Source organism: Ancylobacter sp., assembly GCF_965279025.1.
Taxonomy (GTDB): Bacteria; Pseudomonadota; Alphaproteobacteria; order Rhizobiales; family Xanthobacteraceae; genus Ancylobacter.
Map to the genome: position 1 here is coordinate 1330001 of NZ_OZ257132.1, position 56949 is coordinate 1386949.

At 68.1% G+C, this 56949-nt stretch carries 48 protein-coding genes, 2 tRNA genes and 1 rRNA gene (2 of these 51 only partly in view); 21 read left to right on the plus strand and 30 right to left on the minus strand.

Going from position 1 to position 56949, the window contains the following annotated elements:
* Both ACQY76_RS06200 and mdoH read right to left on the minus strand, forming a co-directional pair.
* Positions 1-255 (minus strand): 16S ribosomal RNA (locus ACQY76_RS06200); it reaches 1230 nt to the left of the window's first position.
* Positions 256-911: 656 nt separating this feature from the next.
* A complete protein-coding gene (mdoH, locus tag ACQY76_RS06205) occupies positions 912-2732 on the minus strand; it encodes a glucans biosynthesis glucosyltransferase MdoH (protein ID WP_428032019.1) in 1821 nt (606 codons plus the stop codon).
* 151 nt (positions 2733-2883) lie between these two features.
* On the opposite strand from mdoH, the gene ACQY76_RS06210 reads away from it, so the two are divergent.
* The 4 genes from ACQY76_RS06210 (at position 2884) to ACQY76_RS06225 (ending at position 6171) form a co-directional block, all read left to right on the plus strand.
* On the plus strand, positions 2884-3870 hold the full coding sequence (locus ACQY76_RS06210) for a zinc-dependent alcohol dehydrogenase (protein WP_428032020.1): 987 nt from the start codon (positions 2884-2886) through the stop codon (positions 3868-3870).
* 8 nt (positions 3871-3878) lie between these two features.
* Positions 3879-4280 carry a 6-pyruvoyl trahydropterin synthase family protein gene (locus ACQY76_RS06215; RefSeq protein WP_428032021.1) on the plus strand — a complete coding sequence of 134 codons (402 nt, stop codon included), beginning with the start codon at positions 3879-3881 and terminating at the stop codon, positions 4278-4280.
* An 11-nt stretch (positions 4281-4291) separates the two neighbouring features.
* A complete protein-coding gene (locus ACQY76_RS06220; protein ID WP_428032022.1) occupies positions 4292-5338 on the plus strand; it encodes a glycosyltransferase family 4 protein in 1047 nt (348 codons plus the stop codon).
* A gap of 77 nt (positions 5339-5415) precedes the next feature.
* Positions 5416-6171, plus strand: coding sequence for a class I SAM-dependent methyltransferase (locus tag ACQY76_RS06225; RefSeq protein WP_428032023.1), 756 nt, complete (start codon positions 5416-5418; stop codon positions 6169-6171).
* Between the two features lie 14 nt (positions 6172-6185).
* Here ACQY76_RS06225 and ACQY76_RS06230 read toward each other — a convergent pair whose 3' ends face one another.
* Together ACQY76_RS06230 and ACQY76_RS06235 are read right to left on the minus strand one after the other, a co-directional pair.
* Positions 6186-6758 (minus strand): cytochrome b, encoded by a 573-nt coding sequence (locus ACQY76_RS06230; protein WP_428032024.1) that lies wholly within the window; start codon positions 6756-6758, stop codon positions 6186-6188.
* Entirely contained in the window at positions 6745-7533 is a 789-nt protein-coding gene (locus tag ACQY76_RS06235; RefSeq protein ID WP_428032025.1) for a RibD family protein, read from the minus strand. Before ACQY76_RS06235 ends, ACQY76_RS06230 begins: the two co-directional genes overlap by 14 nt.
* Before the next feature lie 186 nt (positions 7534-7719).
* On the opposite strand from ACQY76_RS06235, the gene ACQY76_RS06240 reads away from it, so the two are divergent.
* Together ACQY76_RS06240 and ACQY76_RS06245 are read left to right on the plus strand one after the other, a co-directional pair.
* Positions 7720-8826 (plus strand): glycosyltransferase, encoded by a 1107-nt coding sequence (locus ACQY76_RS06240; RefSeq protein WP_428032026.1) that lies wholly within the window; start codon positions 7720-7722, stop codon positions 8824-8826.
* A 119-nt stretch (positions 8827-8945) separates the two neighbouring features.
* Positions 8946-10040 (plus strand): glycosyltransferase family 4 protein, encoded by a 1095-nt coding sequence (locus tag ACQY76_RS06245; protein ID WP_428032027.1) that lies wholly within the window; start codon positions 8946-8948, stop codon positions 10038-10040.
* A gap of 144 nt (positions 10041-10184) precedes the next feature.
* Here the strand turns inward: ACQY76_RS06245 and ACQY76_RS06250 are convergent.
* The 10 genes from ACQY76_RS06250 to ACQY76_RS06295 form a co-directional block, all read right to left on the minus strand.
* A tRNA-Gly gene (locus ACQY76_RS06250) sits at positions 10185-10259 on the minus strand.
* Between the two features lie 148 nt (positions 10260-10407).
* Positions 10408-11271 carry a Pnap_2097 family protein gene (locus ACQY76_RS06255; RefSeq protein ID WP_428032028.1) on the minus strand — a complete coding sequence of 288 codons (864 nt, stop codon included), beginning with the start codon at positions 11269-11271 and terminating at the stop codon, positions 10408-10410.
* Positions 11268-12533: an MSMEG_0569 family flavin-dependent oxidoreductase gene (locus ACQY76_RS06260; RefSeq protein WP_428032029.1), complete on the minus strand. Its 1266-nt coding sequence runs from the start codon at positions 12531-12533 to the stop codon at positions 11268-11270. Before ACQY76_RS06260 ends, ACQY76_RS06255 begins: the two co-directional genes overlap by 4 nt.
* A gap of 17 nt (positions 12534-12550) precedes the next feature.
* Entirely contained in the window at positions 12551-12838 is a 288-nt protein-coding gene (locus ACQY76_RS06265; RefSeq protein ID WP_428032030.1) for an MSMEG_0570 family nitrogen starvation response protein, read from the minus strand.
* Positions 12831-14000: an MSMEG_0565 family glycosyltransferase gene (locus tag ACQY76_RS06270; RefSeq protein WP_428032031.1), complete on the minus strand. Its 1170-nt coding sequence runs from the start codon at positions 13998-14000 to the stop codon at positions 12831-12833. The genes ACQY76_RS06265 and ACQY76_RS06270 overlap by 8 nt, the downstream gene beginning before the upstream one ends.
* On the minus strand, positions 13997-15028 hold the full coding sequence (locus tag ACQY76_RS06275; RefSeq protein ID WP_428032032.1) for a sll0787 family AIR synthase-like protein: 1032 nt from the start codon (positions 15026-15028) through the stop codon (positions 13997-13999). Before ACQY76_RS06275 ends, ACQY76_RS06270 begins: the two co-directional genes overlap by 4 nt.
* A 1-nt stretch (position 15029) precedes the next feature.
* A complete protein-coding gene (locus ACQY76_RS06280) occupies positions 15030-15587 on the minus strand; it encodes an MSMEG_0567/Sll0786 family nitrogen starvation N-acetyltransferase (protein ID WP_428032033.1) in 558 nt (185 codons plus the stop codon).
* Positions 15584-16765 carry an MSMEG_0568 family radical SAM protein gene (locus ACQY76_RS06285; protein ID WP_428032034.1) on the minus strand — a complete coding sequence of 394 codons (1182 nt, stop codon included), beginning with the start codon at positions 16763-16765 and terminating at the stop codon, positions 15584-15586. Before ACQY76_RS06285 ends, ACQY76_RS06280 begins: the two co-directional genes overlap by 4 nt.
* Positions 16674-17750 (minus strand): Nit6803 family nitrilase, encoded by a 1077-nt coding sequence (locus ACQY76_RS06290; protein ID WP_428032035.1) that lies wholly within the window; start codon positions 17748-17750, stop codon positions 16674-16676. The genes ACQY76_RS06285 and ACQY76_RS06290 overlap by 92 nt, the downstream gene beginning before the upstream one ends.
* 135 nt (positions 17751-17885) lie before the next feature.
* Positions 17886-18368 (minus strand): MSMEG_0572/Sll0783 family nitrogen starvation response protein, encoded by a 483-nt coding sequence (locus ACQY76_RS06295; protein WP_428032036.1) that lies wholly within the window; start codon positions 18366-18368, stop codon positions 17886-17888.
* Between the two features lie 437 nt (positions 18369-18805).
* Between ACQY76_RS06295 and ACQY76_RS06300 the strand changes: the two genes are divergently transcribed.
* Positions 18806-20191: a PLP-dependent aminotransferase family protein gene (locus ACQY76_RS06300; protein WP_428032037.1), complete on the plus strand. Its 1386-nt coding sequence runs from the start codon at positions 18806-18808 to the stop codon at positions 20189-20191.
* Between the two features lie 291 nt (positions 20192-20482).
* Here the strand turns inward: ACQY76_RS06300 and ACQY76_RS06305 are convergent, their stop codons facing one another.
* A complete protein-coding gene (locus ACQY76_RS06305) occupies positions 20483-21535 on the minus strand; it encodes a threonine aldolase family protein (RefSeq protein WP_428032038.1) in 1053 nt (350 codons plus the stop codon).
* A 159-nt stretch (positions 21536-21694) separates the two neighbouring features.
* Between ACQY76_RS06305 and ACQY76_RS06310 the strand changes: the two genes are divergently transcribed.
* Positions 21695-23251 carry an AAA family ATPase gene (locus ACQY76_RS06310; protein WP_428032039.1) on the plus strand — a complete coding sequence of 519 codons (1557 nt, stop codon included), beginning with the start codon at positions 21695-21697 and terminating at the stop codon, positions 23249-23251.
* A 6-nt stretch (positions 23252-23257) separates the two neighbouring features.
* Here the strand turns inward: ACQY76_RS06310 and ACQY76_RS06315 are convergent, their stop codons facing one another.
* The 3 genes from ACQY76_RS06315 to rutR all read right to left on the minus strand — a co-directional run bounded on the left by ACQY76_RS06315 (position 23258) and on the right by rutR (position 25765).
* The gene (locus tag ACQY76_RS06315) at positions 23258-24034 is read right to left on the minus strand and encodes a class I SAM-dependent methyltransferase (protein ID WP_428032040.1); all 777 of its coding nucleotides are present in this window, start codon (positions 24032-24034) and stop codon (positions 23258-23260) included.
* A gap of 247 nt (positions 24035-24281) precedes the next feature.
* Entirely contained in the window at positions 24282-24929 is a 648-nt protein-coding gene (locus ACQY76_RS06320) for a DsbA family protein (RefSeq protein ID WP_428032041.1), read from the minus strand.
* 80 nt (positions 24930-25009) lie between these two features.
* Positions 25010-25765, minus strand: coding sequence for an HTH-type transcriptional regulator RutR (gene rutR, locus ACQY76_RS06325; protein ID WP_428032042.1), 756 nt, complete (start codon positions 25763-25765; stop codon positions 25010-25012).
* Positions 25766-25897: 132 nt separating this feature from the next.
* Here rutR and ACQY76_RS06330 point away from each other — a divergent pair, with 132 nt between their 5' ends.
* Together ACQY76_RS06330 and ACQY76_RS06335 are read left to right on the plus strand one after the other, a co-directional pair.
* Entirely contained in the window at positions 25898-26377 is a 480-nt protein-coding gene (locus ACQY76_RS06330; protein ID WP_428032043.1) for a cytochrome b, read from the plus strand.
* Positions 26378-26388: 11 nt separating this feature from the next.
* On the plus strand, positions 26389-27405 hold the full coding sequence (locus ACQY76_RS06335; protein WP_428032044.1) for an esterase-like activity of phytase family protein: 1017 nt from the start codon (positions 26389-26391) through the stop codon (positions 27403-27405).
* 21 nt (positions 27406-27426) lie between these two features.
* Here the strand turns inward: ACQY76_RS06335 and ACQY76_RS06340 are convergent, their stop codons facing one another.
* Both ACQY76_RS06340 and rpmB read right to left on the minus strand, forming a co-directional pair.
* Entirely contained in the window at positions 27427-28047 is a 621-nt protein-coding gene (locus tag ACQY76_RS06340) for a queuosine precursor transporter (RefSeq protein WP_428032045.1), read from the minus strand.
* Positions 28048-28052: 5 nt separating this feature from the next.
* Complete coding sequence (rpmB, locus tag ACQY76_RS06345; RefSeq protein ID WP_428032046.1) at positions 28053-28346, minus strand: 50S ribosomal protein L28; 294 nt, start codon at positions 28344-28346, stop codon at positions 28053-28055.
* 347 nt (positions 28347-28693) lie between these two features.
* Between rpmB and ACQY76_RS06350 the strand changes: the two genes are divergently transcribed.
* The 6 genes from ACQY76_RS06350 (at position 28694) to ACQY76_RS06375 (ending at position 35997) form a co-directional block, all read left to right on the plus strand.
* Positions 28694-29482: a DUF3108 domain-containing protein gene (locus ACQY76_RS06350; protein ID WP_428032047.1), complete on the plus strand. Its 789-nt coding sequence runs from the start codon at positions 28694-28696 to the stop codon at positions 29480-29482.
* Between the two features lie 170 nt (positions 29483-29652).
* On the plus strand, positions 29653-33078 hold the full coding sequence (locus tag ACQY76_RS06355; RefSeq protein WP_428032048.1) for a helicase-related protein: 3426 nt from the start codon (positions 29653-29655) through the stop codon (positions 33076-33078).
* Between the two features lie 7 nt (positions 33079-33085).
* Positions 33086-33445: an RNA-binding S4 domain-containing protein gene (locus ACQY76_RS06360; protein WP_428032049.1), complete on the plus strand. Its 360-nt coding sequence runs from the start codon at positions 33086-33088 to the stop codon at positions 33443-33445.
* A 101-nt stretch (positions 33446-33546) separates the two neighbouring features.
* The gene (gene fdxA, locus ACQY76_RS06365; RefSeq protein ID WP_428032050.1) at positions 33547-33882 is read left to right on the plus strand and encodes a ferredoxin FdxA; all 336 of its coding nucleotides are present in this window, start codon (positions 33547-33549) and stop codon (positions 33880-33882) included.
* A 385-nt stretch (positions 33883-34267) separates the two neighbouring features.
* The gene (locus ACQY76_RS06370; RefSeq protein ID WP_428032051.1) at positions 34268-34876 is read left to right on the plus strand and encodes a CarD family transcriptional regulator; all 609 of its coding nucleotides are present in this window, start codon (positions 34268-34270) and stop codon (positions 34874-34876) included.
* 239 nt (positions 34877-35115) lie between these two features.
* Positions 35116-35997, plus strand: coding sequence for an RNA polymerase factor sigma-32 (locus ACQY76_RS06375; protein ID WP_428032052.1), 882 nt, complete (start codon positions 35116-35118; stop codon positions 35995-35997).
* 144 nt (positions 35998-36141) lie between these two features.
* On the opposite strand, the gene ACQY76_RS06380 is transcribed toward ACQY76_RS06375, so the two are convergent.
* On the minus strand, positions 36142-37581 hold the full coding sequence (locus tag ACQY76_RS06380; protein WP_428032948.1) for a M48 family metalloprotease: 1440 nt from the start codon (positions 37579-37581) through the stop codon (positions 36142-36144).
* Positions 37582-37682: 101 nt separating this feature from the next.
* Complete coding sequence (locus tag ACQY76_RS06385; protein ID WP_428032053.1) at positions 37683-38609, minus strand: thermonuclease family protein; 927 nt, start codon at positions 38607-38609, stop codon at positions 37683-37685.
* A gap of 262 nt (positions 38610-38871) precedes the next feature.
* Between ACQY76_RS06385 and ACQY76_RS06390 the strand changes: the two genes are divergently transcribed.
* Positions 38872-38948 (plus strand) — tRNA-Arg (locus ACQY76_RS06390).
* 316 nt (positions 38949-39264) lie between these two features.
* On the opposite strand, the gene ACQY76_RS06395 is transcribed toward ACQY76_RS06390, so the two are convergent.
* The 5 genes from ACQY76_RS06395 to ACQY76_RS06415 form a co-directional block, all read right to left on the minus strand.
* Positions 39265-39495, minus strand: a complete 231-nt coding sequence (locus ACQY76_RS06395; protein WP_428032054.1) for a hypothetical protein — start codon at positions 39493-39495, stop codon at positions 39265-39267.
* Positions 39496-39575: 80 nt separating this feature from the next.
* A complete protein-coding gene (locus ACQY76_RS06400) occupies positions 39576-39758 on the minus strand; it encodes a hypothetical protein (RefSeq protein ID WP_428032055.1) in 183 nt (60 codons plus the stop codon).
* 81 nt (positions 39759-39839) lie between these two features.
* The gene (locus ACQY76_RS06405; protein WP_428032056.1) at positions 39840-40883 is read right to left on the minus strand and encodes a c-type cytochrome; all 1044 of its coding nucleotides are present in this window, start codon (positions 40881-40883) and stop codon (positions 39840-39842) included.
* Positions 40884-40923: 40 nt separating this feature from the next.
* Positions 40924-41934, minus strand: a complete 1011-nt coding sequence (glsA, locus tag ACQY76_RS06410) for a glutaminase A (RefSeq protein ID WP_428032057.1) — start codon at positions 41932-41934, stop codon at positions 40924-40926.
* 195 nt (positions 41935-42129) lie between these two features.
* Positions 42130-45198 (minus strand): autotransporter domain-containing protein, encoded by a 3069-nt coding sequence (locus ACQY76_RS06415; RefSeq protein ID WP_428032058.1) that lies wholly within the window; start codon positions 45196-45198, stop codon positions 42130-42132.
* Between the two features lie 698 nt (positions 45199-45896).
* On the opposite strand from ACQY76_RS06415, the gene ACQY76_RS06420 reads away from it, so the two are divergent.
* Both ACQY76_RS06420 and ACQY76_RS06425 read left to right on the plus strand, forming a co-directional pair.
* Positions 45897-50021, plus strand: coding sequence for an autotransporter outer membrane beta-barrel domain-containing protein (locus tag ACQY76_RS06420; RefSeq protein WP_428032059.1), 4125 nt, complete (start codon positions 45897-45899; stop codon positions 50019-50021).
* 47 nt (positions 50022-50068) lie between these two features.
* A complete protein-coding gene (locus ACQY76_RS06425) occupies positions 50069-50614 on the plus strand; it encodes an invasion associated locus B family protein (protein WP_428032060.1) in 546 nt (181 codons plus the stop codon).
* A 352-nt stretch (positions 50615-50966) separates the two neighbouring features.
* Here ACQY76_RS06425 and ACQY76_RS06430 read toward each other — a convergent pair whose 3' ends face one another.
* Entirely contained in the window at positions 50967-52739 is a 1773-nt protein-coding gene (locus ACQY76_RS06430; protein WP_428032061.1) for a thiamine pyrophosphate-binding protein, read from the minus strand.
* A 210-nt stretch (positions 52740-52949) separates the two neighbouring features.
* Between ACQY76_RS06430 and ACQY76_RS06435 the strand changes: the two genes are divergently transcribed.
* Positions 52950-53939 carry a sugar-binding transcriptional regulator gene (locus ACQY76_RS06435; protein WP_428032062.1) on the plus strand — a complete coding sequence of 330 codons (990 nt, stop codon included), beginning with the start codon at positions 52950-52952 and terminating at the stop codon, positions 53937-53939.
* A 10-nt stretch (positions 53940-53949) separates the two neighbouring features.
* On the opposite strand, the gene ACQY76_RS06440 is transcribed toward ACQY76_RS06435, so the two are convergent.
* Positions 53950-54759 (minus strand): GntR family transcriptional regulator, encoded by an 810-nt coding sequence (locus tag ACQY76_RS06440; protein WP_428032063.1) that lies wholly within the window; start codon positions 54757-54759, stop codon positions 53950-53952.
* A complete protein-coding gene (locus ACQY76_RS06445) occupies positions 54756-56462 on the minus strand; it encodes a glycerol-3-phosphate dehydrogenase/oxidase (RefSeq protein ID WP_428032064.1) in 1707 nt (568 codons plus the stop codon). Before ACQY76_RS06445 ends, ACQY76_RS06440 begins: the two co-directional genes overlap by 4 nt.
* 282 nt (positions 56463-56744) lie before the next feature.
* On the opposite strand from ACQY76_RS06445, the gene ACQY76_RS06450 reads away from it, so the two are divergent.
* Positions 56745-56949 carry the 5' portion of an FGGY-family carbohydrate kinase gene (locus ACQY76_RS06450; protein ID WP_428032065.1) on the plus strand. The gene runs 1304 nt beyond the window's last position, so the window shows 205 of its 1509 coding nt (coding positions 1-205); the start codon lies at positions 56745-56747; its stop codon lies off the right edge, out of view.

The following is a 56949-nucleotide window of genomic DNA, read 5'->3' on the forward strand; positions in this document are numbered from 1 at the left end:
CTACGGATCGTCGCCTTGGTGCGCCTTTACCACACCAACTAGCTAATCCGACGCGGGTTCATCCAATGGCGATAAATCTTTCCCCTTGCGGGCTCATACGGTATTAGTCCCAGTTTCCCGGAATTATTCCGTACCATTGGGCAGATCCCCACGTGTTACTCACCCGTCTGCCACTCCCCTTGCGGGGCGTTCGACTTGCATGTGTTAAGCCTGCCGCCAGCGTTCGTTCTGAGCCAGGATCAAACTCTCAAGTTGAATGAGAATTAATCTCGGCTTTGCGTCGCTACGCTCAAAACCTCTTGACGAGGTTGGAACCAGGCACATCCTTCACAGGATGCGCGGCTCCGAGAACGTAAGACCGCCGAAGTCTCATCCGACTTCCCCGACCGAAGCTGGGGAAGTCCGCAAGGACCCCGCCGTCCACGTTTCTCTTTCTTACTCTTCACTTGTCAAAAAGCTGGGCCGAAACCCCGGGATCGAAATCCCACCGGGCCAAAGCCCGAAATTCACGAGAAACCGAAGTCCCTCAACCTATGGGCTCGCACCCACCAGCACATCGAAACCTCCCGTCCGGTTCTCACCGGCCGCCGCAGCCTCACCAAAGTGGGGTGCTTCAGAGGAGCGCCAAACCCGCCGTTGCGGTGGCGCCGCGTCGATGGGCGCTTTATAGGCCCGGCCCTCCGCGCCTGTCAACACCCATCACATCAGAAAAATGACAGGCTGTTGTCAGTGGCCCTGGAGAGGGGTCTTGGCCATCAACTGCTTGTATATGCGCAGCTTTCTTATCCACATGTGGTCCCGGACCGGACGGATGGACGGTAAGAACGGGCAAGCGAAGCATCCTTTTCGTCGCCCGCACGGCGCGCGGGAACGGCCTTGATGGCGCGTGTTTGGGCCCCTTGCCGCCTTTTTCAGCGAACCGCCATCGGCGGCAGCGCGACCACGCTTTCCTCGACGCGGCTGCCCAGCTTCAGCTCCTCCGGCGTTGCGCACAGCCCGATGCGGGCGAGCATTCGGCCAAGGCCGGGTTGGGAGGTGAGCACGGCGAAGGGCACGGCACCAATAAGGCCGATCAGCACCGGCAGGGCCCAGACAAGCGCCCCCGGCGCATACGCATAGAGAAGGCCGCCAAGCCCGCAGCCGAACAGGAACTGCGGCCACAGCCCGGCCAGGGCCGTGCGCCAGGAAAGCCGCGTCGCGTCGCGCACCTGCGCCTCCCAGGTCACCGTTCGCCCAAGCACTAGACCGACCATGAACAGCGCGATCCGGAAGGCCACCACCGGACCAAGCAGGACCGAGAACAGGAATTCGACCGAGGCCCCACCCAACAGCCGACCCGTGCCGCCATAGCGTTTCCGTTCGCCCGCGCGCAGCAGCACGTCGGCGAGGCCGGCGAGTTTCGGCGCGAGGCTCATCAGGAACATGGTGGCGAACAGCGCAAGGCCGAGCGCAGCGGGAAATGGCTGCGCGGTCGGCTGGGTGTCGAACACCTTGAGCGCCGCAAGGCCGATGAAGGCCATCCAGGCGAACGCGCCGACATACATCAGCATCGCCCAGGCGATCTGAAACCGGCTCATCGGCTTCAACCCCGGCAGCGCGATGAGGCGCCAATACTGCATGTTGCCCTGGCACCAGCGCAGGTCCCGGCGGGTGAATTCGGTGAGATGCGGCGGGTTTTCCTCGAAGCTGTCCATCTCCTCCGGCAGCACCCGCACCTCATAGCCGGCGCGGCGCATCAGCACGGCCTCGATCTGGTCGTGGGAGAGGATGTGCCCGGAGAGCGGCCCTTTGCCGGGCAGCACCGGCAGAGAACAGTGCGCCTTGAACGGCGCAATGCGGATGACCGCGTTGTGCCCCCAATAAGGACCGCAATCGCCCGCCCACCAGGACGCGCCCATCGTGTAGGAGCGCATGCCGTGGCGCATGCCGAACTGGAAGATGCGCGCGAAGGGCGAGCGTGACGGCAAACCCACCACCAGGCTCTGCAGGATGCCGAGCCGCGGGTTGGCCTGCATGATGCGCACAAGGCGCAGTATGGTCGCCGCGCCGAGCAGGCTGTCGGCATCGAGCACCAGCATCTGTTCGTGCACGTCGCCCCAGCGTTCAAGGAAATCGCGGATATTGCCGGCCTTGAAGCCCGTATTATCGCTGCGCCGCCGATAGGTGAGGGAAATGTCCGCGCCGAGTGCGGCCCGCCACGCGGCGAAGATTGTCTCCTCGGCCTCGGCGATGGCCGGATCGGTGGTGTCCGACAGCACGTACCACGCGAAGTGCTTGTCGGCGTCGCTGCCGAGCTCCGCCTGCATGGCCTGCAGCCGCGCGAAAGCCCGCGCCGGATCCTCGTTGCGCAGCGTCATCACCACAGCCACACGCGCGGTGATCGGCGCGTTCTCCCCCGCGCGGGCGGCATAGGGATAAACGGAGCGCCGCGCGTCGCCAGGGCCATGCAGCAACCACAGGCCGATCAGCGCGTTCCAGAAACCGAGGATCGTCCAGGGCGTGGAAAGGCAGAAGGCCAGCAGCAGCGCCCCATCCAGCGGCGTGAAGCCGCCATGGGAAAGCAGGGTGGCAAACAGCGCAACCAGGCCGGCATAGGTGACCATGTTGAGCGTGAAGACCAGGAGCCGGCGGCGAAACAGCCGCCGCAGCGATTGCACGCCGGTCGGCGTGCGCCTGTCTACGATCTCGGCGGGGGGCATCAAGCCTTCCGCGACATTCTCATCGAGACTCATGCCTGTACCCTGATCCGCAAACCGGACATGCTGCAAACCCCACCCTAGCTTGTACGCAGCCGGGCGGCCGCGGTTCACGAAAGATGTGGGATCCAACGGCCTGCCCCGCCCGTTATGTGAGGGCGATCCGGCAAAAGGGGGGCGATCCGCGATGGCCGAACCACGTCTCACTGCCGCGCGTCAGCTCTGGAGCGTGGCGCCTTGGCGCTATGAGATGCGTGACGCGCCGCTCGGCGAGCGGTCGGCGGATATGCTGACCGTGCGTGCACTTGCCTCCACCCTCAGTCGCGGCACGGAGCGCCTTGTCCTGGAAGGCCGCGTTCCGCCAAGCGAGTATCAGCGGATGCGTGCGCCGCTACAGAAGGGCGATTTCCCCTTCCCGGTGCAGTATGGCTACCAAAGCGTCGGGGTGGTCGAGGACGGACCGGACGAATGGGTTGGCCGCACCGTCTTCGCCCTCCATCCCCATCAGGACATCTATCTCGTACCCGCCGCGGCAGTTCTGCCGGTGCCCGAGGGCGTTCCTCCCCAGCGGGCGACGCTGGCGGCAAACATGGAAACGGCCCTCAACGCCCTGTGGGATGCCGGCGCCGGTCCGGGCGACCGGATCACGATCGTGGGAGGTGGCGTAATCGGCCTGCTGCTGGCAGGGCTCGCCGCACGTCTTCCCGGCGCCGATGTCACGCTGGTGGACGTGGAACCGGGCCGGGAAGATCTGGCACGCACGCTGGGGGTGGCCTTCACCCTCCCCGACGCCGTACGCGATGATGCCGATATCGTATTCCACACCAGCGCCAGTGCTGCCGGTTTGAAGACCGCCCTCGGCGCCGGCGGCTTCGAGGCACGCATCGTCGAGATGAGCTGGTATGGAGACGCCGCTCCGGCCGTTCCCCTTGGGGAGAGTTTCCACAGCCGGCGCCTGCAACTGATCGGTTCGCAGGTGGGTTCCGTATCAGCGTCGCGGCGGCCACGCTGGACGCATGCGCGCCGGCTCGCCAAGGCGCTCGCTCTGCTGGACGACGCGCGCCTCGACCGGCTGGTCTCGCATGTCGTCCCGTTTGCCCAGGCGCCGGCACGCCTGCCGGAACTTCTGGCCGAAGGGCAGGACGCGCTGGCGATCCTGCTCGATTACCGATGAGGGAAGCCATGTACTGTGTCGAAGTCCGCGATCGCATCATGATCGCCCACTCTCTGCCCGATCCGTTCTTCGGCCCGGCGCAGGGCCTTCATGGCGCGACCTTCGTCGTCGACGTCGCCTTCTTCCGCGAGGAACTGACGGCCCAGAACGTCGTGGTCGACATCGGCGCGGCGCTCGACGTGCTCAAGGCGACGCTGCAGCCGCTGGCCTACCAGAATCTCGACGCCCTGCCGGCCTTCGCGGGAAAACTCACCACCACGGAATTCCTGGCGCGGCATATCTTCGACAATGTGGCCGCCGCCGCCCGCTCCGGTGCGCTGGGGGAGGATGGCCCCGGCCTGGCGAAGATCCGCGTCACCCTGCACGAGACCGATCTCGCCCGCGCCAGCTTCGAAGCCGGCCTCGGCTGAAGGCGCGCAACGTGACCGGCTTCACCTTCGCCATTCCCGGCGATATCGGCCTCCCCACCGGCGGCTATGCCTATGACCGGCGCGTGATCGCGCAGTGCCGGCGCGCCGGCCGAGAGGTGCACCACCTCGTGCTGCCGGCGGGATTCCCGTTTCCCTCGCCCGGCGAACTGGCGGAGAGCGACATCCTGCTGCGGGGGATACCGCCCGGCCTGCCGGTGCTGATCGACGGACTGGCCTTCGGCGCCCTCCCCGCGCCGCTGCTGCGCGGGTTGCGGCGTCCGCTCGCGGCACTGGTGCACCATCCACTGGCGCTGGAGACCGGGCTGAATGAGGGCCAGCGCGCGGCGCTCCTGGCCAGCGAGCGGGCCGCGCTGGCGGAAGCATCCGTCGTGATCGCCACCAGCCCCTCCACAGCCCGGCTGTTGGCGCAGGATTATGGCGTGCCTGGGGATCGACTGAAAGTGGCCGTGCCGGGCACCGATCCCGCGCCCCGGGCGCATGGTACGGGACAGCCGGCCCGCCTGCTCTGCGTCGGCGCGGTCATCCCGCGCAAGGCGCATGGCGTGCTTGTCGACGCCCTTGCCACCCTCGGCTCGCGCGACTGGACCTGCCACATCGTCGGCGCCACCGATCGGGAAGCCGAGGAGACGGCGAGGGTGCGCCAGCGCATCGCGGCGCGGGGGCTCCAGCAACATGTCCATCTGACCGGGGCGATCTCGCCTGAGGCGCTGGCGCAGGAATTCGACGCCGCCGACCTTTTCGTCAGCGCCTCCCTCTTCGAGGGGTTCGGCATGGGCCTGACCGAAGCGCTGGGACGCGGCCTGCCGATTGTGGCGACTCGCGCCGGCGCGATACCCGATACCGTGCCGTTCACGGCGTCCATCCTCGCCTCGCCGAACGATGCCGAGGACCTTGGCGCCGCCATCGACCTGCTGCTGGACGAGCCCGACAGACGGCGCCTGATGGCGGACGCGGCTTGGCGCCACGCGCAGTCTTTGCCCAGTTGGGCGCAGACGGCGTCCATTATTCTCGGCGCCCTCAGGGAGATGCCACGATGAGCGGTTTCGCTGCCGATTGGCTGGCCCTGCGAGAGCCTGTCGACCACATCTCGCGAAATGAGGAAGTGGCGAGCCGGATGCGCGCGCATTTCACCGGCCGCGCCGCGCTGACCGTCGTCGATCTCGGCTGCGGCACGGGCTCCAATCTGCGGGGCCTGGCGGCTGACCTCCCGCGCCGCCAGCATTGGCATCTGATCGACGGTGACCCTGCCTTGCTGGCGCGCGCGCGCCAGTGCCTCGCCGACTGGGCCGAGGATGCGCGGCCGAACGGCGCCGGTCTCAGCCTTAAAAAGAACGACTGCCAGATCGACGTGGCCTTCGAATGCGCAGACCTGACCGTTCGCAACCTTGATTTCGGCGATGTCGGGGCTGACCTGGTGACCGCCGCGGCGCTTTTCGATCTCGTATCCGAGCCCTGGCTGGAGCGCCTGGTTGCTCAACTGGCTGAAGGGCGGATCCCGCTCTATGCCGTGCTGAACTATGACGGCGCGGCGCAGTGGCGGCCCTCGGACGCCCTCGACGAGCGTGTGATTGCTGCGTTCAACCGCCATCAGCGCGGCGAAAAGGGTTTCGGCCCGGCGCTCGGGCCGGCGGCGGGCGAGGCACTGGCGCATCTTCTCACCCAGCGCGGCTATAAATCATGCTCGGGCGGCAGCCCGTGGGAACTCGGCCCCGCCCATTCCGACCTGATCGCCGCGCTCACCGCCGGCTTCGCCGAGGCCGCAGGCGAAATCGAGCCCGACCATCACATGGCCTACGCGCAATGGGGGCGCAGCCGCGCGAACGCGCCGGCGGTGACAATCGGGCATCAGGACATCTTCGCCCATAGCTGAACGTGTAGACCGCTTCAGAGCGGTGGCCACATGCGCCGCATGACGCCGTCGCGCTTGACGAAGCGATGGCGCAGCGCGGCGGCGATATGCAGGAGCGCGACGATGCCGAGACCCTGCGCCAGCAAGCCATGCAGGCCGAGGATCCGGTTTGCCAGTCCCTCGTCGGGCGACAGGATCGCCGGGAGATTGAAAAGGCCGAACACGTCGAGGGCCGGATAGGCGGAAATGCCGGCCCAGCCAAGCAGGGGCACCACGAGCAGCAATATATAGAGAAGAGCGTGCACAGCACCCGACGCCGCGCGCTCCAGAGGCGTCAAGGCGGCAACGGGTGGCGGCGCCCCCCGCCGCAGTCGCACCAGCACCCGCAGGACGATCAGCCACAGCACGATGAAGCCGAGCAGCTTGTGCAGGCTGTAGAGCGAGCCGGTGGTCGCGTCGAAATTCGTCGCCTCGCCACGGGCGACCATATAGAGGCCGAGCGGGATCAGGCACAGGACGAACAGGGCAACCGCCCAGTGCAGCAGGCGCGGGAGAGTCCTGTAGCGTGGCGGGGCAGCCGATGCCGTATCTGCGTCAGAGACCGACATGCCTGCCTCCCGGGGATGTACTGCGCAGATCGCAGTCGCAGAGAATATTGCCGTCGTCGAGCAGATAGGTCCAGGAGCGCGGGCGCAGGGCCTCGTCGACGCCGTCGATCGGCTTGAGGTTCAAACCCGGCCGCCCCGAGCCGAGGATGATGGGGGCGAAGCAGATATGCAGGCGGTCGACCAGCCCGGCATCGATGAACCGCGAGATCGTCGACGCCCCGCCTTCGATCAGAATCGTCCGGTGTCCACGGGCGGCGAGGGCCTCGATCAGCCGTTCCGGCTCGAACACATCAGGCGCGTTATCCGAACCGATGCGGTCGACATCTCTCGGCCATCCCGTCGGGTCCTCCGAGAACACAATCCGGTTACATCCATCCGCGTCCAGCCATTTGGCGTCGCGCCGCGAGCGGCCGGACCTGTCGATGACCGCCCGGGTGGGGCTGCGCCCGGGAACGCGCCGCGTGGTGAGCCGGGGATCGTCGGCCACCACGGTGCCGACGCCGACGACAACCACATCCGCCATGGCGCGCAGGCGGTGCAGGTGATCGAGGCCCGAACAGCCGTTGATATCGCGGGATTTTCCTGTCGGGGTGGCGATCCGCCCGTCCAGCGACTGCCCGAGCTGAGCGACGACGAAAGGCGCTTCCCGCTCCCGCAGAATCGGCTCGTAAAGGGCAGCAAGCGGATCGGTCGGTATTTCGCGACGGTTCAAGGAGGGCTCCCGCAGTTCGATGCAGTCTATCGCCAGACGCCGTGCGCCGACAGGACGGCCCATCCGCACGCGGCACACACAGCTATTACGTGCGAACGGCCGAAATGGAGCCGCCAGGCGAGGCAAAAGATGAGGGGTTGGCCCCGCGCTCCTCGCCGGAACCCTGCTCTCCGCCATTTGCCGTTGCGCCGGGGCCGCCGCCTGTGGGAGTGAAGGCTGGGCCGGGACGACCAATGGGCGGAACACATTATGAAGGTGGCGATCGTTCATTACTGGCTCGTCGGCATGCGCGGCGGCGAGAAGGTGCTGGAAGCCATCTGCCGCCTGTTTCCCGAGGCCGACATTTTCACCCATGTCTGTATTCCCGAGGCGATCAGCCCGCTGCTGCGCACGCACCGCATCCGCGAGACCTCGGTCGGGCGCCTGCCCTTCGCGGGACGGCTCTACCAATCCTACCTGCCCTTTATGCCGGGCGCGCTCGAGGCTCTGGACCTGAGCGGCTACGATCTCGTCATCTCCAGTGAAGCAGGCCCCGCGAAAGGGGTCATCGCCGCTCCCGACGCGTTCCACCTTTGCTATACGCACTCCCCCATGCGCTATCTCTGGGATCAGTATCATACCTACCGCAACGGGGCGGGGCCGCTCGCGAAGCTGATGATGCCGCTGCTCGCGCCGCCGCTGCGGGTGTGGGATGTGACCTCGGCCGCACGGGTCGACACGTTTCTGGCGAATTCAAATCATGTGGCGGCGCGCATCCGCAAATACTGGCGGCGTGACGCTGAAGTTCTTCACCCGCCCGTCGACGTGGCGGCCTTCGCCCCGGTTCCTGCCGCGGAGCGCGGTGACTTCTATCTCTGGGCCGGCGAACTCGTGCCCTATAAGCGCCCGGACATCGCTATTGAAGCGTTTCGGCAGCTCGGCCTGCCGCTCGTGGTGATTGGCGGGCCGGACAAGGCGCGCAAGCGCCTGGAGGCATCCCGTCCCGCCAATGTGACATTCCTCGGCAAGGTCGATTTCGCCACGTTGCGCGCGCACATGGCGCGCTGCAAGGCGCTGATCTTTCCGGGCGAGGAGGATTTCGGCATGGTGCCGGTCGAGGTCATGGCCTCGGGCCGCCCGGTGATCGCCTATGGGCGCGGCGGCGCGCTGGAGACCGTGCTCCATGGCGAGACCGGCTTTCTGTTCAACGACCAGTCCGTGGAGGGTCTCGTGACGGCGGTGCGCGACTTCGAGGCCTCCGGGCTGGGGGACCTCGATCCCGCCAGGCTGGTTGCCCATGCCGCCCGCTTCGATGAAACGACCTTCCGCCAGGGCTTTCAGGCCACATTGGCGGCTGCCGGCATCAAGGTTCCCTAGCGCCGAATTCGAGCGAAGCTAAGCCACGATCGGCTCCTTTCAATCGATTTGACGCTAATATCCTGCTTCCCGAGAATCGCAGCTTGTCGCGGGCGCTGCATCACTCAGCTGGGCGCGCTATGAGCCTCGACATCTGCATCAATGGACGATTCCTGGTCGATACGCCTGCAACCACCTACGCGGTGGCCCGGCATCTGACGCACGCCCTCGGGGCCTTGCTTGCCTCCGAGCGCGAACATCGCCGCGAGATCAGCCCGAAGGTGATCGCTCCCCCCAATGCGGCGCCGGCTGCCGTCACGGCGCTGGAACTGCCGGTGGAGCGTGTCGGGCCGCTGTCGGGAAACCTGTGGGAGCAGGTTCTCCTGCCCCATCACGTCAGGGGACGGCTGCTGCTGAACTTCGCGGCGCGCAGTCCCTTGGTCTCCCGCCATGCGCTGACGATGGTGCATGACGCCCAGGTTTTCACGGCACCCGATTCCTATGGATGGGCTTTTCGGGAGACGCTGAAAGCGAATATTCGCGTCGCCGGGAAGAGACAGCTTGGGCTGCTGACGGTCTCTGACTTCTCGAAGGCAGAGCTCGCAGGATTGGGGATTGCCCCGCCGGAGCGAATCCACGTCATCTATAATGGCGTGGATCACATCCTGCGCCACGCGCCCGATGACACGATCCTGCCGCGGCTTGGCCTGACGTTTCGCGGCTATGCACTGGCGTTGTCCAACCTGCAGCCGCACAAGAATATCGGCCTGCTCCTTCGCACCTTCGCAAGCCCCGACATGGCCGGTCTCAAGCTCGTCCTGGTCGGCGGCGCCACGCGGGAGGAATTCGTCGCCCGCGGCATGCAGCCACCGGAGAACGTGATCTTCGCCGGGCGCGTCTCGGATGGCGAGATGCGCAGCCTGCAGACGCAGGCGCTGGCGGTGTGCACGCCGTCCCTTACCGAGGGGTTCGGCCTGCCCCCCGTCGAAGCGATCTTCCTAGGTACCCCCGGCGTCATCGCGCCCTGCGGCGCGCTCCCCGAAGTGTGCGGCCCCGGGGCGCTGCACGCCGATCCGCGCGACCCCTCCGCCTGGAAGGACGCCCTGTTGCGGCTGCGCGACGATCACGACCTCCACGCCAGCCTCGCCCGACAGGGACAGGCCTTCGCGGCCCGGTTCACATGGAAGGCCGCCGCCGAACGGCTGGTCGAGATCATCGACGATCACGGGGGATAGATCGCGGGTGCCGCCGCGAAACGCGACGACGTGACCCCGCACGAATGGCGACGCGGCTTTGCCAGCATAACCGGGGATCTGGGCTCACGGAGCCCAAAACGACAAAAGCCCCGCTGGCGCGAGGCTTTCTGACGTAGGGAAATTTGGAGCGGGCGATGGGATTCGAACCCACGACCCCAACCTTGGCAAGGTTGTGCTCTACCCCTGAGCTACACCCGCCCGCTCCGTCGTCCAGTACCGCGTTGGCTGCGGCCCCGAACGGGCCGTCTCTATGCCCCAGCCTCGCGGAGAATGCAACGGGCTTTCGCAGGTTTTCTCACAGGCTGATGACAGGTCGTCCCCGGCCTTGCCGCGCAGGGCGGGGAGGTCAAAGGTTGCGATGCGTGAATACATCGGCGAGGCGCGCGCCATCCCCGGCGCGCTCCAGCCGGCAGTGATGGGCGAGCCCGCCGGCATCGCGCCGGGAGGCGAGGCGCCGGACCACCACGCGCTCGCCGGGATCGATATTGCCGTGGAAATACACCTCGCGCGACCGCGTGCTGGCGAGCGGCGCGCGGCGGCTGTCGAACTGCCATTCGGCCCGGTCGATGAAGGCGATGAAACTGGAGAAATAGAGGAAGCCGGCACCGTTGAAATCCTGCGCCGGACAGGGATCGATCTCCAGAACCGCCCTCGCCGCCTCGTCCGGCTCCAGACCGAAGCGTGCCTCCGCCTCCCCCCGACCGGCGCGGAAGGCGGCCGCGCGGGCGGCAAGTCCCGTGGCTTCCGGCCGGTCCGGCGGGGGAAAGCCGTCCAATGCCACGCGCGCCACCGTGTGGTTGCCCCCGCCCGGTGCGCGGCGCACGAAGGCCGACACCAGATGCACTGTGCCGATGGGACGTCCGGCGCTGGTGAGCGTATGGCGGCTGGCGCATTGGGTGCGCGAGATCCGGCGGATCTCGCTGCGGACGGTTATCCGGTCGTTCTCCCTCACGCGGGCGAAATCGGCGTCCGTCACTGACAATGCGCTGAAGGCGGCATAGACCGGCTCGCCGCTGGCATCGCGGAAATCGGGGACGGCGCGGCCTGCCATCTGCGCCAGCCCCATCCAATGGCGATGGCCCAGTTCCTTCAGCAGCCACGTCTCCGACAGGCCCGCCAGGCAGAGCTGCGGCATGCCGAGCAGCAGCGTCTCCTCGCAGACCGGCGCGGCAGTCACGGCGAACGCGTCGGGAGGCAGCGCGACATTCATGCGGCGCTGTCCTGTCCGGCGCGGGCGGCCCGCGCGGCGATGTGGGAAACGATGTGGGCGGCGTCGCGCCCCACGCTGCCGAAACGCCCGGAACCCCAGCTGTGCAGCCAGGGCAGGCCGACAAAGTACACCCCCTCGCGCAAAGTGATGCCACGCCGGTGCTGGGGATGGCCGGCGCCATTGAACACCGGTGCGTCAAGCCAGCGGAAATCGGGCCTGAACCCGATGCACCAGATGATGGAGGCAATGCCGGAAGCCGCGAGATCCAGCTCCGGACGCTCCCCCTCCGGTCGCCAGACAGCCTTGTAGACGGATGGCGGCGGCGCCTCCAGGCCGTTCGCGGCTATATGCTTGTCGATGGCGGCGTTGATGCCGTTATAGGTCTTGTCGGCGTCGTCGAGCGCGCTGACGAGGTTGGTATCGAAGAGCAGGCTGGCGCCGTCATAGTCCCGCAGCGCGCCGTAAAGCTCCATCCCCTGGCGGGCGAACAGGCGCAGGTCGATGTCCCGCCCGCCATCCCGGCCGGTCACGTAGTGATTGGTGTTGTCGCGCACCCCCTCGCGCAGGGGATGCTGCTCCACCGGCATGTCGTAATAGCCCATGTCCGCAAGCCAGGAGACGACGTCGCGGCCGCGATAGAACCTTGCGCAGCGAGGGGCATTGCCGACGGCCAGGTGCACCTTGCGGCCGGCGAGGTGCAGGTCCTCGGCGATCTGGGCGCCGGACTGGCCGGAGCCGACGACCAGCACCGGCCCCTCGGGCAACTGGTCGGCGTTGCGGTACTGCGCGGAGTGGATCTGCGCGATCACCGGCGGCAGGCGCTCGGCCATGCGAGGCACGATCGGCTCGTGATAGCCGCCGGAGGCCACCACGACATTGTCGGCGCTGACGTCTCCCGCGCTGGTGGCGACATGGAAGCCGCCCTCGGCCCGTGGAGTGACCCGTCGAACGCTGACCCCTTCGCGGATCGGCGGATCCACCTTGGCGCGGAACTCCCTGAGGTAGCTGAGGATTTCGTCCTTCCGCATGAAGCCGTCAGGGTCCGGCCCGGCATAGGGATGGCCCGGCAGGTCGCATTGCCAGTTCGGCGTGACGAGGCTGAAATTGTCCCAGCGCTGGCTCTCCCAGGCGTGCATGGCGCGCTGCTTTTCCAGCACCAGATGGGCGATGCCCTGCTGGCGCAGATGGTAGCTCGTGGAGAGCCCGGCCTGCCCGCCGCCGACGATGACAACCGGGTAATGCGCAATGCCGTTCTCGTTCATGGCGTTTTCTCCGGGGCTCATGCGTCGAAGCTCTCGACGGCGACGCGGGCGTCGGGGAGGGTTGAATAGGTGCGCCCGGCGGCCTCGATGCGGGCGAGTTGGCCGAGTGCGCGCGAGCAGGGAAAGCCGTAGCGCGCCTCCACCCGGGCGCTGGCGATGCCGAGTGCCTCGCGGGATTTTTCAAGGAATTCCAACAGCTTGTAACTCTCGCCGGGGACGAAATAGTCCTTGATGACCAGAGAGGGCGAGTAACAGCCCTCACGGGTGCCGTCCGGCCAGCGGATGGTGAAGCGCATTTCAGGCATGAACAGCCTCCGCGAGATTCGCATAGGTGGGCAGGTGCGCCCGCGCGGTCGCCGCCCAGTCGTGCCGGGCGGCGACGGAGGGACCGAGGGCTTTGAGACGGGCGCGATTTTCGGGTTTCAGCGCCAGCATCAGCGCGTCGGCGATGGCGCCGGCATGGAGCGGATCGCACCAGACCGTCTCGCCCTCGCCGATATGCTCGGTGAAGGGCGCGATGCGGGAGATGACGGTGGGAACGCCCGACGCCATCGCCTCCAGCGCCACCAGGCCGAAGCCCTCCTTCACCGAGGGAAAGGCGAGCACATGGGCCAGCCGGTAGAGCGCGGGCATGTCCTCCTGCGCCAGCGCCCCGGTGCGCAGGACGGCGCCCTCGGGCAGGCCGGAGGTGGCGAGAGCGGCCTCGAACTGTTCGAGATAATCCTTGTGATCCAACAAGGTAACCCCACCCGCAATGACCAGCTGAGCGCGTGGGTGCATGGCGCGGAGCTGGAGGAAGGCCTCCAGGATCCGCCTTGTGTTCTTGCGCGGCTCCACCCCGCCGACGCTGAGCACGACGGGGCCGGCACCAAGGCCGAGCCGGGCGGCCAGCGCGGCTTCGCGGCCATCGGGGAGCGGGGAAAAGCGCCCAACATCTACGCCGTTGCCGACGAGGACGGCCTCCAGCCCGAAGGTCTCGGCGACAAGGCCTTGCCACAGGGCGCTCACGACAAAATGCCGGTCGGCGGCGAGGATCGACCGGTGTTGCAACGCCAGCAAAGCGGGATCACGGAAGGCGTCGACATGGTGGACGGTACGGGCGAAGCCGGGGATCAGGCCGTGCTCCTTCAGGGTCGCCAGCGCATTGCCGGAAATGCCGTCCTGGGCATGGAAGACATCGAAGCGGCGATGCTCTAGGGCATTGAAATGGCTCATATATTCATCGGCGCGCTGGCGCACCATCGCGGCCACATCCGAGCCGGCGGGTGCGGCGGGCACGCTCACCGTGGCGCACAGGCTGGGGCGGAAAAAGCCGGCCCCCCTTGGGTCGGGAGCGTGCACCACCGCCTCGCAACCCAGCCTTACCAACGCATCGCCGAGTTCCAGCGCGTGGACGACGCCACCGCGCGGATTGGTGGAATGGGCAAGGATGGCGATGCGAAGGGGCCGGCGCAGCGAACGCGTCATGCGGCGTCCCCCACGACTGCGGGCGCTGCTGCCTCATCAAGCTGCAGAACGGCCGGTCCGCAGCCGAGCAGGCTGCGGCGCTCGAAGTCCCAGATCGTCTCGCGCGCCGCGCCGCTGGCCACCACCACGCGGCGGTCCGCCGTCACCCTGCCGATGGCGGCGGCGGCGATGCCGCGCCGGTGGAAGGCGGACAACAGCGCCGGCAGATTCGTCTCGGTAGCCGAGAGCAGGTAGCCATAGCTGGGGAAGCTCATCAGCCAGCGCGCCGGATCGACCCCCTCGGGCGCCGGCACCTTCGCAAGGTCGATCTCCACCCCGACGCCGGAGCACTCGGCCAGCATGGCGGCGGTGCCGACCAGCCCGCCCTGGCTGATATCCTTGGCGGCGCGGGAGAGCCCGGCCTCGGCGATGAAGGGCAGCACCTCGAGATCGCCGCGCAGCCGCTCCGCCGGGGCATCGGTCGCCGCCTCCCAATTGGAGAACGGCTCGCGGTAGCGCCCGCGCAGGTCGAGGGCGGCGACCAGCGTCTCGCCGGGACGGGCGTCGAAGGAGGTGAGCAGCCGCGAGGCCCGGCCCAGCACGGCGACGGAGAGCTGGCCGCGATCGGTCGCCAGATTGGTATGGCCGCCGACAATGGGCACCCCGAAGCGGGCGGACGCCGCGCGCAGCCCCTCCAGCACCGGGGTGGCGCCGTCCTCGCCCTTGGCCCACACCGCATCGACCACGGCGAGCGGGCGCCCGCCCATGGCGGCGATGTCGGACAGGTTGACCATCACCCCGCACCAGCCGGCGAACCACGGATCGCCGGCGACGAACGCGTTCATGAAACCTTCGATGGCGAACAGCAGGTAGCCATCGCCATCGGGAATCGCCGCGCAGTCGTCGCCCACCGGCACGGCGCCCGCCCCGCTCAGGCCCAGCCGCGCGGCGGCCACGGCGATGTCGGCCTTCGCCGCCATGCCGGTCGAGGCGCGCAGCCGGGCGGCGAGAGCCTCGAAGGCTGTGGCGGAAAGCGCGAGCGAGGCCATGTCACGCCGCCTTTCGCAGCGTCGAGGCGCGGGACGGCGCGCGGAAGCCGGTCTCGGCGTCGAGCAGCGGCGGGTAGAAGCCGAGGTCGGCCTGCATGAGGACATGCGGGCGGCCGTGCAGTTGCTTTTCCTCCACCACGCTCCAGTGCAGGCGGCGGAACAGCAGGGCGTTCTGGCTCTGCACATGGGCGAGGAATTTCGTCGCGCCGCGCGCATGGGCGGAGGAGACGGCGAGGCGGATCAGCGCCGCTCCGAGCGCGCCGACCTTGCGATAGTCCTGCGCCACCGCGAGGCGCGAGCCCCACCACGTGCCCGGCTCGCTCTCATGGATGCGCACCGTGCCGACCACATCGTCGGCCAGCAGGCCGAGCAGCGACACGGCGACGAGGGGAATGGCGGCGGCGTCGATGGCGTCGCGGTCGTCACCGGCGAACAGGCCCTGCTCCTCGCAGAACACCTGGTGGCGCAGCTGCGCCGCACCGCGCTTCTCCCAGGTCTGGGTGGCAAACTTCACCTGGAAATCGGCGGCGAGGAAAGGACGGAAGGTGCCGTACATCATGCGCAGCCCCTTTGCTGCATATTCACTGGCCGCATATCCCCCATTGCGGCGCCCCGTCGTTCATAGGTGGAGAGTGCCGAGCAGGCGCCGCATTTGGCGCAGCCGGCCTTCACCTCGATGGACTTCAGCCCGGTGGCGAGCAGCATTCCCGAGAGCGGGCCGAGGATGGAGTTCATGAAGGCGGGCGAGGGCGTCGGGTGGCTCTCCAGCGGCGTGCCGGAGATGGGCACGAAGGGCACGACGAAGGGATAGACGCCCATGCGGGTCAGCCGGTCGCAGACGGAGAGGATGTCGTCTCGCGAATCGCCGAGCCCGGCGAGGATATAGGTGGAGACCTGGCCCCGCCCGAACACCGGCACGGCGGCGGCGAAGGCCTCGAAATAGCGCTCCACCGACACCTGCGCCTTGCCGGGCATGATTTGATGGCGCACCTCTTCGGTGCAGGCTTCCAGATGCATGCCGAGCGCGTCGGCGCCGGCGGCGTGCAGGCGGGCGAACCACGCATTGTCGTCGGGCGGCTCGCACTGCACCTGGATCGGCAGGTTCACCGCCGCCTTCACCGCCCGCGCACTCTCGGCCAGAATCGCCGCGCCCCGGTCCTTGCCGGGCGGGGTGCCGGTCGTCATCACCATGTGCTTGACGCCGTCGAGCTCGACGGCGGCCTTGGCGACTTCGGCCAGCTGGGCCGGGGTTTTGCGCTCGATGGTGCGGCCGGCGGCGAGCGACTGGCCGATGGCGCAGAACTGGCAGGTCTTGGTGCGGCTCTGGTAGCGGATGCAGCTTTGCAGCACCGTGGTCGCCAGCACGTCGCGCCCGTGCAGCACGGCGATCTTGGAATAGGCAATGCCGTCCGCGGTGGTCAGGCCGTAGAATTTCGGCTGGAGCGGAAACGACACCTCGCCCAGCGCCAGCCCGTCGCGGCTGATGCGGCTGCGGCCGAAGGCATCCGGCTTCTCCACGAGATAGGGGCTCTCGAAGGCCGGCGCGGTGTGCACCGGCACCATCACCGTCATGCCGTCAATGGTCAGCGCCTTGTGGTCCGACGGCCCGGCCCCGCCCCGGCGCGATTGTGCGCCGGCGCTGGGGTCAACCAGCCGCACCCCGTAGGACTGCAACTCGTTGATCAGCTGCTCCGTCGGCAACGGCCGCAGATCGGTGGCCGGGACTATCGGTTTCATCGGAAACGCTCCCTGTCAGGACGGGGAAGGTGGCCCCGGCGTGGGTGTGGACGGGCACGGCGGGGCGGTCGTCATGGTTGAGGCTGAGGAGTTCCGGCCGGGCATAATGGCCGACCGAATCCATCATCCGCTTGCGCTTGGTGATGAGGCCCATGTCGAGATCGGCGATGAGGATGCCCTCGCCCGAGGTCAGCGGGGGCACGACATGGCTGCCCTCGGGGGAAATGATCGCGCTCATGCAGCCGCCGGTGAGGGCCTTGCGCAGCTTCTCCTCCGGGCAGATGCGGGCGATCTGTTCGTCGGTGAGCCAGCCGGTGGCATTCACCACGAAGCAGCCGGATTCCAGCGCGTGGTGGCGGATCGTCACCTCGATCTGCTCGGCGAAGATCGGCCCCACCAGCGAGCCGGGAAACTGGGCGACGTGGATTTCCTCGTGCTGGGTCATCAGCGCGTAACGGGCCAGCGGGTTGTAGTGCTCCCAGCAGGCCAGCGCGCCGACGCGGCCCACCGCCGTCTCGACCACTTTCAGCCCGGCGCCGTCGCCCTGCCCCCAGATCATCCGCTCGTGGAAGGTGGGGGTTATCTTGCGGCGCTTGAGCTTCAGCGAACCGTCGGCATCGAAAATGAGCTGGGCGTTGTAGAGCGAGCCATGGTCGCGCTCGTTCACCCCCAGCATCACCACGACGCCGAGCCGGCGGGCGGCGGCGGCCACCGCCTCGGTCACCGGGCCGGGCACGACGACGCCGTTTTCATAGAGCCGCAGATGCTCCGCCCCGGTGAGAACCGGGGGCAGCACGAAGGAGAAATAGGGATACCAGGGCAGGAAGGTCTCGGGGAACACGACGAGCTGCGCGCCCTTGCCCGCCGCCTCGTCCAGCGCGGCGAGCACGCGGGCGAGCGTGCCCTCCAGGCTATCGAGGGAAGGGGCGATCTGTACCGCGGCGACGCGGACCACCCGCTTTTCTGCGCTGGGCCTTTCGACCATGTCGATTCTCCTTGCCTCTGGCCGTCGTCCCGGGCGGCGGCACGGCCGGCGGTCCGGGATCGCCCTTTCGCCGGGGCCGATCCCGGCTCTCGCTTCGCTCGGCCGGGATGACGGAATCCCGTCACGGCGTCCCGGTCACAGTGTCCAGGTGTCGAGGATGAAGGCGTTGTCGCGCCGGTGCAGCAGCACGATGTCGAGCACGTCCAGCGGGCTGACCGGGATGATGCCCGGGATCAGCGCGCCCTCGCCATGGCCGTACAGCGCCTGCAGGGCGAAGCGGCAGGCATAGACCTTGCCGCCATCGTTCAGGATCTTCTCGATGCGGTTGTTGAAGTTGAGATGGCCGGGAAAGGCCTCGTCGCCGAGCTTGGGGAAGCCGCGCTGCACGCCGAGGGTGACGCCGGGCCCGTAAAGCAGCACCGAGGTCTCGAAGCCCTTCTGGATCAGGCGCGAGGCCTGCAGGAGATTCACGAGGCCGATCGAGCCCTCGAAGGCGACGGTGTGGAAGGTGACGAGCGCCTTCTCGCCCGGCGCGGCTTTGACGTCCTCGAACTTCTTGTCTTCGTAGTCGACGAGGATGTCGCCCTTCTGGTGGGCCGGCGCGGTGATGGTGGCCATGTCGCTCTCCTTGGCTCTGAGGGGCCGGCTCTGCGCCGGGGGTACGCCAGGGAAATTGCAATCAATGTGCCAATTGACAGAATGCCAAAAGAATCATCAAAACAATCATTTTACATACAATACTACAGTCAATATCGCGTGAGTAGGCACATCGGGGTTGGTGAGAAAGCGGGCGGACGCTTAGAGAAACGGCGGGACATTGCCCGCTTGCTGCGCATGCGACGGCGTCGGGTCCGGTACATGCCTTACGCAGCAAGTTGTGGACCAGTGGTGACACGCCACCTCTGCAACATTATACAGTCAATTATGATCGGCTATGCTGGGGGCTGTCATCCCGGCCGAGCGGTGCGAGAGCCGGGATCGCGACAAGGCCCGGCAGACGGTCCCGGATCAGCCTTGCGGCCGCCCGGAATGACGACAAGCAAAGTGACGAAGCAATGGCCGACTGGATTCCTGACCTCGCCCGCTCCGACAAGCCGCGCTACCTCGCCATTGCCGATCTGATCGGCGAGGACATCCGCGCCGGCCGGCTGGCGGTGGGCGACCGGCTGCCGCCGCAGAGAAAGCTGGCGGCCCGGCTCGACATCGACTTCACCACCGTGGCGCGCGGCTATGTCGAGGCGCAGAAGCGCGGCCTCGTCGAATCCCGAGTCGGTCAGGGCACTTTCGTCACCGGCGCGCCGCGCCCGAAGACACGGAGCCCCAGCGCGCCCAAGCCCGGCACGGTCGATCTCTCGATGAACCTGCCGCCCGAGCCGGACGACCCGGCGCTCATCGAGCGCATGCAGGACGGGCTGGCGGAAGTGGCGCGCGATCTGGTGGCGCTGCTGCGCTACCAAGGCTTCGGCGGAACAGCAGCCGACAAGGACGCGGCGTCGTCCTGGCTCGGCCGGCGGGCGCTGGTGCCGGCGCAGGAGCGCATCTTCGTGACGCCGGGGGCGCATCCGGCGCTGCTTGGCATTTTCGGCCTGCTGGCCCGGCCGGGCGACCTGATCCTGTGCGAGGCGATCACCTATCCCGGCGTGCGGGCCATCGCCGCCCAGCTCGGTATCAAGCTGCACGGCCTGCCGATGGACCGCGACGGCATCGACCCCGACGCCTTTGCCACCGCCTGCCGCGAGATGGCGCCCAAGGCGCTCTATCTCAACCCGACGCTGCAGAACCCGACCACGCTGACCATTCCCGAGGAGCGGCGCGAGGCGATCGCCAAGGTGGCGCGGCGCTTCGGCGTGCCGATCGTCGAGGACGACGCCTATGGCTTCGTGCCGCCGCACGGGCCGCCGCCCTTGGCGGCCATCGCGCCGGACCTCACCTGGCACATTGCGGGGCTGGCCAAATGCATCGGCGCCGGCCTGCGCGCGGCCTATGTCGTGGCGCCGGAAGCGCGCGCCGGCTACCCCTTCGCCAGCGCCCTGCGCACCGCCAATGTGATGGCCTCGCCGCTGACCACGGCGCTGGCGACGCGCTGGATCGAGGACGGCACCGCCGACACGCTGCTGCGCTTCATCCGCACGGAATCCGCCGCCCGGCAGGCGCTGGCGAGCGAAATCCTGCCCCCCGGCAGCTTCCGCGCCGACCCGCTGAGCTTCAATCTCTGGATCGAGCTGCCCGCGCCCTGGACCCGCTCGGCCTTTGTCGGCCACATGCGCTCCACCGGCATCGGCGTGGTGGCGAGCGACGCCTTCACCGCCACCGGCCCGGCGATCGAGGCGGTGCGGGTGTGCCTGGGTGGCCCCGCCACCCGCGCGCAGATCCGCTCCGCGCTGGACTTCATGGCCCACGCGCTGGAGGAATCGCCCGAGGTGGTGTCCTCGGTGATGTGAGGGGGCGCCCTTCAAGGCCGGCGACCAAGGGGGAGCACGCACCCGTCCTGCGTCCTTCGAGGCCCGGCCTACGGCCGGGCACCTCAGGATGACGGGCGTCGGCACCCCCGTCATGCTGAGGCGCCGGCCGAAGGCCGGCCTCGATGCACGCACCACTCGCCCCTGATCGCCGTCATGGCCGGGCTTGACCCGACCATCCATGATTTCGTGCGGTGCGGACATCCCGGGACGTCGTGGATCCCCGGGCCGAGCCCGGGGATGACGGTGGGCAGGGCGGGGATGCCGCACCCCTCACGCCAGCGCCAGCGCCGCCTCCAGCAGCCGGTCGACATCGCTCTCGCTGGTGGCGAAGGAGGTGACGAGGCGCACCACGCCCTCGCCCCAGCGCTCGGTGTAGAAGCGGAAGCCCTGGCCCAGCAGCCCGTCGATCATCGGCTGCGGCAGGCGCACGAACAGCATGTTGGCCTCCACCACGCCCTGGATCTCCACCCCGGCGATGCCGGCGAGCCCGGCGACGAGCCGCGCCGCCATGGCATTGGCGTGGCGCGCATTGGCGAGCCAGAGGTCGCCGTCGAGATAGGCGTCCATCTGCGCGGCCAGGAACCGCATCTTGGAGGAGAGGTGCCCGCCGCGCTTGCGCCGGAACGCCAGTTCGCCGGCGCGGGCCGGGTCGAACAGCACGATGGCCTCCACACCCATGGCGCCGTTCTTGGTGGCGCCGAAGGAGAGAATGTCGACCCCGGCCTTCCAGGTCATTTCCGCCGGGCTCGCGCCGAGCGCCGCCACGGCATTGGCGAAGCGCGAGCCGTCCATGTGCAGGGGCAGGCCGGCGTCGCGGCACACCGCGCCGATGGCGGCGGTCTCTTCCAGCGAATAGAGCGTGCCGAGCTCGCTGGCCTGGGTGATGGAGACACAGGAAGGCTGCACGCAATGCACGTCGCCCCGGCCGAGCCGGGCGGCCCGCGCCAGCGCGTCGGCGTCGATCTTGGCGTCTGCGCCCGCCACGTGCATGAGCTTGGCGCCGCCGGTGAAGAATTCCGGCGCGCCGCATTCGTCGTTTTCGATATGGCTGTCGGCATGGCACAGCACCGCCCCCCAGGGCGGGGTCAGCACGCTGAGGGCCAGCGCATTGGCAGCGGTGCCGGTGGAGACCAGCAGCACGCGCACCTCGCGCTCGAACAGCGCGGAAAGCCGCGCCTCGACACGTTCGGAAAGCGTGTCGGCGCCATAGGAGGGCATCGCCCCCTCATTGGCGGCCGCGAGCGCCGCGAGGATGGTGGGGGAGATCCCGGCGACATTGTCGCTGCCGAAGCCGGGCGGGCGGGAGGAAGGGGTGTCGGTCACGGCGGGTCCTGGGGAGAGATGGCGGAGCGTGCGCTAGGGGGAAACCGGCCGGCCGGCCATTGTCAATGGCCCGCAGGCGCCGTTGACTGCGTCACTTGCCGGATGGCGCGTGCCGGCATGGCGGGTTTAACTGGCGCCCAATCGTTTCAAGTGAAGCCCATGAGTGCCATCGACCACGTCGTCGCCGACCAGGAAGCCGTGTTCCGCCTGCTCGCCGACCCCGCCACGCACCCGGCCCTCGGACCGGAGGCGAGCGTCAGCCGCATCGATACCCATGGCGCGGTGGTCTTCCTCGCCGGCGCGGAGGTCTACAAGGTCAAGCGCGCGGTGCGCTTCTCCTTCATGGATTTTTCCACGCTGGAGAAGCGCCGGCGGGCGAGCGCCCGGGAAGTGGAGCTGAACCGCGCCACCGCCCCCGGCCTCTATCGCGGCCTCGTTGCCATCGTGCGGCGCGCGGGGGCCCTTCACCTCGGCGGCGAGGGCGAGGTGGTGGAGTGGGCGATGCACATGGCCCGCTTCGACGAGGAGGCCACGCTCGACCATGTCCTCGCCCGCGAGGAGCTGTCGCCGCCCCTGATCGCGGCGCTGGCCGTCGCGGTGGAGCGCGCGCATCGCCACGCGCCGGTGGCGACAGGCACGTCCGGCGGGGCGCTGCGGGCGGTGGCGCGCAATGTCGTCGCCGGGTTGCGGGAGGCGCCGGACCTTCTGCCCCCGGCGCAGGTCTCGACGCTGGAGACGGCGCTGATCGACGCCTTCGACCGGCTGGAGCCGCTGCTGGCGCGCCGCGCCGCGGCGGGCGAGGTGCGGCGCTGCCATGGCGACCTGCACCTGCGCAACATCGCGCTGATCGACGGCGCGCCGGTGCTATTCGACGCGCTGGAATTCGACGAGGCGCTGGCGACCACCGACCGCCTCTACGACCTCGCCTTCCTCCTCATGGACATCGCCGTGCGCGGGCGCGCCTTCGAGGCGAACGGGCTGCTCAACCGCTATCTGATCGCCTGCGGCGACGCCCCGCCCTATGACGGGCTGGCGGCGCTGCCGCTGTTTCTGGCCCTGCGCGCGGCGATACGGGCGCAGGTGACGGCAGCGGCGGCCGGCCTTCGCGACGCGCAGGGCCGGGCCCGGGCGGGCGAGGAGGCACGCGCCTATCTCGCCTTTGCCGGCGACGCACTGGCGCCGCGCCCTGTGAAGCTGGTGGCCGTGGGCGGGCTGTCGGGCTCCGGCAAGAGCACCCTCGCCGCCGCGCTGGCGCCGTGCGTCGGCCCGCTGCCGGGCGCGGTGCATCTGCGCTCCGATGTCGAGCGCAAGCGCCTCAACGGCACGCCGGAGCTGGAGCGCCTGCCGCAGGACGCCTATTCGATGGAAGCGACGCAGGCGGTCTATGCCACGCTGCGCGCGCGGGCGGAGGAGATACTCGGCGCCGGCCATGCCGTCATCATCGATGCGGTGCACCAGCGGCCCGACGAGCGCGCCGAGATCGCCGCGCTGGCGCATGAATGCGGGGTGGATTTTCTCGGCCTGTGGCTGGAGGCGCCGATCGACGCGCTCGCCGGGCGGGTGGCGGCGCGGCGCGGCGATGCCTCCGACGCCACCGCCGAGGTGGTTCGCTGGCAGGCGGGACGCGAGGCCGGCCCGCTCGACTGGGCGCGGCTCGACACCTCGCCAACACCGGCGCAGGTGCTGGCGCAGGCGACGGCGCTGCTCGACGGCTGAGGCAAGCTAACGTTCCGCTGCCCCCGTGGAGGAGACGGTGCGCCTCAAGATCAAGGTCTGCCCCCTGCGGAAGGAAGGTATGAGCGCGACGACCGCTGCGAACAGCGCGCGCGCAAGCGAGGCGCGCGCCGTGCCGGCGACGCCGAAATATTCGAGATATTGGTGCTCGCAAATGTCGAAGCCGGCGATCCCGGCGATCTCGACCAGCTCGCTCTTCGTGTATTCGCGGAAATGTCCCGGATTGGTGTTGTCGATCCGGATACGCTCCGTCGTGCTCAAGCCAATCAGCGCTTTCAGCCGGCGGTTGAGCGAGGCGGCGTTCGGCGTCTGCACGATCATGATCCCGCCGGGCTTCATGAGGCTGCGCAGGGCGAACATCGTCAGCTCGGGAGCGGTGTACAGGTGCTCGACCACTTCGGCGAACACGATCAGGTCGAACGTCTCCCGGCTTGGAATGTCCTCCAGTGACTGGGCCTTGTTCAGGTCATAGGCGATATGTCCACGAATCCCGGTCAAGGGCAGGTCGTCCGGCATTCCGCCCCCCGCATCAAGCGGAAATCCCATCGTGGTGACGTTCGTGTAGCGCTGCAAAAGCATTCCGGACAGAACGCTTCGCCCGATATCGAGGACGCTGCTTTCCGGGTCCGGGCAATATTGCGCGCAAAAGGCCAGAACACGCTCGAAGCGCTGCTTGTGGTACGCGGCATACTCCTCCGGCGACTGGCTGGCGCCCGGAGTCATGTGGGACAATTTATCAAGATAGGCCTGCCCGCCGTCGATCATAGGTTCCTCCCGCATCGGAACACCCTGCAACACTGACTCGTCTCGAAAGGATGCGGAGCTTCGTACGGCGACCCGTATGCCCGGCACGGCCCTGGAGTGAGCTTTACTAAAATACCACACAACCGGCGCGACGTCGCGCCGGAATGGCCGTTACCGAGGGTTTGGTGCTTTCAGAGGCGCGACAAAGGGTGCGGCCGGCACGTTGGCCGGTTGTGGCCGGACGGGACGCCCGGACCGGCTCGTGGCGTCAGCGTTCCGCCGCGCGCTTGCGGGCGTCCTCGACCACGTCCTTGAAGCCCTGATAATCCAGCGCCGCGGCCACCTTGAAGGGACCGACCAGATAGACCGGCGTGCCCGGCAGGCCGAGCGCCTCGGCCTGGGCATTGTTGCGCTTGAGCAGCGCGCCGATGTCGCCGGCATGGGCCTTGAGGTCCTTCGCCAGACGGGCCCGGTCGATGCCGGCATCGGCCAGCGCCTCGCTCATGCGCTCGGTGGTGGACTTGCCCGGCAGCTTCATCAGCGTCTTGTGCGCGGCGAGGTACTGGCCCTGGAAATTCGCCGCCAGCGCCAGCTGGGCCGCGACCACCGAGGATTCCGCCAGGATCGGCCAGTCCTTGTAGACCAGGCGGATCTTGCCGTCCTCGGCCACCAGCCGTTCGAGTTCCGGGAGGGATTTGCGGCAGTAACCGCAATTATAGTCGAAGAAAGCGACGATGGTGACGTCGCCCTTCGGGTTGCCGAAGGTTGGCGTCTTCGGGTCGTTGAGCAAGGCATCGACATCGAGCGGCGTCGACGTGCCGGCCGGGGGCGAGACATCGGGCGTGGCGGCGAACAGCGGCAGCGACGCGGCAAGCAGCGCACCGGCGGCGGTCAGGAGCAGCGCGCGGCGCTTCATCGGGGCGTCCTCTTCACTGTGCGGGGGCGTTGCATCGCCGCCCGAAAGGCCCGTCGCCGGGCACGGGGCATCCGGCAGCTCTATCTGGGGCGCAGACCATCGAGGATGATGCGCTGCACGTTGCGCGTAGCCTCTTCGACAAATGCCTCCTCGTCCAGCCCCTTGCCGAGCAGGGCGTCGATCTGGGGGGCAAAGTCGGCATAGTGCTGCGTCGTCGCCCAGATGGCGAAGATCAGGTGGTGCGGGTCGATGGGCGCCAGCTTGCCGGCGGCGGTCCAGCCGCGAATGACGGCGGTCTTGGCGTCGACCAGCTCCTTCAGCGCGGTCTCGAGCTCATGGCGCAGCAACGGCGCGCCCTGCACCACTTCCAGGCAGAACAGCCGCGAGGCTTCCGGATGGGTGCGCGAAAAGCGGATCTTCCGCCGGATATAGGCGCTGATCCCCTCGATGGGGTCGGTCTCGACCTCGAGCTCGCGCAGCGGGTCCAGCCACTGGTCGAGCAGCCGGCTCAGCACGCCGACATAGACCTCTTCCTTGGAGGCGAAATAATAGAAGAGATTGGTCTTCGAGACGGCGGCGGTGCGGGCGATCTCTTCCACCGTCGTGCCGTGCAGGCCGTAGCGCGAGAACAGCGACAGCGCGGCATCGAGGATGGCGTTGCGCTTGGCGGCGATACGCTTGATACGCGTCGGGGTCTTCGGCCGCCCGCCGCCCGCCGCCGCTTCACTGCCGGTATCTGTGGCCGCGCGCACCGGTGACGGCGCCGGCCGCGCCGGGCGGGAGGGCGTGTGAGCGGTGCGATGCGCAGATGTCAACGATAGCTCCCGCCTTGGCATGGCTCATGAGATGGCACGGAAAGGAATCGCACCGCAATATGCGCACCGTGCCGCTGCGATTCGCGCGACGGCGGCAACCTGCCATCGACCCGCCCGAACACCTGCGTCCACGACCCGCGAAAGACCCCGTGAATGGTATTGAGCTACGATCGACTCTCCCGGACCCTGCACTGGCTGGTGGCCGCCCTTGTCCTGGTGCAGTTCGCCACCGGCTGGAGCTGGGGCTATTTCCAGCGGGGTTCGGATCCGCGCTTCTACCTGTTCAACCTCCACCTCTATTCCGGCTATGTGATCCTGGCGCTGGCGGTGCTGCGCATTTTCTGGCGCCTGACACACCCGGTGCCGCCGCTGCCGGCGGGAATGGGCCGCCTGACGCGGATCGCCGCGCACGCCACGCACGGGCTGCTCTATCTGCTGATCCTGATCCAGCCGATTCTCGGCGCGGTGACGATCACCGCCTTCGGCAAGAGCCTCGGCTGGACCGGCAAGGTCCATGTCGCGCTGGCCTATGTGATCGCGGCGATCGTCGTGCTGCATGTGGCGGCGGCGCTGTGGCATCACTTCATCAGGCGGGACGGGCTGATCCTGCGCATGCTGCCCGCGCGTCGCTGAAGGGTCGGTCGATGCGCATTCCCGCCACCGGGCGCCTGTTGCCCCTTCTCGCCGCGACCCTGCTCGCCGCGCCCCTGCTGCTGGCGCTGGCTCCCGGCCAAGCGGCCGCCCAGCCGATGACCATACAGGCCACGCCGATCGAGCGGTTCGATGCCGGCGGCGCCATGCGCTTCGGCCCGCTGGAATTCCGCGGCGGTCTGGTGCTGTCCTCGACCACGTCGACCTTCGGCGGGCTGTCGGGCCTGTCGGTCGATGCCGACGGCGCCGCCTTTCTGGCCATCACCGACAAGGGATGGTGGCTGTCCGGGCGCATCCTCAGCGAGGGCGATCGCCCGGTCGGCATCACCGACGCGCAGATGGCGCCGATGATGGCCAGCAACGGCAAGTCGCTGGCCGAACAGGGGCGCGGCGACGTCGAATCGCTGGCGCGCACGCCCGCCGGCACGCTGGTCGGCATCGAAGGGGCGCAGGAAGTCTGGCTGTTCCCCGGCGCCAACCCGCTCCTTGCCGCCGGCCGCCGGCTCGTCACCGACCCCGCCTTGTCGCGGCTCGGCGGCAATCAGGGGCCCGAGGCGATGCTGGCGCCGCCGGGCGGCGTGCCGGCGGCCATCGTCGTCATCGCCGAGGAAAGCCCGGACGATCCGGCCGCCCTGCCCGGCTTCCTGTTCGCCCCGCTCGACAAGCCGGTGCCGACCGGGCGCTTCACGGTGAAGCGGATGGACGAGTTCTCCGCCACCGATGCCGCTTTGGCCGATGACGGCATGGTCTATCTGCTGGAGCGGCGCTTCGATTTCCTGCGCGGCGTCGCCATGCGCCTGCGACGCTTTCCCCTGAGCGCGATCCAGCCCGGCGCGGTGATCAAGGGGGAGGTGATCCTCACCGCCAACCGGCTGGCGGCCATCGACAACATGGAAGCGCTGGCCCTGCACCGCAACGCGGCGGGCGAGCTGATCCTGACCATGCTGTCGGACGACAATTTCTCCCCGCTCCAGCGCACGCTGCTGCTGCGCTTCGCCCTCATCGAGTAAGACGGCGGAAGGGGAGGATGCCTAGCGGGAGGTGCCCGGCGCGGCGCCCCAGGGCTTCAGCCGGCTCATCAGCGCGCCATAGGGGAGGAGCGCGAGAAGGGCACAGGCCATCTTCACCAGGAAGTCGAAATAGGCGAGCCCGACCCAGAGCGGCACGGTGATGCCGGTCGAGGCGTAGGTGACGGGGAAGGCCATGTCCGCATCGCCGGCGAAGGCCAGCGAGAAGAACAGCGCCGTGTCCACCGCCGAGCCGAACAGACTGCCGGCCAGCGGCGCCTGCCACCAGCTCATCCGGCGCAGGCGGTTGAACACGCCGATGTCGAGCAGCTGGCCGAACAGGAACGCCGTGCCGGAGGCCAGCGCGATGCGCGGCGTCGCCAGCACGATCGACAGCAGCACCGCGAGGGCGAAGCCGACATAGACCACCTGCCGCGCGACGGCAGGGCCGAAGCGGCGATTGGTCAGGTCATTGACGAGAAAGGCCAGCGGATAGGTGAACGCGCCCCAGGTCAGCACTTCCTGGAGGCCGAACGCCTCGACGGGATGCTGGACAAGCACATTCGAAGCCGCCACCACCGCCATCATGCAGAGGACGGGGAGGGCGAGCTTCGAGAGAGTGACCTGCGAGCCGGCGATCTTCATCGCGCTCAGGCGGCGACGGCGACGCTCGCCTTGGCGACGGCGCGCTTCAGTTCGGCAGCCTTCGGCGACAGCTCTTCGCTGTGGGCCTTCAGCAGGAACGCATCGAGGCCGCCGCGATGATCGACGGTCTTCAGGGCGTTGGCGCTCACGCGCAGCTTCACCGACCGCTTCAGCACATCGCTGGTGAGCGTGACGTTCACCAGGTTCGGCAGAAAGCGCCGACGGGTCTTGCGGTTGGAGTGGCTCACGCGATTGCCGGACAGAACCGCCTTCCCGGTAAGTTCGCACCGACGCGACATCGTGGACATCCTTGTATCAAAACCGATGCGTCGCAGGCATTCTGAAGCGCCCGACGATCCCGCATGCGGCATTCGTGGAAATTGAGAGCGCTCCTATAAGGGCCGCCCCCGGCGCCGTCAAGGCCGGCGGAGTCGGAACACCGGCGGGGGGCCGCCCGGCAACCGCCCCTCAGCACGGCCGCGCTGGCGCGTTCGTGAAAGCCCAGACACAGTTCCGCCGCCTTCCCCCTACATCCGAAACAGGCATAAATTGGGTTTTCCGCCTGATCGATCGGGCGATTCGGGAATGTGCCTTCATGATGCGGGTGTGCCTCACGGCCTTCTTGGCGCTCGCCGGCGCGGGCGCGATGGTCCCTGACGCCCTGGCCGACGGGCGGCTGGAGGCGCGCTACCGCATGTCGCTGGGCGGGCTGGAACTCGGCCGGGCGGCGCTGCTGGTCGAGGTCGACGACAGCTCCTACATCGCTTCCGGCAGCGGCCGGCTCACCGGCGTGGTGCAGGCGGTTTCCACCGGCAAGGGCACGGCCGGGGCACGCGGCGCCATAAGCCGCGGCGTGCTCACCCCGCGCACCTTCGCCATGGAAGCCGAATCCGACAAGAAGAGCGAGGCCATCCGCCTGGTGATGAACGCCTCCGGCGTCACCGACATGCGCGTGATGCCGCCGGTCTTTCCTTCCGCCGACCGCGTGACGGTGAGCGACAAGGACAAGAAGGGCATCTTCGACCCGATGACGGCGGCGCTGATCATGGTGCCCGGCTCCGATGAGCCGGTTTCGGCCAAGGCCTGCGATCGCACGCTCAACATCTTCGACGGACGCCAGCGCTACGACCTCGCGCTCAGCTATGAGCGCATCGACCAGGTAAAGGCGGAGAAGGGCTATGCCGGCCCGGCCGTCGTCTGCCGCGTCGCCTACCGCCCCATCTCCGGCCACAAGCCGAGCCGCACCGGGGTGAAATACATGATGAAGAACAAGGAAATGTATGTGTGGCTGGCGCCGGTCGCCGGCACGCGCCTGCTGGTGCCGTTCCGCGCCTCCGTGGCCACGGCGGTCGGCGTCGCACAGCTGGAGGCGGAAGCCTTCGAGACCCAGGTGGTCGGCCCCCGCGCCACCCCGGCCAAGGCGGGAATGCCGTAACGCACTTGCCGTAACGCACTTGCCGGCCGTGCCCGGCGAGCGGCGGGCAATTTCCCGCAGGCGTCCCCATATCGCCCATCTCATGCTAAAAGGACCGCCCCCGCTGGCCCGTGCCGATGCGGTGGCTCTCCTGAACGGCTCCAGTTCCTCGGCTCCAGCTTCTCGGCACCATGAACATCGCCGCCCCGCCGGGCCATCTGCGCCCCGCCACCAAGCCCCTGCCGCCTTCGCTGCGCGCGCGCGGCGTCACCGCCGTGCTGGGGCCCACCAATACCGGCAAGACCACGCTCGCCATCGAGCGCATGCTGGGCCATTCCAGCGGGCTGATCGGCCTGCCGCTGCGGCTGCTGGCCCGCGAGGTCTATGGCAAGCTGGTGGAGCGGGCGGGCGAGCACAATGTCGCGCTCATCACCGGCGAGGAGCGCATCAAGCCGGCCAATCCGCGCTATTGGGTCGCCACGGTGGAAGCCATGCCACGCGACCTCGACGTGGCCTTCGTGGCGCTCGATGAAATCCAGATCTCCGCCGATCTCGATCGGGGCCATGTGTTCACCGAGCGGCTGCTGAACCGGCGCGGCCGCGAGGAAACGCTGCTGCTGGGCGCCGCCACCATGCGCCCGCTGGTGGAGAAGCTGCTGCCGGGCGTGAACATATTGGTGCGCCCGCGCCTGTCGAACCTCACCTTTGCCGGCGAGAAGAAGATCACCCGCCTGCCGCGCCGCTCGGCCATCGTCGCCTTCTCCGCCGACGAGGTCTACGCCATCGCCGAGCTGATCCGCCGCCAGCGCGGCGGGGCGGCGGTGGTGCTGGGCGCATTGTCGCCGCGCACCCGCAACGCCCAGGTCGCGATGTACCAGAATGGCGACGTGGATTATCTCGTCGCCACCGACGCCATCGGCATGGGGCTCAATCTCGATGTCGACCATGTCGCCTTTGCCGGCGACACCAAGTTCGACGGCTGGCAGTTCCGCCGGCTCAACCCGGGCGAGATGGCGCAGATCGCCGGCCGCGCCGGCCGCGCCCAGCGCGACGGCACCTTCGGCACGACGGGGCGCTGCACGCCCTTCGATGCCGAGATGGTGGAACGGCTGGAAGCCCACGCCTTCGAGCCGCACCGCATGGCGCAATGGCGCAACAGCGTGCTCGACTTCTCCACCATCGAGGCGCTCAACCGCTCGCTGGCCATTCCGCCACGCGAGGAAGGGCTGACCCGCGCGCCCACCGCCGACGACGTCCTGGTGCTGGAGCGGCTCGGCGCCGATCCGGCGATCCGCCGGCTGGCGACCGGCGCCCAGGCCATCGAGCGACTGTGGGAAGCCTGCCAGTTGCCGGACTACCGGAAGGTGTCTCCCGCCTCGCATTCCGACCTCGTGGCGACGGTCTATGACGACCTGATGCGGCGCGGAAGGCTGTCGACCGAGTGGTTTGCCAAACAAGTGGCCTTGGCGGACCGAGCGGAAGGTGACATAGACACCCTGTCGGGACGCATTGCGCAGGTCCGTACCTTGACCTTTGCGGCGAACCGGCCGGACTGGCTCGACGACCCGGAACACTGGCAGGGTGTCACGCGGCGTGTGGAAGATAGGCTATCCGATGCGCTTCACGAGCGGCTCGCCCACCGCTTCGTCGATCGCCGGACCAGCGTGCTGATGAGACGCCTGCGAGAGAACGCGATGCTCGAAACAGAAATCACCAAGACCGGCGACGTCGTCGTTGAAGGCCATGTCATCGGGCATCTGCTCGGTTTCCAGTTCGCGGCGGACGCATCCGCCGGCGGACCGGAGGCAAAGGCGCTGCGCGCTGCCGCGCAGAAAGCGCTGGCCGGCGAGATCGAGGCCCGCGCCACGCGCCTGTCGGAAGCGCCCGATGAGGCCTTCGTGCTGTCGACCGACGGCACGCTGCGCTGGATCGGCGATCCCGTGGCCAAGCTCATTCCCGGCGAGGAGGTTCTCGCCCCGCGCCTCAAGGTCATCTCCGACGAGCACCTGACCGGACCCGCGCGGGATTCCGTGCAGGCCCGCATCGAGCTGTGGCTGAAGGCCCATATCGAGAAGCTGCTCGGCACGCTGCTCGCCCTCGGCAAGGCGGAGGATATCACCGGCATCGCCCGCGGCATCGCCTTCCAGCTGGTCGAATCGCTTGGCGTGCTGGAGCGCCACCGCGTGGCCGAGGAGATGAAGGCGCTCGCCCAGGACGCGCGCGCCGTGCTGCGCGGCCATGGCGTGCGCTTCGGCGCCCACCACATCTACATTCCCGCGCTGCTGAAGCCGGCGCCGCGCGCGCTCGCCGCCCAGCTCTGGGCCCTCAAGCATGGCGGGCTGCAGCAGAAGGGGCTCGACGAGCTCCCGCACCTCGCCGCGTCCGGCCGCACCTCCATTCCGGTCGACCCGGAAATCCAGAAGGGCCTCTACCGCGCCGTCGGCTTCCGCGTCGCGGGCGAGCGGGCGGTGCGCGTCGACATTCTGGAGCGCCTCGCCGATCTCATCCGCCCGGCGCTGGCCTGGCGGCCCAATGCGCCCGGCGAGAAGCCGGCGGGAGCCTTCGACGGCAATGGCTTCACCGCCACCGTCGCCATGACCTCGCTGGCCGGCTGCGCGGGCGAGGACTTCGCCTCGATCCTGCGCTCGCTTGGCTACCGCATGGAACGCCGCCCGGCGCCGGTGGAAACACCCGCGCTGCCGGAAGCGGCCGTAAGCGACCATGCCGCGAGCGACGTCGCGGCCGCCGACAGCACGGTTGCCGAAGCGGCCGCGCCTGAACAGGTGGCGGCCGACAGCGTGGTGGAGGTGCCTGTTGGCACCGATGTCGCCTTCGACCAGACCGTCGAGCCGGCGCTGGAAGAGACGTCCGCCCCGGTGGAGGCGCCGCGCGAGGCCCTGCCCGTGGACCCCACCGCCGTGAGCGGCGAGGTGTTCACCGACCCGGTGTTCGACCAGACGGTGGAGCCCGCGCTGGAAGAGACCGCGCTGGAAGAGATGGCGGCACCGGCGGACGCCGTTGCGGTGGACTCCGCTTCGGAGGAAGCCGCCCCGGTCGAAGCCTCTTCCACGGAAGAGACTGTCGCTGCGGCACCGGCCGAGCCGGCGATGATCGAGATCTGGCGTCCGGGCCGGCCGCAGGGGCAGAACCGCCCGGCGCATCAGCCGCGCCGTGGCAACCAGGGTCAGCGGGAAAACACCCGCGAGGGCGCCGCCCGTGACGGCGCGCCCCGCGATGGCACTCCCCGTGACGCCGCCGCTCAGGGCCGTCCGGCGCCGCGCAGCGAGGCGCCCGCCGAAGGCGCGGCCCCCGATGCCCGTCGCGAGCGCCCCGAGGGCGAGCGTGGCCGTCGTCCGCCCCGCGAGGACCGGCGCGAGCGCCGCCCCGAGCGGGCGGAAGGCGAGCGCGAGCCGCGCCGCGACGAGAACCGTCGCGACTCCGGCAACCGCCCGCCCCGGCCCGATCATCGCGGCGAGCGGCCGGACCGCGCCCCCGCGCATGCGCGTCCCGAAAACCGCAACGACGCCCGACGCGACAAGCCGGTCGATCCCGATTCGCCCTTCGCCGCCCTGCTCGCGCTGAAGGCGCGCATGGAGGCGGAGAAGAACGGCGGCTGAGCCGGCGATGAGGCGCGCAGATAGGGCGCGCATCATCGGCGATGGCCGGAGCGACGCCGCTGCGCCGGACACGCCGCCGGCCGAGCGGTTTCGCCTCGATGTCTGGCTCTGGCATGCGCGCTGCGTGCGCACGCGCAGCGTCGCCGCCCAGCTGGTGAAGGCGGGACGGGTGCGGCTGAACGGGGCGCGCGTCACCGCGCCGAGCCAGCAGGTCCGGCTTGGCGACGTCCTCACCCTTTCCCTCGACGCCCGCGTGCGGCTCTGGCGGGTGACCGGATTTATCGCCCGGCGCGGGGATGCAAAGGCCGCCGCCGAGACCTATGTGGAGATCACGGCGGACGACACGCCGGGCAGCCATGCGTCCTAGGCCGGGGATGCCGGTTGCGCCGTTCCGACAGGTGCGCTACGGGAGCCTTGCGGAGCGGTTTTGCGCGCCTAATCCACATGCCCCGCACGGAGATCGAGTAAATGACCTACGTAGTCACGGATAATTGCATCAAGTGCAAATACACCGACTGCGTCTCCGTGTGCCCGGTGGACTGCTTCTATGAGGGCGAGAACTTCCTCGTCATCCACCCGGACGAGTGCATTGATTGCGGCGTGTGCGAGCCCGAATGCCCGGCCGAGGCGATCAAGCCGGATACCGAGCCGGGCCTCGACAAATGGCTGACGCTCAATGCCGACTACGCAAAGGTCTGGCCCAACATCACCGACCGCAAGGACCCGCTCCCCGAGGCGAAGGAGTGGGATGGTGTGCCCGACAAGCTACAGTATCTCTCGCCCGAACCGGGTAATCAGGACTGAGCGACGGCCCTAACGGCAGGTCGCCACCGATCGCGCCACCCGACCGCTGCCCACGCCAGCGGTCGCGCGGGGGCACGCGCTGCAATGCGGCAGTATTTTGATTCTCCCCAGATTTGTGCTATATACCCCTCGTGCAGTCGATTGGGTTTGCCATGGCGCAACGCTCCCGTACCGGAGCGCCCCTCCCGGAATTGATGTCGGGCCTTCGCTTTTCGTGCGGCCACCGCCGCAGGAAGGGCTTCCCTGAGTTTTCCGTCGACGGCTGAAAGACGGCTCCCGCACCCGTTGGAGCCGGGGTGTTCTTTTCCCTGCGGTCGAGCCGCAGGCGGTACGCGCCGAGGGCGACGCGGCGCCGGATGAACCGAGACCCAGGAGCAGGCACAGTATGACGTCGATCAAGAAGCCGTCCAGCAACATCCGCCAGGGTTTCAAGACGGGCGAGCACATCGTCTATCCCTCGCACGGTGTCGGGCGCATCGTGGCGATCGAGGACCAGGAAGTTGCGGGCTTCAAGCTCGAACTGTTCGTCATCCATTTTGAAAAAGACAAGATGACGCTGCGCGTTCCCGTACCGAAGATCGTCTCGGTCGGCATGCGCAAGCTCTCGGAGCCCACCGTGCTGAAGAAGGCGCTGGAAACCCTCAAGGGCCGCGCCCGCGTGAAGCGCACCATGTGGAGCCGCCGCGCGCAGGAATACGAGGCCAAGATCAATTCCGGCGATCTCGTCGCCATCTCCGAGGTGGTGCGCGATCTCTACCGCTCCGAAGCCCAGCCCGAGCAGTCCTATTCCGAACGCCAGCTCTATGAGGCCGCGCTCGACCGCATGGCCCGCGAACTGGCCGCCGTCGACAATCTGACCGAGACCGAGGCGATCAAGCTGATCGAGCAGAACCTGCTCAAGGGCCCGCGTCGTCTGGGCAAGGGCGAGACGGAAGCCGAGGCGGACGTCGTCGAGGCCGAGGACGACACCGATACGGAAGAAGCCGCCGCCTAAGCGGTTCGCCGGAAGACAGTCACCCGACGACCAAGGCCCGGCCCGCGCCGGGCCTTTTTCGTTTGTCGCGCCCCTCCCCGCCCGCGCCGCGTCGATCGCCGGCTCCGGCTTTCCGGCAGGTGGAACTTTGACGCCGTTGCGACGTTGACGCCCCGTTCGGGCATGGGCGCCGCGCGTTCAGCGGCACAAGACCGTTTGCGCACGTCCGGTGCGGGCCCGACAGGTTCGGGGAGACGCGCATGAGCGAGCAGGCCGGCCGCAATACCCAACTCGCGCGCGCCGCTATGGCCACGCCGCTGCTGGAGCGCGACGAGGAATATGATCTCGCCCGCCGCTGGAGCGAAAAGGGCGACCAGAAGGCGCTGCACGCGCTCATCCATGCCCATATGCGCCTCGCTCTGGCCATAGCCCGCCGCTTCCGCAATTATGGACTGCCGATGTCCGACCTCGTGCAGGAGGGCCATATCGGCCTGATGGAAGCGGCCGCCCGCTTCGAGACTACCCGCGAGGTGCGCTTTTCCACCTACGCCACCTGGTGGATCCGCGCCGCTATCCAGGATTATGTGCTGCGCAACTGGTCGATCGTGCGCGGCGGCACCTCCTCCGGCCAGAAGGCACTGTTCTTCAATCTGCGGCGCGTGCGCGCCCAGCTGGAGCGGGCCAATGAGGGCAGCCCGGCGCCGACGCGGGAACAGTTGCACCAATCCATTGCCGAGAAGCTGGGGGTCAGCTCCACCGAAGTCGCGCGCATGGACGCGCGGCTGAACATTCCCGATCTGTCGCTCAACGCCCCGCTGGTTGCCGGCGAGGAGGAAGGCGCCGAGCGGCTCGACCAGCTGGTGGCCGCCGGCCCGCTGCCCGACGAGCAGGCGACGCGCGAAATCGACGGCGAGCGCCAGCGGCGCTGGCTGATCGGCGCGCTGCGCGGGCTCAACGAGCGCGAATTCCGCATCATCAAGGCACGGCGGCTGAACGACGAAAGCGAAACGCTCGAGGTACTCGGCGCCCGGCTCGGCATTTCCAAGGAACGGGTGCGGCAGATCGAGAGCCGCGCCATCGAGAAGCTGCGCTTCGCCCTGACCAACGGCCCCAACGTGCCGCGCGGCGCGTTCTCCGCCTGAGGCTGCCGGCGTGAACGGTCTTGCCGCCGGACGCCGTCATGCCCGGCCCGACACCTGGCCGTCGCGACGCGCAACGCGCAGGGGTCGAGCCACGTCGCCACGGCGGGGGATCCGTCACCGCAACATCCAGCGGAAGCAGCCGGCTTATTCCGCGATGATCTTGTACTGCTCGCCATAGCCGAGCTTGTCGCCGCGATTGAGCCCGTTGAGGACCAGGAAGCGCTCCATCGCCTTGTCCTGCACCTCCATCTTGGCGGCCAGGCGCTCCGGCGTGTCGGTGAGGCCTGCCGTCACCACCCGCAGCCGCAGCGGCTTCACATTCTCCGCTTCCTCGATGGAGACGCGGCGGAAGGTCTCCGCCGCCTCGCGGAAGGCGCGGTCGAGCTCGGGCGTCAGGTCCCGCGCGGCGAAGATCAGCCGGTAGACGTCGCTGCCGAAGCGTATGGCGAACATGCGGAACGACCATTGGTCGCCGCGCGCCACCGCGGTGGCGGCCGGGAAGCCATTGAGCACCAGGCTTTCCACCGTGGAGATTTCGACGCCCTCGATCCAGCCCGAGGACAGATACTGCGCGAGACTCTGGTCGCCGGCGACCCGCACCGCGTCCAGCCGAAGCGCCTCGCGCCCGGACGAAGAGGCGCCGAGCACCGCCTGCGAGGTGTTCTCCAGCGTGAAACCCTGCGGCGCCGTGAAGGTGAAACCGAGCTTGGGGTGGAAGAAGCGCCGGCCGCGCACGAAGCCTTCCTTCGGGTCGTCGCCATAGACCAGCCCGTCGATCGAGGCGAGATACTGCTTGCGGTCGCGCTCGCCCGGCTTGTCGGGCGAGGCGTATTCGCGCGCATTGGCCATGACGATGGAGATGCGCTCCGGCGTCGCGGGATGACTCGACAGGAAATCGGGCGAATCCGGGCTGGTGCTCTGGCTCATGGAGCTTGCGCGCATGCCGGATTGGCGGCCCATGGTGGTGAGGAAGCGTTCCGCCCCATAGGGATCGAAGCCGGCACGGGCGCTGATGCCGACGCCGATGGCGTCCGCCTCCAGCTCCTGCCCGCGCGAGAAGCTGGCGAGCGACACCCGGCTGCGCGCCAAAGCGAGCGCGCCGAGATCGGAATCGTTCACCACGTCGGAAATGACCCGGCTGACCAGCACCGCCTGCTTCATCTGGTCCTCGCGGGTCGCCGCGTGATTGGCGATGACATGCGCCATCTCATGCGCCAGCACCGAGGCGAGCTCGGAATTGTCGGAGGCGAGCGACAGCAGGCCGCGCGTCACATAGAGCGAGCCATTGGGCAGCGCGAAGGCGTTCACCGCCGGTGAATTGAGGATGGTGACGCGGTAATGCAGGTCTGGCCGCTCCGAGGCGGCGACGAGGCGGTTTACCACCCCCTCGATCTGCTTCTGCAGCTTGGGGTCGCTATACGCGCCGCCATAGGAGGCGACGAGCCGGTCATGCTCCTTGCGCTGCGCCGGGGTGAGGGATTCCTCCAGCCGCGACGGCGCAGAGGGAGCGGAGGCCTGCTTCTCCACCAGGCCGGCACAGGCGCCGAGCAGCAGCACGCCGCCGAGCAGCATGCCGCGCAGCATTGCGCGCACCAGCGCGCGCGGAATTCCGGGCAAGGCGGCGCGCGTCCGGGCCCGCCCTGCTGGCGCCGCCCGCTCCGGCCTCCGCGTGCCCATCCCTGCGCTCACTCGTCCCCCGTCGGCCGTGTCCGGCCCCTTGCCTCTTCCCGCCCGGCCTGCCGGTCCGGCGGCTGGTCGATCCGCCAGTCGATCTGCTCAACCCGGCGGATGGCAATCGCCGGTCCGCCGGATTCGAACACCGTACCACGCAGCCGCATCTGGCGACCGGCAAGATCTTCCGGTGCGATGCCTTGCGCTTCAAGCGCGATTCGCGCCGGCCTCTCCAGCCTGCCGGTCATATCCTGACGCCAAACCCGGCCAAAATTGAGGTAATCCACGCGGCTCGACTTTCCAACATCAAGAACGCGGCCTGCTATGATTGTGAAGCGCCCCTGCTGCGCGCGGATCGCATCCACCTGGCGGGCATCGAGCGGCAGGCGGCGCCAGAGGCCGCGCCGGGCATGTCGGGCTTCCGTCTCGGCCTCCAGCCAGGATGGCAGGCAGCCGAGGAAGCCTTCCTCCGGCCGCGCCAGCGCCCATCCTTCAGTGAGCAGCGCCTGCTGGAGCGTGATGGCGGCGCCGTCCATCGGCGTTTCACGCACGAGGGCGGCACGCCGGCCGTAGCGGTCACGCGCGGGACCGGCCGCGAAAAGGATCTCCCGCCCGGCGACCCGTTGCGCGAGGCCGGGGCGCCACCCGACCTCCGCCCCGGCGCCGCCACCGGCGAGCCCGGCCAGCCGCAGCACCGTGCCGTCTGACAGCACGAGGTCGCCCGACGGGCTGACCGAGGCGACGGAGCCACGTTCGACGCCGGCATCCGGGCAGGCTACCCCCTCGGCCGCCGCGGACGGAACGGTGCAGGCCGCGAGCAGCAGCCCGGCGGCGGCCCCCCGCCGCACGGCGCCGGCAAGGAGGACGCGCCGGCGTCCCGACACGCATGGAAACAGCGCGCATCGAAACGACGCCTTCTTGCCCTCCGGCATGGCGCCCATGATCCGCCCCCCGAACCCTTGGCCTCGCGCCGGCCCCCTCGCGGGGCCGCCGACGTGCAAGGCATGTGCGATGCCGATGACGGCTCGCCACAGCGTCGCCTCAGTGTAGCCCAAGCCATCGCCTACCCCAAGCCATCGCCAACGCAAAGTCACCGCCCACCCCGGCCACGTCCGACCCCTGGAAAACAAGGCCCGCCCGGCCCGGGCGGCACCCCCGCCCCCTTGATCGGAGCCACCAATTGGGTTCATGTACGCGCGGTCACTCCCGGTAGCTCAGCAGGATAGAGCACAGGTTTCCTAAACCTGGGGTCAGGGGTTCGATTCCCTTCCGGGAGGCCATACTCTTTTCAAGGCATTGATAATCAAGCGTTTTCTGCGCTTTCTTTCTCACTTTCCGCCGCCGGGTCTTTAAAGTGGGAGAGATTTGTTCCCTTTTCCTCCTCGGTGGCGGGGGCGATGAGGTGCATGGCATCGACCAACTCGCTCGCATCAAATGCCAACAGAGTGACGCTGACGGACGATCTGCCGGAGCGCTCTGGCTACCGACGAGCGCCTTATCATCGCGCCTCCCTTGGGTTGATCGCGTGGTTTCGCGCCTGCACCGGGCCGGGGAGCGGGTCAATGCCGAATTCGGCGGCGTTGCGTGGGTGTGCGGCTACACGACCAGCATGAGAGCCACCCAGGAAACGGCCGCGCACTTGGCAAAGACGCTCCAGCTGGAGGGCTGGCGGTTCGAGGATCGCCAGACGCTCAGGCAAAGCATCAGATTATAGGGAAGCGGCAGGAAGAAGATTCCCGCCGATAGCCAGATCGGGGCATCGTTGACATGGGTCGCCAATGCGATGCCACCAAGCGCGAGGTTGATGAGCGTGCCGACGAGAAACATGTCCCACCAGAAAACCCGCGCAAGTGGAACACGTCCCTCGAGGTGGCGTCTCAGCTCATTCAACAAGAGGCACCCTGCACCTATTGAGTCATCGTGTACGCCACCGCGCCCACCGCTCCGAGCGTGAGGACGATCAGGAACCAGTAGCGCCGCATTCCTTCCATTTGCCTTCTCCCAGGGTTTGGTGCCGCCGGCACCGCATCAGCCATCGCCAGCGCGACCGCGAGAACCTTGTCGACGCGCTGGCCGTCGAAGTCCAGCACCTCACCACCGTCGGGTGACGGCTGGCGTAGTCCCCGCCTAAGCAAGTGGCCCTGGTGCGTCGGCCGTCCGTGCCATTCCCGTCACCGGATGTTGGGATTGGGGACTTCCCCGCGCCTTTCCTTCAGCCTGGCAATTTCGGCCCTGATCGGTGCAAAGGGGCCGTAGCGATGCTGCTCCCGGGAGAAGCTGTCGGCATAGGGCGGATAGCCCGCATCCACCGGCTTCAGCAGCAGGTCGGGAAAATCGCGATCAATGCCGGCCAAATGGGGCCGCGGTTGCGCAATCACAAACGCCGCCACGTCCCAGGAATCCTCCGGGTTGAGCGTCGGGGCGACCCAGGATGTGCCGTTCGGCATGTTGTCATGGACGAAATTGGCGAGCGCGATCAGCCGCGCGGTGCCCGCTCCATTGTTGAAGCTGTCCGGGCCCCACAAGGGCGGGACGGCATAGCCCATCTCCGGCAGCGCCTCGTTGCGCCTGACGCCCAAGCCATCGCGGCGATGGCAGTCCGCGCAGGTGCGGGCATACACCGCCGCTCCCCGCGATGGAGCCGCCGGGCGATCCAGCTCCGGCATCGTGCCCGCGCCGGCACCCTTAATCGTCGCATCTGCCGGAATATTGGTGGAAAGCACCTGGAGGTAGGCGAGGATCGCCTGCATCGGCCGGTCATCCCGAGGCATCGGCCGTCCGTTCATGCTGCGTTTCAAGCACTGGTTGACACGATCGAAGATCGAGCTGACCTCGCCACTGCGCGTGCTATAGGCGGGATAGTCGGCCGAGGCAGCGACCAGCGGCAGGCCGAATTTCTTCAGGCCCGCCTGCAGGTGGCAGTTCGCGCAGGCGAGATTATTGCCGGCATAGCGGGCTGCGGGATCCACGGCTGCCGGGCCGATATGAGCGTAGGTCGCCTCAATGATGGAGCGGCCATAGCGGGCGAGCCGACCATACTCGTCATCCGGCAGGGCATCGAAAGCCGGAACGTCCCAAACGACGATGTCCTTAGCGGGCGAGGGAGGCGAGGCATCGGATTGGGCAAACGCCAGCAGGCTGGAAGATGCCAGGACGCAGATGAAACCGGCAATTACTTTGAGGCCACGGACACTGTAAGATTTCATCTTCGCCATCAACTATTGCCGCGTTCTGACGCACCCCTGTTTGACAGCCTTAGAGGCGCACGTCGCCGGTGTTCCGATCGAAGAATGTGCGGATGAAGCCGGAGCCGGCATTGGTAGGGTCGAAGGCATGCAGTCCGAGTTCGTCCGATAAGGCGCGGAACGTAGCCACGCCCCGCACGGAATTGCCGTTCGGGTCGAGGCCGGGCGCGTAGCTGCCGATGCCGAGCTGACGGCTGACAACGCCCATGATGCCGCCGCCGACACCGCTTTTGGCCGGCACGCCGACGTCATAAGCCCAATTGCCGGAGTAATCATACATGCCGCAGGTGAACATGACGGCAAGCGTATCGCGCACCGCCGTCACGTCGAAAACCTGTTTCCCTGTCACGGGGTTCTCGCCCATATTCGCCAGGGTTGCACCGATCCGGGCGAGATCGATCGCCGTCACTTCGATCGAGCACTGGCGGAAGTAGAGATCGAGGGCAGTATCCGCTGGAAGTTCGAGCGCACCGGCGCCGATCAACAGATGGGCGATCCCGCGGTTTCGATGGCCGGTTTCCTCCTCGGATTTGAACACCGCCTCATTGAAGCTGAGCGTACGGCCGGCAGCCATGGAAAAGCGCTGGTGGACGATCTCGAACGCGTCGGCGCCAAAGGCGTCGCGCAATATGCCGGCAACCGTGATCGCCCCCGCATTGACCATCGGATTATAAGGCCGCCGGGTCGCCGGATGGAGTTCGATGGCGTTGAACGGGTCGCCACTCGGCTCGACGCCGACGCGCTGCGAGACGGCGTCCCGGCCCAATCGTTCGAGCGCCAGGCAGAAGGTCAGCGCCTTGGAGATCGACTGGATCGTGAACAGTGTCTCAGCATCGCCGATGGTGTGAAGCTGGCCGCCGACGGTTGCGATCGCGATGCCCATATTGGCCGGATCGGCTTTTGAAAGCTCGGGAATGTAATCGGCCACGGAACCGACATCGGCCGCCAGACTCTGTCGATAAACGTCGGACAGAATGGCGTCGATCGGTTGAGGATCCGTGTGGGTCGGTGATTCCGCCATGATTCAAACCCCGATTCCCAAGAGCTATCGTTGACCCATGTCAGGTAAGTGTGGTCCTAACATACCGCAGATCGGCACGGATCAGCGCGACTATCGAGCCCGCTGACGCGAAGACTTCCTCGACCTGCGGCGCGCGTCGATCAGGCGTGGCTGCAACGCGGCATCGAGCGGCTTCCATGGCTCACAAGCAATGGCTCAGAAGCGGAGCTGACCGCCCAGCTTGATGCCGACCCCGGTGCGGTCCTCGGAGAAGTCGAAGCTGCCCTGCACGAACCCGCCATAGCTGTTGGCAAGGTTGCTGACCGCGAGGCCCGCGCTGACGTCGCCATAGAGGCCCTTCTGGTCGCCGACATAGCTGGTGTCGAGCGCCGAGACGACGACATTGTCGTCCGCCAGGAACTCGTAGCCGAGCGTCGCGATGGCGTAGGGCTTCAGCAGAACGGTCTCGCGCTGGATGTTCATCGCCACGCGCAGGCGCCCCTCGGCGGCAAGGCCGGTGGTGTCGTCGAAGCCGGCGGCGATGTTGGCGACATCGACCGTGTCAAACGACGTATAGCTCGCCTGCATCGCCACGGAGGGCTCCACCAGCAGCTCACCGTAATCGAGGCGGATGCCGGTCTCGACCCGGCCGCCGACGCTCGATCCGCTGAAATCGGTAGCGACCGAGGCCAGATTCATGTCGACGTCGAACACCTGTCCCATCAGGATGCCGTTCACGAACACGCCGCCTTCGGTGACATAGCTGCCATAGGCGCCGAACACCGGCCCGTCGACCGTGGCGTCGGTGCCGGTGGCATCGAAGTCGAGAGTGGAGCGCCCATAGCCGGCAATCAATCCGGCGGCGGCGAAATCGCGACCCACCTCGCGCGCGAGGTCGACGCCGCCCTGGAAGATGCCGGTATCCATGTCATAGCCGTCGCCGGTCGACGTCATGCCGCTCGCCTTCAGCCAGGCACGTGCCGTGGGCGAGGGGGACGGCTTGTCGACGCCGGAGAAGGCCGAAGACGGCGCCTTGGTCGGGGCGTAGGCCATCGGCGCGGCCGGAACGGGCATTCCGGCGAAGAAGGAATCGCGCAGATCGTCGATGCGCTCGGTCACCAGCTGGGTCGACAGGGTGAGAAGGTTGCGGGCGGCATAGGCGGTGTCGCTGAGGGCCGCGGCGGCGTCGACATTGAGCCCGCGCGTCAGCGACCAGGTCTCGTTATCGCCCGCCGCATAATCGAGCCCATAGCTGACGAGGCCGACATCCTGGTCCATGTAGAAATGACCGGCACCCGCGGGCGCGGCGCCTTCCACCGTCACGACCGTGATCGGCGCCGTGCCCCGCCAATCGAGCGTGGCAAGCTGCACGGGATTGGCCAGCAGAACCTGCGTCCGCCCGCTCACGTCGCCCTCGATGGTGAGGCCGGGAAGCGCCGAAAGGCCGGTACTGGGCGACGAATGAAGCAGCAGGCGGGCGGCGCCACGCGCGGCGTAGTCGCCGAAGACGGTGGTCGCGCCGGCTTCCGGACCGGTCGAGACGAGATGGAGCGCGCCGCTATTGGCGACATCGCCCTCGAAACCGGTGTCGTCGAGGGCCCAGAGGGCGCCACTGTTGCTGAAGACGCCCGAGACGGCATTCGGCGTGATGGACGACACGCCGGTGACGACCCAGGTGCCGGAATTTCTTACCTCGACCACGCCCGTCTCGGCAGGGACGTCGACGCCCTCCGAAACGGCGGCCGGCGTCTCCACGACGATGCGCCCGAACATCAGGCCGGCATTGGCGATGTCCACCTCGTCGGCCTTGATCGCCGCGAAGATGGCGAGGTTGCCCGCCGCATCGGAAAGGCCACCAAGTTCCGCCATCGACATGGTGGCGATACGCGCCGCGTCGAACCCCTCGTCGAGCTCGAGGCCCGCGCCGACAATGCCGCCGGCGGCGTTGGTAAAGGTGGCGGTGCCGACATCGCCGGCCAGCGTGACCAGGCCGAAGGTGCCCTGCGGATCGGCAACCGTCGCGAAGGCCGTGAGGATTCCGCGATTGGTGACGGTGAGGTCGCCACCCATGGCGCCCTCATAGGCGGGCACGTCGCCGACAATGGCGGAGCCGCCCTGCGCGCCGATCTGGAGGGCGGTGCTCGCACCCTTGATGAGGCCGGCATTGTCGACCACCACGTCGCCGTCCGTGCTCATCAGCCAGGCGCCCCAGCCATCTGGCGCGACGATGCGGCCGCCGGCAAGATTGACCAGTTCCGCCTTGCCGGAGGTCTGCGACCAGATATGCACGCCGTTATAGAGGGTGGTGTAGACGGTCCGGTCGGGGTTGTCGTGCGAGACGATCGAGCCGCTGTTGACGAGGATGGCGTCGCCCGAGACCGATCCGCCGGCCCACACATTCGCGCCGGGTCCGTCATAGGACGTCACAGTCCCGTAATTGGTGAAGATGGCGCTGTTCTTGTCCGACCACACGACCACGCCCCGGCGGCCGTTGGAGGTCACGACGCCGTGGACATCGTTCACGACGCTGGCCAGGCCGTTATAGCTGTTGACGCGTAGACCGTCGTTCAGCGAGGTCACCGTGCCGTCATTGTAGATGCTGACCGCGACCGGCTCCGGCGCGGCATGGCCGCCATCGGCAAGGATGCCGTAAGTATCCCAGGCGTTGTACCCGGTATAGGTGGTCGTCACCGTTCCGTAATTGGAGATCGACACGCCGCCGCCATTGGCGAGGCCGAGAATACCGTTGGTGCCCATGGGATCGGGCGAGGCGCCGGCGATGACGGTGCCGCGATTGGTGATGGTGACGTTGCCGCCGACATAGGTGTCGCCGTCCGGCCAGCTTCCCGGTTCAGTGGAAGCGACGTAGACGCCGGTCTGGTCCGGCGAGATGAGGACGCCCTCGCCGATGTTGACCGTGATGTCGCCGCGCACGGTGCGCAGGTCGACGCCATCGTAATGCTGCCCGAGCACCGTGGTGGAACCGGTCAGATTCAGGGTGATGTCCGTGGGATTGGCGGCGTCGTCATCCGCCTTGAACAGGATGCCCGGGCCGCCATTGGTGGCGCTGTCGAAATAGCCATTGTCGACGTTCAGCGTCGCAGCCGGCCCGGTGGCCGTCGCCGACAGCCGTTCATCGGTGCAGGTGAGGATGGTGACGGCACCTTCATAGGTCACCGTGCCGGCATTCGTGCAGGCCGCCTGCGCCGGCGAAGGCGAGGCCAGCCACACGCCGCCCGACATTACCAGCCCCGCCACCCTGAGCGGCGTGCGAATGGCACTCATTTCCAGCCCTGACTTTGATCGTTTTCCGTTTCCCGAATGTACGGGAAAGGCAGGGGGCGCCAAGGCGGGTTTGACCTTCTCGCGCATCTGCTCGGCGCTTTTGCGCGGCATGTTGCCGGTATGTGACAACCGTCAACTCAGCCACAGTGCCGAATGGCGGGTGTCTTGCGGCGGGCGATGCCCCTGCGCGGAGGATTCGGCGCCGACTCCGGCGGAAATGACCGGGACGCACTGCCGCATGGCCTTTTCGCATCAATGTGTGCGTTGCCATCCGGCGAGACCACGTTGCAGATATACAACAGCCGGAGACTTAGGCACCATCGCTGCGCAATCTCGCAGCACGCGGTGAAATCCCGGCTATCGCGGTATCGGGGTCTTCGCGCATAGTGCGGCGGGGACTCGCGACGTGGCGAGAGCCCGTTTCTGGCAGGGTGGCATGCAGAACGACAACGCCGGAGCTGTTTGCGCACGATCCTCAGTGCGGCCGGCCTCTCGCCGACCGGCCTCGTCCGGGCCGCTTGCGGCGCCCGCCCGGTGATCGCGCGACAGCAGAAGCGTCAGCCAAGGCAGTTGACGGCCGCCCCTCGGGCAACGGCCACCTGCAGCCGGCAACAAACGGAAAATCGTGCGGGGCGTGCGCCTTCTGGCGGAGCCTCCCGCTGTCGGTGCGCGGTTGCGGACCATGTGGGGATGAGTAGATGACGCGTTGTGAGAATGTCCGTCGCCGTGCAGCCTCCTGCATCTCGGTCCTTGCCGGCCGAGGCTCGCGCGGGGCGGGGCGGACCTCGTTCCGGCGTCGGCTGCTGCTGTCGTCGACGCTGGTCTCGGTGCTGTGCCTGGCGGCAAACGCCAGCCATGCCGACCCCTATTGGAACGGCACGGTCGACCAGCCGGGCGGCACTGAGGTCGTCGGCGGTGCCGGCACGTGGAACGCCGCCAACACCAACTGGACCGATTCCGCCGGGGCGACGGCCACGGCGTGGGACGGCGCGCTGGCGATCTTCGCGGGCACGGGCGGCGATGTGAGCGTGGTCGGCGCGCCGGGCGTGATTTCCGTCACCGGCATGCAGTTCGACGTCGCCGGCTACGAGATCTCCGGCGACAGCATCACGCTGGCGGCGACCTCGGGCCAGACGGGTATTTCTGTCGCCACCGGCGCCAGCGCCACCATAGGCTCGGCACTTCTCGGCACCACCGGCCTTGAGAAGACCGGCGCCGGCACGCTGATCCTGTCTGGCAACAACACGTATTCCGGCGGCACCACGGCCAGCGCCGGCACGCTGGAGTTCACCGGCAACAACACGCTGGGCGGAGACATGGTGGCGTCCAACGGGTCGCTCATCTTCTCCGGCGGCACCTCCACAGCCCAAGCCCCCATTATCGGAAGCGATGCCGGCACGTCGGGCTCCCTGACGGTGACCGGGGAGAGCACGAGCCTCGCTCTCAGCTCTGAGCAAGGGGTGTTGGTCGGCAATTACGGCACCGGCACCATGACCATTTCCGATGGCGCGACCGTGACGGCGTTCGCGGCCTCGCTCGGACACAGAAGCGGATCGGACGGCACGGCCACGGTGACGGGGGCGGGATCGAACCTGACCCTCCAGGAAGGTCTCGTCGTGGGCCGTGAGGGCGCGGGCACGCTGACCATTTCCGACGGCGGCGCGGCGAGCGCCGTCTTCGTCGCGGTCGGCTCAAGAGACGGCTCGTCGGGCTCGCTCACGGTGACGGGGAAGGACTCAACCGTCACCAGCTCGGGCGGGGTGACCGTCGGCGGATCCGGCGTGGGCGCGATGACCATTTCCCATGGCGGCTCGGTGACCGGCACGTACGGCGTGATCGGGCAGTATGCGACCGTCATGTCCACGGCGACGGTGACCGGCGCCGGCTCCAGCTGGACCAATAGCGGCTCTCTGACGATCGGCGCGAATACCGGTGCCAAGGGAACGCTCACTGTCGCCGATGGCGGCAAGGTGTCGAGCACATCGGCCGCTCTCGGTAGCTACCAGGGATCCCAGGGCATCGTCACGGTCACCGGTGCCGGGTCCACACTGGACCTGGCGGGCGGCAGCTTCAGTGTCGGGGTCGACGGCGAGGGCATCGTCACGGTCGCCGCCGGGGGAACCGTGCTGAGCGGCGGCGTCACAATGGCCCTTTCCTTCTACGGCACGGGCGCCATCACGGTGACGGGCGCCGGCTCGCTGTGGGATGCTGGCACCAACTCGGTCTCCATGGGCTCTTACGGCACCGATGCGAGCATCACCGTCGAGGACGGCGGCACCATGGCGGCGAGCTCTTTCTACCAGGACTACTCGCCGGGGACCCGGTCAATCACCCTCGACGGCGGCACGCTGCGGGCTACGGCCACCCAGTCGTACTTCCTCTCCGGCTTCGATGCCGGCGATGTCACGCTCGCGGCGGGCGGCGGCACGATCGATTCCAACGGGTTCGACATCGGCGCCGACAGCGTGCTCGGCGGCGCCGGCGGGCTCACCAAGGCCGGCCTTGGCACGCTGACGCTGACCGGCGCCAACACCTATACCGGCGGCACCGTCATTTCCGGCGGCACACTACAGATCGGCAATGGCGGCGCGGCGGGGTCGATCCTGGGCGATGTGACCAATAATGCTGTGCTGGCGTTCAAGCGCAGCGACGCAGTCACCATGGCGGGGGCGATCTCCGGCAGCGGCGCGGTGGTGCAGGCGGGCAGCGGCACGCTGTACCTGACCGGCGCCAACACCTATTCTGGCGGCACCTCCATCACCGCCGGCACGCTGCGGGTCGACGCGGCCAGCGCACTGGGCAGCGGCGGGCTGAGCGTCGGCGCGGCCGGCACCTTGCGGGCCGGCGGCAGTTTCACCTATGGCGGGGCGGTGACGCTGGACGGCACCGCCTCCACGGCGGGAACATTCGAGGTGGACGCGGCGCAGGCGCTGACCCTCTCCGGCATGATCTCCGGCGACAGCGGTCTGACCAAGACCGGCGACGGACTGCTGATCCTGACCGCAACCAACACGTTCACCGGGGTGACCACCATCTCCACCGGCACGCTGCAGATCGGCAATGGCGGCGCCACCGGCTCCCTCGCCGGCGCGGTGGTGAACAACGCGAACCTGGTGTTCGACCGTTCCGGCACCTATGCCTTCACGGACGCCATCACCGGCACCGGCACGGTGGCCTTCACCGGCGGCGGCACGGTGCTGTTCTCCGGGCCCTATTCCGGCGCGGTGACGGCGGACGACACCGTCGTCCAGTTGGCGTCCGGGTCGAGCAACACCTCGCACTTCACCCTCAATGAGGGCGGCGTGCTCGGCGGCACGGCCAGCATCGGTGGCCTCACGGTGAACAGCGGCGGCACGGTAGCGCCCGGCACTTCGCCCGGCACGCTCACCGTGAACGGCCCGGTCGCCTTCAATGCCGGCTCGACCTATGCGGTGGACATCACGGCGGATGGCGCGCATGACCTGATTGCCGCCACCGGCGCGGTGACGCTCTCTTCGGATGCGGGCGTCGAGGTGCTGGCGAGCCCGGGGCAGTATTCCTCGATGGGCACGATCACCATCCTTTCCACATCAAGCACGCTGACCGGCACCTTCGGCGGCGCGACCTCCAACTTCGCCTTCCTGACGCCGGAACTGACCTATGATGCGCAGAACGTGTTCCTGACGCTGGTCAGCAACGGCAAGGACTTCGTCGACTATGCCCGCACGTCGAACGAGGCCGGCGTGGCCGTCGCGGCGCAGGCGCTGGGCTCCGGCAACACGCTGTTCGAGGCGATCTTCTCGCTGCCGAAAGGGGCCGTGACGCCGGTCTTCAACCAGCTCTCGGGCGAGGCCTACGCCTCGGCGCAGACGGTGGTCCAGCAGCAGTCGATCTATCTGCGCGACGCGGTCGGCAGCCGGCTGCGCCAATCCGTCACCGCCCCGTCCGCTGGCGCCCTGTCCTATGCGGCAAAGGCGGCCGGCCCGGCCACGGCCCAGCTGGGCCAGGGCTTCACCCCGACGCTCTGGGCGCAAGGCTTCGGCGGCTGGGGAGAGGTCTCGGGCAATGGCAACGCCGCTTCCGTCAGCAGCACGGTGGGCGGCGTCTTCGGCGGCATCGACGTCGCCGTGCTCGACAATATGCGGGTCGGCATCCTGGGCGGCTACAGCCGGACCTCGTTCGACGTCGATGCGCGGTCCTCGCAGGGGTCGATGGATAATTACGACATCGGCCTCTATGCCGGCGCCCAATTCGATGCCCTCGCGCTGCGCGGCGGCGCCTCCTACACGTGGCACGACATCACCATGTCGCGCTCGGTGCTGTTCCCCGGCTATTACGGCGCCAATGATGCGGACTACACGCTGGGCACCACGCAGCTGTTCGGCGAGATCGGCTACGACATGTCGGCCGGCGCCTATGCGTTCGAACCCTTTGTCGGCCTCGCCTATGTCTATGTCTCCGGCGACAATTTCACCGAAAACGGCACCCTCTCCTCGGCGCTCTCCGTCGGCACGCCGTCGCAGAGCACCGTCTACTCCACTCTGGGCATTCGTGCGGCCACCAGCTTCACGGTGGCGGGCCGCACCCTCACCACGAGTGCGACCCTGGGTTGGCAGCATGCCTTCGGCGACCTATCCCCCTCGGCCAACATGCTGTTCGCCAATGGCGGCACCACCTCGTTCACCACCCAGGGCGTGCCGATCGCCGAGGATGTGGCGCTGGTCGGCGTTGGGCTGGGCTACCAATTGTCCGACAGCGCGGAACTGCAGTTCAACTATTCCGGCCAGCTGGCCGACAACGCCAACCAGAACACCTTCAGCGCGCAGTTCTCCCTCGCCTTCTGAGTGAACGGCGCCAGCCCTGCCGATCCGCCCTCACCTGACCGAGTTGTATGATGACGCATCGTTTCCTCGCGCTGGCGGCCGTGCTGGCCGGCCTCGGCTTCACCGGCATGGCATCGGCGCAGCAACCGGCGGCGCCGGCCGCACCGGCACAGGCGGCCGCGCGGCCCGGCCTCACCACCGCCACCTACCAGGATTGGGTGGTGCGGTGCGTGGCGAGCGATACGGGACGGACCTGCGAGGTGGTGCAGAATCTCCAGGCGCAGGGACAGGGGCTGATCGCCAGCGTCGCGGTCGGGCGGGCCGATGCCAAGGCCCCGCTGCGGCTGGTGGTGCAGCTGCCCGCAGGCGTGTGGCTTCCCGCCGGGGTAAAGGTTCAGATAGCCGAGAAGGCCAAGCCGCTGCAGCTTGCCTTCACGCGCTGCCCGCAGGGCTGCTTCGCCGAAATCGAGCTGGACGCCGCCGCCGTGCAGGCGCTGAAGGCCGCCACCGCGGCGGGCAGCTTCGTCTTTGAAGACGGCGCCCGCCGGCCGGTGACGCTGCCGCTCTCCTTCAAGGGCTTCGCCGCCGCCCTCGACGCCAGCCTGAAGCCGTAGGATGGGTCCGGTGAGCCTGAACCGCAGCTCGCGGGGATGCCCGTCGCTCTGATACGCCAAAGCTCCCCGGCTTGACGAACCAGGTCCGCGCTCGCGCCGCCGCTCCCCCGCTCTCCACCGCCCGCCGACCAAGCCACACAGCAAGAGCCACGCCCGGCTCGCGGCATGTGTGGCCCATGTCCGGCAAGGCTCGCTCGGCGTTGAGGCCGACCCTGTCGCCGGACCCTGACGACGGACGGTTTCGGCGAACAACGCCTCGCCCGGCTTCACGGCCGCGCGCTTCAATCGGCCGAAGCGCCGCGGCTGTCTTCTCCGGGATGCCGGTGCCTGCAGCCCACTACCGACCCGACGCTCACGGCAGGTCCGGGCTGATCTTCCAGTCCCGCAGCTTGTAGACGGTGCCGGGACGCGGACGAGGCGTGGCGCCGCCCTCGCGCAGGCGCCGCTTGAAGCTGTGGATCGGGGTGGCAAGATCGTCGACGCGCACTTCGACCACCGAGGGGCCGTCATAGGCGAAGGCGGCATCCAGCGCCGGACCCAGCTCATCCGCCTTCTCGACATAGATCCCCATCAGCCCCAGCCCGGACGCGGCGGCGGCGAAGTTGGGATGGCAGCTCTGGCTTTCCAGCAGAGCGGACTGCACGTTCTTGAAGAAGATGTCCTGCCAGAGCTGGATCCAGCCGAGCCGGCCATTGTTCAGCACGACATTGACCACTTTCTGGTTGCGCTGGGCCTGCGTCGCCAGTTCGCCGATGGTGTAGGAGAACGCCCCGTCGCCCGCCACGGTGACGATGCGCGTGCCGGGTAGCGTCTCGGCCGCGCCGATCGCCGCCGGAACGGCATAGCCGAGCCCGCCCTGGCCGCGGGCATAGAGCACGGAGCGCCCGGCCCGCTGCGTCGGAATGTAATTGGCGATCCATCCCGCCGAGAAGCTCGCATCCGAGACGACGATATCGCTCGACTCCAGCCTCGCGGCCACTTCGGCCATGACGCGGGCGGGGTGGAGGGGAAGCTGCTCGCTCTCGATCTCAGTGCGCTTCTGGCGCTCGCCCTCGGCCTTCACCTCGGCGATGCGCGCCGCCCACGCCGGGTGGCTCTGCGGGGAAAGCGCGGCGTTCAGCAGGGTCAGCGCCTCGCGCACGTCGCCGAGCATCGCCACCGTGGGCAGGAAGGTACGACCATGCTCGTTCGGATCGATATCGATGGTGATGGTCGCCTGCTCGGGCAGCGGCAGCGTCCAGTTCATCGCGGTGTTCTGGCTGGCCTTGGAGCCGCACCAGATGATGAGATCGGCCTCCTTGATCAGCTCGATCGCCGCCCAGGACCCTAGCGGGTTCAACGTGCCGGCAGCGTAATCCGCCGTCTCGGGCACCGAGCCGCGACCGGTGAGGCTGGTCACGGCGAGGCCGCCAAGCCGCTCCGCGAAGGCGGTCGCCTCGGTGCAGGCGAGCGCCCCATGCACGCCGCCGCCGAACACGACTGCCGGGCGCTGTGCCCGCCCGATCAGGGTCACCGCCTCCGCCACCGAGGACGCCACCGGCGCCGAGCGCAGGAACGGCGCCTGTATCGCCCGCGTGTCGATGCCGATGCGGATCTCGTCCTCGTTCCACTCGGCGTCGAAGATGTCATGCGGGATGATCAGCGCCACCGGGCCGGGGCGCGGCGAGGTAGCGACGCGGAAGGCGGTGCGGATGAGTTCCGGCAGGGCGGCCTTGGAGGGAACCAGCCAGCTGTCCTTGGTGATGGTCTTGAAGAAGGAAAGCTGGTCGAAGCCCTGCGAGGCGATGCCCTTCTCCTTCAGCGACAGCCAGTCGAGCGGCAATTCGCCGACGATGCCGATCATCGGCACCGAAGCGTTCAGCGCCTCGATGAAGCCGGCCGGCAGGAGATTGGCGCCGGGCCCCACGGTGACATCGCACACGCCGGGCTTGCCGGTGAGCCGCGCATAGGCGTCCGCAGCATAGGCGGCGTTGCGCTCGTCGCGCATCAGCACATGGCGGATACGATCGGTGCGCCGGGAAATGCCGTCATGCAGCGCCGTCGTCTGCCCGCCGGGCATGCCGAACACCAGCTCGACGCCGTACTGGGCCAGCATCTCCGCGACCAGATCACCCATATGGGCCATGGAAGTCTCCTTGGGATCGACGATGAGGATGCGCGGTTGCCGAGCGGCATCGCGGCGCATGCGGGCAATATGCCGGCCGTCTTTTGGCATAATTCAATCTTCGATGACGTATGTCAATATCATATTTCAAGTTCTCGTGGCATATGACATGATGCATATCAGTGAGGCGCCGGCTAAGGCGCGGCGAGGCGGCGGCGGATTCAGGGGCATATGGCGAAGCGGACGGAGCGCAAGGGCGGGGTGCGGCACGAGGAGGAGGCGACGCAATTCGCGCTCGATCCCGTCCTGACCGCCGCCTGGCTTTACTACGAGGAAGGGCTGAAGCAGGACGAGATCGCCGCGCGTTTCGGCATCTCCCGCGCTACCGTGTTCAATCTCCTGCAGAAGGCGCGGGACGAGGGTGCGGTGACCGTCTCGATCGATGTCGCCCGCATCGGGGCGTTGCGCCTTGCCCAGCGGCTGACTGAGGCGAGCGGCGTCGCCGAATGCTACATCGTGCCGGCCATCGGCAATGAGCGCCCGGTGAACGAGCGTATCGGCGGGCTCGGAGCCCGCGTGCTGGAGCGGCGCATAACGCCCAACAGCGTCCTCGGTGTCGCGTGGGGGCGAACGGTCATGGCGCTGTCGCAGACGCTGGCCTCGCTCCATCTGCCCGGCACCACCATTGCGCAGATCACCGGCAGCGCCATCGGCACCTATGATTTTTCACCGGAGCTCTGCACCTCCAACATTGCGGTGAAGGTGGGCGGGCGCTGCGTGAACATGCTGGCGCCCGGTATCGTGTCGAGCGCCGACATGAAGCGCCTCCTCATGGCCGAGCCGATCGTCGCCCAGCATTTCGCGCTGCTGCGCGGCTGCGACGTCACGCTGTTCGGCGTCACCGACCTCGGCGAGGGCACCTCGCTGATGCATAGCGGCTTCATGACCGAGCCGACCCTCGCCGATTATCGCGCCCATGGCGCCGTCGGCTTCGTGTCGGGCTACTTCTTCGACAAGGAGGGGCGGCCGGTGCTGACGGACCTTGATGCCCGGCACCTGTCGATGCCGCGCGAGGATTTTCTCGCCGTGCCCACGCGGATCTGCGTGGGCGGCGGGCCGTCGAAAATCGCGGCGATCGCCGCCCTGCTGCGGGGCGGCTATGCCAACGTCCTGGTGACCGACGAGACGACCGCGCGGGCGGTTCTGGCGACGTACGACTGACGGAAAGACGTCACTTGACGATGAAGTGCAGCCGCGCCTGATCGGTGCGGTAGACGGCGGTGTAATATTCGACGGCCTCGTCGGTCTGCATATAGGTGACGGATTCGATGGCAATCACCGGCGCGCCGACGGGAATTTCCAGCAACTCGGCCTGCTCGGGCGTGGCGGTGGCGGCTTCAAGCCAGCGTTCGGCGCGCTTCAGGGTGATGCCGTAGCGCCGCGACAGCGTGTCGTAGAGCGAGCGGTTGTGCATCGGCACCTGCTCGAAGCCGGGCGCGAGCCGCAGATTGATGAAGGTGTAGACCAGGATGCGCGGCATGCCGTCCACGCTCAGCACCCGGTCCAGAGCCACCACCGGCTCGTTCGGCCCCAGCCGCAGCATCCGGCGCACACGCTCGTCCGGCCCGATGAGTTCCTGGCGCAGGATGGCGCGGCTGACCGAGTGGTTGGTGTGGTGCAACTCGCCGGAAAAGCCGATATTGGAGCCGAGGAAGCCTTGATCGTCGCGCTTGGGGGCGACGAAGGCGCCCTTGCCCTGCAGCTTGTAGATGACGCGCTCGGACACCAGCTGGTTCAGCGCCTCGCGCACCACGGTGCGCGACACGCCAAAACTGTCGCACAGCTCGGCTTCGGAGGGCAGGCGCGCATTCTCCGCCAGCTTTTCGGTAACGATCAGCGTCAGCAAGGCCGACTTCACCTGCGACCAGAGCGGCAGGCTCGAACCATTGTCGCGCAGGCCGTTGTCCCGCTCCGCCAGCGCCTTGAGTGTCGGCATCAGATTGGCCGGGGTGCGCGGCGCGCGGCGGCGTGCTTCGTTCATTGGGTCCTTCCCGGCAGGTGATGCCGCGTGGCGATCACCTGCGCCGTCGCCGCAACCTCCTGCGCGATGCGCTCCGGCGGCCAGCCCAACGCCTCGCCGACCACCATGCCCAGCTCGGCGAGCGCCTCGGCCGTCGCCTGGCCCAGCAGCCCGATGTGGGTACGGCGAAGCACCACGTCCTCCAGCCGGACCACGCGCTCCTCGCGGGCGATGGTCGCGATCTCCTGATACGAATAGTCGGGAAGCGTCGTCAACGGAATTTCACGTTGCGCGCCAGAGTCTTCGAGCCGTTTCGCCGCCAGGGTGCCGTAGCGCTCGAACAGCGTGTGCGCCCGCGCCGACGTCAGGTCGAAGCGCTGGGAGAGGTCGGCAATGTAGCCCGCAGGGTCGGCGGGCCATCCGGTGCCGCCGCCAATGGCGATGCCGGCGGTGGAGCGCCGCCGTGTCCGGCCGATGCGCGCGAGCACGTCGTCTGCGATCTCCTCGGCGCAGGCGCGGAAGGTGGTCCATTTGCCGCCGACCAGCGACAGCACCGGGAAGGGCCGGTCGCCTTGCGGGGGAAAGGTGCGGATGGAATGATCGCGGCTGATGGCGCCGGCGACCTCCTCGCTCGCCGGCAGCGGCCGGATGCCGGCATAGGTGTAGACGATCTGGCCGCGATCCAGCGCAATGGCCGGCATCGCCATCGCCATCACCTCAAACAGATAGTCGATCTCGGCGTCCGAACAGACGGTATCGGTCGGGTCATCGGTGCGCAGATCGGTGGTGCCCACCAGCGCATGGGTGTCGTCCAGCGGGTAGGCGAGGCAGATGCGGTGGTCCGGCGTTTCGAAATAGAGCATCGTGTCGGCGAGGCTCTCGACCAAGGCGCGGTTGCGCACCACCAGATGCGAACCCTTGGTGCCGCCGATCAGCCGCTGATTGATGCCGAAGCGCCCATCCACCGCGTCGACATAGGCGCCGGCGCAGTTCACCACCAGCTTCGGCGTCACGGTGAACCGCTCTCCCGTGAGAGCGTCGGCGAGCCGGATGCGCCCGCCCTCGCGGCCAATGACGGCGAGATAGCTGGCGGCGCGCGCCTCGGGGCACATCTGCTCGGCCTGCGCCACAAGTTCAAGGCCAAGGCGCTCCGGCGCGGTGAGGCGGGCATCGTAGAACTCGGCGACATAGCGCGTGGACGGTGAGAGCGCCGGCATCTCGGCGCGGAACTCGCGCGCGGGCACCATGCGGTGGTTCGGCATGGTCTGGTCGCGGCGGTTGAACAGATCATAGGCCCGCAGGCCCAGCGCCACGACGAAGGCGCCCTTCGGCCCCGGCTTGCGCACCCAGCCGAGGAAGCGCCCCACCGAGGCCAGCGCGCCGCTGAAGCGATCGGCGATCGGAACGCGAACCCGGAGCGGGCGCACGAGGTGCGGCGCGTCGAGCAGCAGGCGGTTGCGTTCCTCCACCGATTCGCGAACCAGCGAGAACTCGCCGATCTCCAGGTAGCGCAGCCCGCCATGGATCAGCCGGGACGACGCCGAACTGGTCGCCGAGCAGATGTCGCCCATGTCGACCAGCAGCGACGGCACGCCCTGGAGAGCCAGATCCCGGAACACGCCGACGCCGTTGATGCCGGCGCCGATGATCAGCACCTCCGGCACGGGGTGGCCGAATCCCGGGCCTGTTCGCAGGCCGTCGAGAATGGCGTCGCGAGACAACATGGCAGGCTCCATACCGGCCGGCCCGAGGGGCCGGCGCCGCACGACGGGACGCTCTCAGCCGTCCAACGGCGCGCTTACTTATAATGACAAGCAAGAACGACCACATTCGGTTTGATGTGTCAATTTCTGAGTTTCAGGCGAAAAACGCGCTGCATTGCAGCAATAATTACGGTCACGAAAGATGTTGACGCGCTAAAAGTCGCGGCTATGATCCAACATGTAATTACGTGTTGAGCTTCGAAAAACGAAGCCTGCCGGTCACATCCGGCTCCGGAGGACGCCATGAGGGAACGCCTGATCGGCATTGATGCCGGCGGGACGATGACGAAGGCCGCCTTGTTCGATCTCGATGGCCGGGAACTCGCCTGCGAACGCCGCCCCAACCAGATGTTGTTTCCCGGGCCGGGCCATACCGAGCGCGATCCCGAGCGCATGTGGCAGGCTGCCTGCGAATCCATCGCCTCGGTGCTGGAGAACACGGGAACGT

Excerpts from the sequence above, each read along its gene's own strand:
- mdoH (WP_428032019.1), bottom strand. The coding sequence starts at position 2,732 with ATGAGTCTCGATGAGAATGTCGCGGAAGGCTTGATGCCCCCCGCCGAG.
- ACQY76_RS06210 (WP_428032020.1), top strand. The coding sequence starts at position 2,884 with ATGGCCGAACCACGTCTCACTGCCGCGCGTCAGCTCTGGAGCGTGGCG.
- ACQY76_RS06215 (WP_428032021.1), top strand. The coding sequence starts at position 3,879 with ATGTACTGTGTCGAAGTCCGCGATCGCATCATGATCGCCCACTCTCTG.
- ACQY76_RS06225 (WP_428032023.1), top strand. The coding sequence starts at position 5,416 with ATGCGCGCGCATTTCACCGGCCGCGCCGCGCTGACCGTCGTCGATCTC.
- ACQY76_RS06230 (WP_428032024.1), bottom strand. The coding sequence starts at position 6,758 with ATGTCGGTCTCTGACGCAGATACGGCATCGGCTGCCCCGCCACGCTAC.
- ACQY76_RS06235 (WP_428032025.1), bottom strand. The coding sequence starts at position 7,533 with ATGGGCCGTCCTGTCGGCGCACGGCGTCTGGCGATAGACTGCATCGAA.
- ACQY76_RS06240 (WP_428032026.1), top strand. The coding sequence starts at position 7,720 with ATGAAGGTGGCGATCGTTCATTACTGGCTCGTCGGCATGCGCGGCGGC.
- ACQY76_RS06245 (WP_428032027.1), top strand. The coding sequence starts at position 8,946 with ATGAGCCTCGACATCTGCATCAATGGACGATTCCTGGTCGATACGCCT.
- ACQY76_RS06255 (WP_428032028.1), bottom strand. The coding sequence starts at position 11,271 with ATGAATGTCGCGCTGCCTCCCGACGCGTTCGCCGTGACTGCCGCGCCG.
- ACQY76_RS06260 (WP_428032029.1), bottom strand. The coding sequence starts at position 12,533 with ATGAACGAGAACGGCATTGCGCATTACCCGGTTGTCATCGTCGGCGGC.
- ACQY76_RS06265 (WP_428032030.1), bottom strand. The coding sequence starts at position 12,838 with ATGCCTGAAATGCGCTTCACCATCCGCTGGCCGGACGGCACCCGTGAG.
- ACQY76_RS06270 (WP_428032031.1), bottom strand. The coding sequence starts at position 14,000 with ATGACGCGTTCGCTGCGCCGGCCCCTTCGCATCGCCATCCTTGCCCAT.
- ACQY76_RS06275 (WP_428032032.1), bottom strand. The coding sequence starts at position 15,028 with ATGGCCTCGCTCGCGCTTTCCGCCACAGCCTTCGAGGCTCTCGCCGCC.
- ACQY76_RS06280 (WP_428032033.1), bottom strand. The coding sequence starts at position 15,587 with ATGATGTACGGCACCTTCCGTCCTTTCCTCGCCGCCGATTTCCAGGTG.
- ACQY76_RS06285 (WP_428032034.1), bottom strand. The coding sequence starts at position 16,765 with ATGAAACCGATAGTCCCGGCCACCGATCTGCGGCCGTTGCCGACGGAG.
- ACQY76_RS06290 (WP_428032035.1), bottom strand. The coding sequence starts at position 17,750 with ATGGTCGAAAGGCCCAGCGCAGAAAAGCGGGTGGTCCGCGTCGCCGCG.
- ACQY76_RS06295 (WP_428032036.1), bottom strand. The coding sequence starts at position 18,368 with ATGGCCACCATCACCGCGCCGGCCCACCAGAAGGGCGACATCCTCGTC.
- ACQY76_RS06300 (WP_428032037.1), top strand. The coding sequence starts at position 18,806 with ATGGCCGACTGGATTCCTGACCTCGCCCGCTCCGACAAGCCGCGCTAC.
- ACQY76_RS06310 (WP_428032039.1), top strand. The coding sequence starts at position 21,695 with ATGAGTGCCATCGACCACGTCGTCGCCGACCAGGAAGCCGTGTTCCGC.
- ACQY76_RS06315 (WP_428032040.1), bottom strand. The coding sequence starts at position 24,034 with ATGATCGACGGCGGGCAGGCCTATCTTGATAAATTGTCCCACATGACT.
- ACQY76_RS06320 (WP_428032041.1), bottom strand. The coding sequence starts at position 24,929 with ATGAAGCGCCGCGCGCTGCTCCTGACCGCCGCCGGTGCGCTGCTTGCC.
- rutR (WP_428032042.1), bottom strand. The coding sequence starts at position 25,765 with ATGCCAAGGCGGGAGCTATCGTTGACATCTGCGCATCGCACCGCTCAC.
- ACQY76_RS06330 (WP_428032043.1), top strand. The coding sequence starts at position 25,898 with ATGGTATTGAGCTACGATCGACTCTCCCGGACCCTGCACTGGCTGGTG.
- ACQY76_RS06335 (WP_428032044.1), top strand. The coding sequence starts at position 26,389 with ATGCGCATTCCCGCCACCGGGCGCCTGTTGCCCCTTCTCGCCGCGACC.
- ACQY76_RS06340 (WP_428032045.1), bottom strand. The coding sequence starts at position 28,047 with ATGAAGATCGCCGGCTCGCAGGTCACTCTCTCGAAGCTCGCCCTCCCC.
- rpmB (WP_428032046.1), bottom strand. The coding sequence starts at position 28,346 with ATGTCGCGTCGGTGCGAACTTACCGGGAAGGCGGTTCTGTCCGGCAAT.
- ACQY76_RS06350 (WP_428032047.1), top strand. The coding sequence starts at position 28,694 with ATGGTCCCTGACGCCCTGGCCGACGGGCGGCTGGAGGCGCGCTACCGC.
- ACQY76_RS06355 (WP_428032048.1), top strand. The coding sequence starts at position 29,653 with ATGAACATCGCCGCCCCGCCGGGCCATCTGCGCCCCGCCACCAAGCCC.
- ACQY76_RS06360 (WP_428032049.1), top strand. The coding sequence starts at position 33,086 with ATGAGGCGCGCAGATAGGGCGCGCATCATCGGCGATGGCCGGAGCGAC.
- fdxA (WP_428032050.1), top strand. The coding sequence starts at position 33,547 with ATGACCTACGTAGTCACGGATAATTGCATCAAGTGCAAATACACCGAC.
- ACQY76_RS06370 (WP_428032051.1), top strand. The coding sequence starts at position 34,268 with ATGACGTCGATCAAGAAGCCGTCCAGCAACATCCGCCAGGGTTTCAAG.
- ACQY76_RS06375 (WP_428032052.1), top strand. The coding sequence starts at position 35,116 with ATGAGCGAGCAGGCCGGCCGCAATACCCAACTCGCGCGCGCCGCTATG.
- ACQY76_RS06380 (WP_428032948.1), bottom strand. The coding sequence starts at position 37,581 with ATGCTGCGCGGCATGCTGCTCGGCGGCGTGCTGCTGCTCGGCGCCTGT.
- ACQY76_RS06385 (WP_428032053.1), bottom strand. The coding sequence starts at position 38,609 with ATGGGCGCCATGCCGGAGGGCAAGAAGGCGTCGTTTCGATGCGCGCTG.
- ACQY76_RS06395 (WP_428032054.1), bottom strand. The coding sequence starts at position 39,495 with ATGTTTCTCGTCGGCACGCTCATCAACCTCGCGCTTGGTGGCATCGCA.
- ACQY76_RS06405 (WP_428032056.1), bottom strand. The coding sequence starts at position 40,883 with ATGGCGAAGATGAAATCTTACAGTGTCCGTGGCCTCAAAGTAATTGCC.
- glsA (WP_428032057.1), bottom strand. The coding sequence starts at position 41,934 with ATGGCGGAATCACCGACCCACACGGATCCTCAACCGATCGACGCCATT.
- ACQY76_RS06415 (WP_428032058.1), bottom strand. The coding sequence starts at position 45,198 with ATGAGTGCCATTCGCACGCCGCTCAGGGTGGCGGGGCTGGTAATGTCG.
- ACQY76_RS06420 (WP_428032059.1), top strand. The coding sequence starts at position 45,897 with ATGACGCGTTGTGAGAATGTCCGTCGCCGTGCAGCCTCCTGCATCTCG.
- ACQY76_RS06425 (WP_428032060.1), top strand. The coding sequence starts at position 50,069 with ATGATGACGCATCGTTTCCTCGCGCTGGCGGCCGTGCTGGCCGGCCTC.
- ACQY76_RS06430 (WP_428032061.1), bottom strand. The coding sequence starts at position 52,739 with ATGGCCCATATGGGTGATCTGGTCGCGGAGATGCTGGCCCAGTACGGC.
- ACQY76_RS06435 (WP_428032062.1), top strand. The coding sequence starts at position 52,950 with ATGGCGAAGCGGACGGAGCGCAAGGGCGGGGTGCGGCACGAGGAGGAG.
- ACQY76_RS06440 (WP_428032063.1), bottom strand. The coding sequence starts at position 54,759 with ATGAACGAAGCACGCCGCCGCGCGCCGCGCACCCCGGCCAATCTGATG.
- ACQY76_RS06445 (WP_428032064.1), bottom strand. The coding sequence starts at position 56,462 with ATGTTGTCTCGCGACGCCATTCTCGACGGCCTGCGAACAGGCCCGGGA.